The sequence below is a fragment of the Allobosea sp. GW823-FHT01F03 genome (genome assembly GCF_058798075.1).
Genome location: NZ_CM179505.1, coordinates 282,953 through 339,825 on the forward strand (window position 1 = coordinate 282,953; position 56,873 = coordinate 339,825).

Consider the following 56,873-nt stretch of genomic DNA (forward strand, 5'->3'; position numbering starts at 1 on the left):
GCTTCTGGAAGACCATGCCGATGCGCGAGCGCAGCTCGTTGACGTCGACATCGTTGGAGATGACGTTGCGGCCGTCGAGCAGGACCTCGCCGGTGGCGCGCTGCTCCGGATAGAGCGAGTAGATCCGGTTGAAGATGCGCAGCAGGGTCGACTTGCCGCAGCCGGAGGGGCCGATCAGCGCGGTGACGTGGCGGTCACGGAAGCTGAGATTGACGTTCTTCAGCGCCTTGTGCTCGCCATAGTAGAAATCGAGGTTCTTCACCGCGATCCGGATCGGCGCCTGGGCGTCGAGGACCTGCGGGCTGAGTTCCAGGGTCGAGAGCATCGACATGTTCCTTCCGATCGGACGTGGTGCTCACTTGCCGCCGCGCACGATGCGCCGGGCGATAAGCGAGAGCAAAAGGATCGAGACGGTGATGATCAGCGAACCGGCCCAGGCGAGCTGCTGCCAGTTCTCGTAAGGGGCCGAGGCGAACTGATAGATCGTCACCGGCAGGTTGGAGACGCCGCCGACCAGGGTCGGCGAGAACCAGAAATTATTGTTCAGCGCGGTGAAGAGCAGCGGCGCCGTCTCGCCGGCGATGCGCGCCAGCGCCAGCAGGATGCCGGTGACCATGCCGGACTTCGCGGCCCGCCAGGTGATCGCGGTGATGACCACCGAAGGCGGGGCGCCGAGGGCCGAGCCGGCCTCGCGCAGCGGCGCCGGCACGAGGCGCAGCATGTCCTCGGTGGTGCGCACGATGACCGGGATCGCGATGATGCCGAGCGCGACGCCGCCGGCCCAGCCGGAATAGCCGCGGAAGGGCTCGACCAGGATGACGTAGACGAACAGGCCGATCAGGATCGAGGGCGCCGAGAGCAGGATGTCGTTGATGAAGCGGATCAGGTTGGCGAGCTTCGAGCCCCGGCCGTACTCGGCGAGATAGGTCCCGGCGAGCACGCCGATCGGCGTCGCCAGCGCGATGCCGAGAAAGGTCAGCACGGCCGAGCCGACGATGGCGTTGGCAAGGCCGCCGCCCTCGGAACCGGGGCCGGGCGTCACCTGCGTGAAGGTGCCGGCCGAAAGCCCGCCGATGCCCTTCACCACCAGCATGCCGAGGATCCAGAACAGCACGGTGATGGCGACGAGGGTGAACGCCGTGGCGATGATCTTCATCAGCCGGTCGGCATTGCGGCGTGCCGGACGGACGCGGCCCCAGGGCACTTCCGGGGTCATCGCGGGGGCGGCAGGAGGCGTCTGGTTCATCGGTTGCGCTTCCCTCAGAAGGACTTGACGCGCGCGACGAGGATACGCGCGATGACCAGGACGACGAAGGTGACGAAGAACAGGATGCAGCCGAGCGCGATCAGCGCGTGCAGCTGCAGGCCGAGCGCCTCGTTGAACTCGTTGGCGATGCGCGAGGCGATGGTCGAGCCGGGGTCCATCACCGAGGCCGAGAGCCGGTTGGCGTTACCGACGACGAAGGTCACCGCCATGGTCTCGCCGAGGGCGCGGCCGAGGCCGAGCATGATCGCGCCGATGATCGAGACGCCGGCCTGCGGCACGAGCACGTGGCGCACGACCTCCCAGGTCGTCGCCCCGATGCCGTAGGCGCTTTCGCGCAGCACCGAGGGAATCTGCTCGAGCATGTCGCGGGTGATCGAGGCGATGAACGGGATGATCATGAACGCCAGGATGATGCCGGCGGTCAGGATGCCGAGGCCCGAGGGCGAGCGCGAGTACAGGATGGTGCCGACGATCGGCATGCCCTCGACGATGTTCGAGAGCGGGATCTGCACGTAGGCAGCAAAGAGCGGCACGAAGACGAAGAGCCCCCACATGCCGTAGATGATCGAGGGCACGGCGGCGAGCAGCTCGATCGCGGTCGAGACCGGCCGCTTGAACCAGGGCGGGGCGAGCTGGGTCAGGAAGACGGCGATGCCGAGCGAGAGCGGCACGCCGACGACGAGGGCGATCAGCGCGGTCGACAAGGTGCCGACGATCGCCGGAAAGGCGCCGTATTGCTCGTTCTGGGTGTCCCAGACGCTCGAGGTCAGGAAGCCGAACCCGAATTCGCGGAAGGCCGGCCAGCCGCCGGCGACCATTGCCGCGATGATGCCGGCAAGCAGCACCAGGACGAAGAGCGCCGCCAGGAAGCTGGCATTGCGGAAGACGAGGTCGAAGGTACCTTTCGGGGTCCGGCGAACGGCGGGCATTCCCGATGCCATCTGGTCAGTCACGGCGGCCATCCGAAGAACTCCGGTCGGTTTCAGGCGGGTCGAAGGGGCCGGAGCCGGCCCCTTCCTTTAGCGTGGTCGCAGGGCGATCAGAAGATCGGCTTGCCGGCCGGGTCGGTGACGCCCTTCCAGGCGTTGCGGACCTGGTCCTTGACGCCCGCCGGCAGCGGCACATAGTCGAGACCGAGCGCCAGCTGGTCGCCGTTCTTATAGGCCCAGTCGACGAATTTCAGCGCGGCCTGGGTCTCTTCCGGCTTCTCCGGCTTGGCATGGACCAGCAGGAAGGTGGCGGAGGTGATCGGCCAGGCCTGGGCGCCCTTCTGGTTGTTCAGCGAGATGCCGAAGCCGGGCGCCTCGTTCCAGTTGGCATTGGCCGCGGCGGCCTGGAAGGACTTGTCGTCCGGGGCCGGGAAGTTGCCGTCGGCGTTCTGGACGAGCGCATGGGCGAGCTTGTTCTGCTTGGCATAGGCGTATTCGACATAGCCGATCGAGTTGGCGACCTGCTTGACCGAGGCGGAGACGCCCTCATTGCCCTTGCCGCCGATGCCGACCGGCCACTGCACGGCGGTGTTGGTGCCGATCTTCGACTTCCACTCTGGCGAGACGCGCGAGAGATAATCGGTGAAGACGAAGGTCGTGCCCGAGCCGTCCGAGCGGTAGACCGGGCTGATATTGGCCTCGGGAAGGGTCAGGCCGGGGTTCAGAGCGGCGATCTTCGGATCGTTCCACTTCTTGATCGTGCCGAGATAGATCTCGGCGATCAGCGGGCCGGTCAGCTTCAGCTTGCCGGCCTCGATGCCGGGAACGTTGATCGCCGGGACGACGCCGCCCATCACGGTCGGGAACTGGACGAGACCGTCCTTGGCCAGGTCCTCGCCCTTGAGCGGGGCGTCGGTGGCGCCGAAGGCGACCGTCTTGGCCTTGATCTGGCGGATGCCGCCACCCGAGCCGATCGACTGGTAGTTGAGACCGATATTGGTCTCCTTCTTATAGGCCTCGGCCCATTTGGCGTAGATCGGGAAGGGGAAGGTCGCGCCGGCGCCGGTGATGTCGGCGGCCTGGACGGCGCCCGAGAACCCGACAGCCGCAGCCGCGAGAATGAGAAGTTTGCGCATGAGATGTCCTCTCTGGGTCGCAAGGTCTAGCGGCGCGCAAAAACACCCGCGATATGACAGCCAGATGACAGATCGTCATCTAGCCGCAGCGGCAGCCGTCACATTTCGTTAACGGCCTGCCTCGGCCAGCAGCGGCAGGATCGCCTTGAAGGTCGCGCCCTCGCCGACGACGCTCTCGATCGTCAGCCTGCCGCGATGGCGCAGCACGATGTGCTTGACGATGGCGAGGCCGAGCCCGGTGCCGCCCGCCTCGCGGCTGGCGGCATTGTCGACGCGGTAGAAGCGCTCGGTCAGGCGCGGCAGATGCTCGGCGGCGATGCCCGGCCCGTCATCGCGCACGCTGAAGCTGGCCTCGGCACCGCCTTCGATCCTGATCACGACCTCGCCGCCGGGCTTGCCGTATTTGATCGCGTTCTCGACGAGGTTCTCCATCAGCCGCAGCAATTCGTCGCGGTCTCCTGCCACCACGACCGGCCGCGGCGGCAGATCGAGCCGGAGGGAGACGTCTCGCTCGCGCGCCATCAGGACGAGCGCGTCGAGGATGGTGCGCGCGATCTCGCCGAGATCGACCGGGGTCTGCGGCGCCAGATGCGCCTTGAGCTCGATGCGCGAGAGCGAGAGCAGGTCGTCGACCAGGCGCGCCATGCGCAGGGCCTGCTGGCGCATGATCTGCAGGAAGCGCTCGCGGGCCGCCTCGTCATTGCGGGCGGGCCCCTGCAGGGTCTCGATGAAGCCGAGCACGGAGGCGAGCGGCGTGCGCAATTCATGGCTGGCATTGGCGACGAAGTCGACGCGCATGCGCTCGGTCAGGCGCTGCTCGCTCAGATCCTCGAAGGTCAGCAGCACGGCGCTTCGGGCACCGGGGCCGGCGAGCGCGACGATATGGATGCGGAAGGTGCGCTCGATCGGCACCCTTTCGATCAGCTCGATGGCCCGCCGGCCGCCCTGACGCGAGACCTGGTCGATCGCGTCGATCAGGTCGGGGTCGCGCATCACCAGCGCGAGCTGCTTGCCCTTTTCCAGCCCGGCGATCAGCGAGCGGGCGGCCGGGCTCAGGGCCTGGATGGCGCCCTGCTCGTCGAGCAGGATAACGGCGACGCCGGTCGCCTCGATCAGCGCCGCAGTGACGGGGGCTCGGGGGTCGACCAGCTCGTGCATGACTAGCGCGCGCAGCGAGCCGGGACGACAAGGTGCCGGGCCGGGGCGCCGGCTGCGAGGGTCGCTCGCGCGAGGCGCGATCCCGTCTGATCCTGCGGCATGCTGCGCCCTTCCCTAGATTTCGTGGCGCCTGATCCGCCGTCCCATCTCGTTCAGCGCCAGCAGCACCAGCGCCAGGATGAAGGGCAGGATGTAGTAGATGATCCGGAACAGCAGCAGCGCCCCGAGCACCTGCTCGAAGGGCATGCGGCTGAGCGCGATCAGCATCGTCGCCTCGAAGACGCCGAGCCCGCCCGGCGCATGGCTGGCGATGCCGATCAGGCAGGCGAAGATATAGGCGGCGAGGAAACTCTCATAGGAGAGGTTGTAGCCGCCCGGCAGCAGCACGAAGAGCACGGCCGCGGCGGCCGAGACCTCGCAGGCGCCGAGCAGCATCTGGCCCAGCGTCACGCCAAGGCCGGGCAGCGGCAGGTTCCAGCCGCGCACCCGCAAGGTCCGTTCGTCGGTCGCGACCCAGAAGAGATAGCCGAGGATGCCGAGGCCGGTGACGGCGCCGACCGCCTGGATCACCAGGGGCGAAGTTCGCGCCAGCTGCGCGACCGATTCCGTCGCATAGAACAGGCTGACGCAGAAGATCATGCCGAGACCGAGCCAGAAGGTCAGGCCGGCGATCACCGTGAGGCTCGCGACCTCCGAGGCGCGCACGCCCTTGGCGGCATAGACCCAGTAGCGCACCGTGCCGCCGGTGACGATCGGGAAGCCGAGGGTGAAGGAAACCGAATAGCTGGTGAAGGAGCCGAGCGCCGTCGTGCGATAGGGGATCGAGAGGCCGAGCCGACGCAAGGCGAGCGCGTCATAGCCGGTGAGCAGGAGATAGCTCAGCGCGGTGAAGGCGAGCGCCAGAGAGAGCTGCCGCAGGCTGGCATTGGCGAAGGCCTTGGCCAGCTCGCCGGGCTCGATCTCGCGAGCGATGAAATAGAGCACCACCAGCGAGGCCGCGAAGATGATCGTGCTGGCGAGCGGGCCGAGCCACCACCAGCGGCTGCGCTTGCGCAGCGGCATACCTGGCTCGTGCGGGCCGAAAGACATGCAGGCTCTTGTCGTGTTGATGCCCAGGTCTCGGCGGGCGATGCGGATTGCGGGGCGGAACCGCCCGGACCCGAGAGATAGCGCCTCGGCGGCGAACCACAAGCGCGCGCCGCGCGGCGAATGCGCACCATGTGGCCGGCGCAGGGTCACCGGACCGCCCTTTGCGACGGTCCGGTGACAACCGGAGCGCGCCGGCCTCAGCCAGCCGGGCTCGCTACCGATATGCCGGAGCGCTCGTCATCCTGGACAAGCGGCGCAGCGGCGCAGCTCCGGGATCCATCCTCGGGCGCTGCGCTCCACGATGGATCCCGGGCTGAGCTTCGCTCGCCCAGGATGACGTCCGTTTCCGAACGAGACAGCGAAGACCAAGACTAGCCCCGCCCGGCCGCTGCGCGCGCGAAGAAGGCCTCCGGTCCGTCGACCTCGTGCAGGCGCCGGTTCTCGATCTGCCAGAAGCGGTTGCCGACCGCCCGGACGAAGCTGCGATCATGCGAGACCAGGAGACAGCTGGCATCCTGCGCGGTGAGCTCGGCCTCGAGCGCCTCCTGGCCCTCGATGTCGAGATGATTGGTCGGCTCGTCGAGCAGATAGAAGTTCGGCCGGGCGAGGCGCAGCGCCAGCATGGCGAGGCGCGCCTTCTGGCCGCCCGACAGCGCCCGGATCGGGCTCTCCTGCAGGTCGATCGCGATGCCGGCGCCGGCGAGCAGACTGCGCGCCGGCTGGTCGCCGACATCGAAGCGGCGACTGATCAGCCGGTGCGGCGTCTCGCCATCGGGATACTCGCTCAGTTGCTGGCTGGCGAAGCCGGGGACCAGCGAGGGCGTCGCCCTCACACCGACAATCTCCCGCCCGGCGATCGCCGCCTGGATCAGGCCGATCAGGCAGGTCTTGCCGGCGCCGTTGCCGCCGAGCAGCACGATGCGGTCGCCCGGGTTGATCCAGCGCTTGCCGGTCCTGAACAGCAGGGTTCCGTCCGGCGTCGCGATCGGAAGGTCCTCGAGCGTCAGCAGGGCGCGCGCATGCGTGCCGGCATGGGCGAGCCTGATCGCGCCGGCCGAGCGCTCGCGATGCGCCGGCCGCGCCGCCTCCTCCAGCGTCTCGGCCCGCTGCCGGAGCTGCCTCGTCTTGCTGAGCAGGAGGTCGCTGCCGGAATTGATGCCGATATTGTTGAGCTTGGCCGCCTGGCGCCGCAATTGCTGGACGGTCTTGATGTCGCGCTCGTAGCGGCGCGCATCGGCGGCGTCGATCTCGTCGAGGGCGATGCGGGCCTGCGAATAGGGCAGCGGGAATACTTGCGACCGCTCATGGCGCAGGAACAGCGTCCGGTCGGTGACGGCGTCGAGGAAGGCGCGGTCATGGCTGGCGACGACCACGGCCATGTCGCGCGGCAGCGCGGCGAGCCAGTTCTCGAGCTGGCCGATCCGTCCGAGATCGAGATGGTTGGTCGGCTCGTCGAGCAGCAGGAGATCCGGCTCGGTGACGGAGACGCGGGCGAGCATGGCGAGCCGCTGCCAGCCGCCGCTCAGCTCTCCGAGCCGCCGCTGGCGCAGCGCTTCGGGCACGTCGAGTGAATCGAGCGCGACCTCGACGCGCCAGTGCTCGCTCTGCGCCTGCTCGGCCGGCAGCGCGCCGAGCACCAGCTGCCTGAACGTGAGGTGCCCGAACTGCGGCGGGACGTTCTGCTCGACATGGCCGATGCGCAGGCCGCGCGCACGGGTGATCTCGCCGCTGCCGGGCTCGGCCGTGCCGGCAAGGCAGCGCAGCAGGGTCGACTTGCCCCGGCCATTGGCGGCGACGAGGCCGAGCCGGTCGCCGGGCGCGATCGCAAGCGTGAGATCGGAGAACAGCGGCGCGCCCAGCGTGACGCCGAGCTTCCGCAGATTGATCATGGTCATGGTTCAGGTCTCTGGACTGCCCGAGCCGTCATTCGGCGGGGCGCCCCGGCGCCCCATGCCTCGAATGCGAAACGCCGGGTCGGCGTCGGCTCGATTGAGTGGAACAGGGCGCAGGACATCCGGACGATGAGGCCAGATGCTGCGCCACCACGAAGGGCAGACCGAAAAGAGAACCGAAAGGGATCGCCTCTGAGGTCAGCCCTGCAAGCTAGCCTTGCAGGGCCTGAACGGGGCCGCGCTGACGATGGTGACGAAAGAACGTGATCACGCAGCCCTCCTGTCTCGTGTGGGTCGATGCGACGGAATTAGCGCCATTCGACGCGAGCGACAAGGCTCAGGCGGTCTTGCGGAAGATCCGGAGCGTCTTGAACTCGCCGATTTCCTCGACCGGGCGCGATTTCGCCCATTCCTCGATGATCGGCTTGGCCGTCTCATAGGCGAAGGAGCCGGTGTAGAACAGGATATGCCCGCCGACATCGGTCTGGTCGGTGAAGAGCTGCATCACTTCGAGATCGGTCAGCGCGCCATAGGCGTCGTTCTTCTCGCTGCGGAACTCGCAGGAATGGAACAGGGTGACGATGTCGAAGCGCGGCAGCAGCTTGGCATTGCTGGTGTAGATGTCGCCGAAATAGGCGGAATAGCTCTTGGTGATGGTCGGATTGTCGATCGCCAGCTTGACGAAGGCGTCATATTCCTTCGGCGAGGCTGTGATCCCGAGCACGGTGCAGTCGAGCTCCGGCTCGGCGCAGCGGATGCCGATATAATGGTGGCCGCCGGTGCCGAAATGATAGATGCGCTTGCCGGTGATACCCGCTTCCTCGAGCCATTCGACGAAATGCACGTCGCAGGGGCATTGCTCGACCCGCAGGCCCCAATAAACGTCCCAGATGTGCATCTGCATGGCAAAACTCCGTGGAAGCGAGGGGAAAGAAGCGCCGGGCGCGGCTGAACGCCGGCTGAATGCAAGGTTGGTTGGTGATCCTCAGCCGCCGCCGGCCTCGGCGAGAACGACCGGGCGGGGCGGCTCGGCGACGATGCGGGCGACACCGCCGGCGCGGCGCATGGTGAGATGGCGGCAGGCAACCTCGGCGAAGCCCGGGCTCTGGCCGATCAGCAGCATGATCGCCTGCGGACGCGTCGCCCGGATATGCGCCAGCAGCTCCAGCGCCGCCTCGGTCTCCAGCCCGCTCGTCGCCTCGTCGAGCACGAGGATGTCGGGATTGGCGAGTTCGGCCCGCGCCAGGGCCAGTCGCTGCCGGTCGCCGGTGGTCAGCGCCTTGTCCCAGTCGCGCGGCTGGTCGATCTGCGGCACGAGCCCGGCGAGCCCATAGCTGCGCAGCGCTTCCTTCGCCGCCTCGACGCTGTGGTCGCCGGCCGGATCGAGCGCGGCGCGCAGGCTACCTTCCGAGAGATGCAATTTTTGCGGCAGCACCGCCAGCCGCGCCTCGGCCGGCAGCGCGACGCTGCCCCGGCCCCAGGGCCAGAGCCCGGCGACAGCCTGGATCAGCGCCGCCTTGCCATGGCCGAGCTCACCCGCGACATGCAGCGTCGCGCCCGGCGGCAGTTCGACGGCGAAATCGGCCAGCAGGGTCCGCCCGTCGCGATCGGTCAGGGTAAGGTCCCCCAGCCGCAGGCAACCGTCGGCGCTGGTCTCGACCGCGATCTCGCCGCCGGAATGGCCATGATCGAGCGTGCCGAGCGCGACCGCGAGCTCGTTGACCCGCCGCGCCGAGGCCAGCCATTCGGCGATGCGCATGAAATTGTCGAGCACCCAGTTGAAGGCGTTCTGGACGGCGACGAAGGCGGCGGCGACCTGGACGACATCGCCGAGCGACATCTCGCCGGAGAGATATTTTGGCGCGGCAAGGAGGAGCGGCACCACCGGGACCAGTGCGCCGCTGCCATTGGTGATCCAGGTCAGCCGGCCGCGCTGGCGGATCATGGCGAGCCAGCGCCCGACGAGATTGTCATAGGTCGCGGCGACGGCGCGGCGCTCGCCGGTCTCGGAGCGCGACAGCGCGATGGTCTCGCCATGGTCGCGGATGCGCATCAGCGAGAAGCGCAAGCGCGCCTCGCCCTCGTTGCGGGCGGCGATCAGGCGCGGCAGTGGCCGGCCGACCCAGGTGATCAGGCCGGAGACCAGCACGGCATAGACGATCGCCGCGAGCACCATATAGGCGGGAATCCGAAAGCTCGTGCCGCCGGCTGCGACGGTCAGCGAACCGCCGATGCTCCAGAGGATGCCGATGAAGGTGATGGCGGTGATGACAGCCGAGAGCAGTCCGATGGCGAAATCGACCACCGGTTCGGTCGCCCAGCGGACATCGTCGGCGATGCGGTATTCGGGATTGGCCGGCTCGTAGCCGGAAAGGCCGAGCCGGTAGAAGCGGCGCTCGCCGATCCAGCCATCGGCGAGCCGCGCCGTGACCCAGGCACGCCAATGGACCTGGAATGTTTCCCGTGAAACCAGGATGACGACGCCGAGTCCGGCGGCGATCAGCACCAGCACCGGAAAGACCGCCATGGCGATCAGGGCGCTTTCGCCGTCCTTCTTTTCGAGCGCGTCGAAGAACCAGCCATTCCAGCGGTTGACGGTGACATTGGCGAAGACGGCGAGGATGATCGCGCTTGCCAGGGTGACCGACCAAAACCAGGCCTTGCCGGCACCGGCACCGCGCCAGAAGCCGCCGGTCAGCCGGGCAAAGCTCTTCGCGACCTGCCAGTCCGATGGCTGGCCGGCATCCCTGGCATGCTGGTCGAGCGCCTTCAGCACAACCCTTTGATCCCCCCGGATCGCGACATCGCGGGCGGTAGCCAGCCAGGTTTTCCCGGTTCAGACCGCGCCCATGATGCCGCTTAGTCAGCCCGGGATGAACTGCGGCTGAATGAAAGCGTCAGCGACGCCGGGCGGGAGCCCTCAGGCCGCCTTCGCCTCCTCGCCCAAAATCCGGGCCAGGCTCTCGAGCAATTCGCGCGAGCCCTCCTCGCGATGGACCGGGTCGTCCTTGCCGCCGAGATAGGCGCCCTGCTCGGTGAAGACGAGCTTCGTGCCGCTGCCCTCCGGAAGGTATTCCATGGTCAGCAACGAGCCCGAGAGCGGCACGCCGTCGATCGCCATCGCATAGGCGAGGATGATGCGCTCGTTCGGCTGGATCACCTGATAGACCGATTCATTGGTGATCGGCGGGCCGCCCTGATAGCGGAAACGGCTGCGCTCGAAGCCGCCGACGCGGAAATCGACGTCGAACTGCTCGACCGTCCAGCCCTCGCCCTCGGCGAACCAGCGGCGCTTGATCGCGGGGTCGGCAAAGGCGGCGAAGACCTTGGTGGGCGGCGCGGCATAGCTGCGCTCGATGGTGAAGCTCGCATGGGTGACGGGAGTCCGGCTCATGAGCGTTTTCCTTTCACTGAGCGGTTGGTCGTCAGGGGTCAGCGGCTGAGCCCGGCATCACCCTCGCGACGCGGGAAGAACTGGAAGAAGGGCTCAGCCTCGGCGAGGGCGCGGGCATAGGAGGGGCGCGTTCGCAGGCGCTCGAAATAGGCCCCGAGAAGCGGATGGCTGTCGCGGAAGGACAGAGCGCGCTCGCCATAGAACAGCGCCGGCGCGGCCGCGCAGTCGGCCATGCTGAACTCGTCGCCGGCGGCCCATTGCCGCCCGCCGATCTCGGCCTCGAGCACGTCATAGGCAGAGGCGAGCGTCGCCTTCGCCTCGGCGACGCCGAGCGCGTCGCGGTTCTCCTCCGGACGGAGCCGATCAAGCACCACCTTCTGCATGGGGACGGCGACATAGAGATCGAAGAGCCGGTCGAGCCGCCTTACTTCCAGTGCCGCGACCGGGTCCTGCGGCAGCAACGCCAGCTTGCCGGGATAATGCAGGACGAGATGCTCGATGATCAGGCTGGTCTCCGGCACGAGCTTGCCGAGCCGGTCGTCGCGCAGCAGCGGGAATTTTCCGAGCGGCCAAAGCTTCAGAAAAGCGGCGCGCTCTGTGGGATCGCCGAGATTGACGAGATGCGGCGTGAACGGCGTCTCGTTTTCGTAGAGTGCGACCAGCACCTTCTGGCAGAAGCCGGAGAGCGGGTGGAAATAGAGCGTCAGGGACATGGCTTCGCGTTCCTGCTTCTTGGAAGGAGCGGGTTGAAGGACTTCGGTCGACAAGACGGCTGTTCAGGCGGGCGCCTGCTCCAGTGCGAGATAGTCGGCCAGCCGGTCGAAGCCGATGCGCGAGCCCTGCTCGCGCCAGTCGGGCTTGTCGTGTCCGTCGAGAAAGGCCGCCTGCTCGGTGAAGATGAGGCGGGTACCGGCCCCCTCGCGCCGGAACTCGATCGTCGCCAGCGAGACCGACAGGCGCAGATCGTCGCGCAGCAGTTCGTAGCTGTAGACGATGCGCTCGTCCGTCAGGATCTCCTGGAAGGTCGCGTTCATCGCGTAGACGCCGCCCGGCCCCGGCGCGCCGCGCATGGTCTCGCTGCCGCCCTCGCGGAAATCGAGGCTGTGCTGGCCGAGGCCGCCTTCGTCATGGCAGGCCGACCAGCGCCTTTTCGCAACGGGATCGGCGAAGGCGGCGAAGACGCGGGCAGGGCTCGCATCATAGCGACGCTCGATCGCGAAGCTGGCATGGACGACCGATCGTTCCGTCATGCGCCGTTCTCCTCTTCGGTTTCCGCAGCCTGTTCGGCAAGGAAGGCGCCGAGCCGGTCGAAGCGCCGCTCCCACAAGGTCCGGCGCTCGCTGATCCAGCGCTCTGCCGCGCGTAGCGCCTGCGTCTCGAGCTGGCAGTTGCGGACGCGCCCGATCTTCTGCGAGCGCACCAGCCCGGCGCCTTCGAGCACGGCGAGATGCTGGACCACGGCCGACAGCGTCATCTGCAAGGGAGCGGCGAGCTCGCTGACGCTGGCCGCTCCCTCGCTGAGCCGCTGCACCATCTGCCGGCGGTTCGGGTCCGCCAAGGCCTGGAACATCAGATCGAGCTGGTCTGATTGGTGAAGCATGCGCTTAAGTATCGCGCCCCGAACACTCTGTCCAGAGAAACTTTAGCACTCACTAAAGTTTATGACCGAACCCCGGCGCGACATCCGGCGCATTGCCTCCAGCGGCTCCGAGCGGCTATGAATCCCGGCACGCTCCCTTATCCCGCGTGCGCCATTCAACCGTCTGCGCCAGCCGCCGGAGCTTTTGCCATGCGTATCGAGAACGACCCGAAGCTGGATTTCCGCGACGTGCTGATCCGGCCGAAGCGCTCGACGCTCGCCAGCCGTTCGGAGGTCGACGTCAACCGCAGCTTCCATTTCGCCCATACCGGCCGCGAATGGAGCGGCTTCCCGCTGATCGCCGCCAATATGGACGTGGTCGGGACGATGGCGATGGCGCGCGCGCTGCTGAAGCACGGCGCCATGGTCGCCCTGCACAAGCATTACGACGCGGAAGAGCTGATCGCCTTCTTCAAGGAGCCGGGTTCGGTCAACGCCTTCTATTCGCTGGGCACGACCGATTCCGACCATGACAAGCTCAAGGCCGTCCATGCCAAGGCGCCGATCGACAAGATCTGCCTCGACGTCGCCAATGGCTACACCGAGAAATTCGTCGACACCGTCAAGGCGACGCGCGAGGCCTTCCCGAACGCGGCGATCATGGCCGGCAACGTCGTCACCGGCGACATGACCGAGGCGCTGATCCTGGCCGGTGCCGACATCGTCAAGGTCGGCATCGGTCCGGGCTCGGTCTGCACCACCCGCAAGATGACCGGCGTCGGCTATCCGCAGCTCTCGGCGATCATCGAATGCGCCGATGCGGCACACGGCCTCAAAGGGCTGGTCTGCGGCGATGGCGGGCTGACCGTTCCGGGCGACGTCGCCAAGGCCTATGGCGGCGGCGCCGATTTCGTGATGATGGGCGGCATGCTCGCCGGCCATGACGAATGCGAGGGCGAGATCCGTTATGAGGAGCGCGACGGCGAGAAGGTGCCGGTCGCGATGGTGTTTTACGGCATGTCCTCGGACACGGCGATGAACAAATACGCCGGCGGCGTCGCCAAATACCGCGCCTCCGAGGGCAAGACCGTCGAGGTGTCCTATCGCGGCCCGGTCGAGGGCACGATGCAGGAGATCATGGGCGGGGTCCGCTCGGCGATGACCTATATCGGCGCGGTCCGCCTCAAGGAGATGTCGAAGCGTACCAGCTTCATCCTGGTCGGCGCCCAGCTCAACACCGTGTTCGGCAATTGAGCGAAGCCGATATCGCCATCATCGGCGCCGGCCCGGCTGGGCTGATCGCTGCCGAGCGGCTGGCACAGGCCGGGCACCGGGTGGCGCTCTACGAACGCATGCCTTCGCCGGCGCGCAAATTCCTGCTCGCCGGGCGCGGCGGACTCAACCTGACCCATTCCGAGCCGCTCGACGGATTTCTCGACCGCTATGGCGAAGCGCGCGACTGGCTGGAGCCGGCGATCCGGGCCTTCCCGCCGGTGGCATTGCGCGACTGGGCCGACGGGCTCGGCGCCGAGAGCTTCGTGGGCTCGAGCGGCAGGGTCTTCCCGAAGGCGATGAAGGCCTCGCCGCTGCTGCGCGCCTGGCTGGCGCGGCTCGCCGGGCTCGGCGTCAGACTGCATTCCGGCCAGCTCTGGACAGGCTGGGACGAGAGCGGCGCGCTGCACTTCGAGAATCGCGACGGAACGGTCGAAACGCTTCGTCCGGCAGCGACGCTGCTGGCGCTCGGCGGCGCGAGCTGGCCAAGGCTCGGCTCGGATGGCGGCTGGCAGGCGGCGCTGGCCGAGAAGGGCGTCGCGATCGCTCCGCTACGCCCGGCCAATGCCGGTTTCTCGGTCGACTGGTCGGCGCTGATGCGCGAGCGCTTCGCCGGGGTGCCACTGAAGCGGATCGCGCTGTCCTTCGCCGGGCGGCGCGTTACAGGCGAGGCGATGATCGACGCCAACGGCATCGAAGGCGGCGCGATCTATGCGCTGTCGGGGCCTTTGCGCGAGGCGATCGCACGCGATGGCCATGCCGAGCTCGCCATCGACCTGCGGCCCGATCTCGACGAAGCTGCGCTGGCCGCCCGTCTCGAACGGCGCCGCACCGGCGAGACGCTGAGCAACCATCTGCGCAAGGCCGCAGGGTTATCGCCGGTCGCGATCGCGGTGCTGCGCGAAGCAGCAGGCGGCCCGCTGCCGGCCGAACCTGCAGCCCTCGCCCGGCTGATCAAGACCGCATCACTGCGGCTGACCGGGACGGCGCCGATCACCCGCGCCATCTCGACGGCTGGCGGCATCCGGGCAGAGGAGATCGACGCAGGCTTCATGCTGAAGCGCCTGCCCGGTGTGTTCGTCGCCGGCGAGATGCTCGACTGGGAGGCCCCGACCGGCGGCTATCTGCTGCAGGCCTGCTTTGCCACCGGCGTCGCCGCGGCCGCCGGGATCGGGCGGTTTCTAAACAAGCCCTCATCCTGAGGAGCGGGCTTCAGCCCGCGTCTCGAAGGATGTTTCAGGAGGCTCGGGAAGTATCTGGAGTATCCTTCGGGACGGCCCTGCGGGCCTCCTCAGGATGAGGTCGCTCTCAGTTCAATCCCTTCAGCCGGTAGAGCGCTTCCAGCGCCTCGCGTGGCGTCATCTCGTCCAGATCGAGCCCGGCGAGCGCCTCCCTGAGCAGATCGGGACCGGCAGCGACCGCAGGCGCGGGCGGCGGGCTGCGCAATTGCGCGGCGAAAAGCGGGAGGTCGTCGACCAGCGCCGCGACCGGCTTCTCGCGCTCGCTCTTCTCGAGCTCGCCGAGGATGGCACGGGCGCGCTCGACCACGGCCGGCGGCAGGCCGGCGAGCTTGGCGACCTGAATGCCGTAGGAACGATCGGCCGCGCCGGGCACGACCTCGTGCAGGAAGACGACCTCGCCATTCCATTCGGTGACGCGCACGGTTGCGTTGACAACCCGGTCGAGCCGTTCCGCCAGCGCGGTCAGCTCGTGATAATGCGTCGCGAACAGGGCCCGGCAGCGATTGGCCTCGTGCAGATGCTCGATCGCCGCCCAGGCGATCGAGAGTCCGTCGAAGGTCGCGGTGCCGCGCCCGATCTCGTCGAGGATGACCAGCGCCCGCGGTCCGGCCTGGTTCAGGATCGCCGCGGTCTCGACCATCTCGACCATGAAAGTCGAACGCCCCCGGGCAAGGTCGTCGGCGGCGCCGACGCGCGAGAACAGCCGGTCGACCACGCCGATATGGGCGCTACCGGCCGGCACGTAGGAACCCATCTGCGCCAGCACGGCGATCAGTGCGTTCTGACGCAGGAAGGTCGACTTACCGGCCATGTTCGGGCCGGTGATCAGGCAGATGCGGCCGTCCCGGCTTTTGCCGGCTGCCGAAAGCTCGCTGTCATTGGCGACGAAGGGCTGGCCCTCGCGCTTCAGCGCCGCCTCGACCACGGGATGGCGGCCCGCCTTGATCGCGAAGGCCGCCCCCTCGTCGACGAGCGGCCGGGTCCAACCGCCATCGACCGCGAGCTCCGCCAGCGCGGCGGCGACGTCGATCGCGGCCAGCGCCAGCGCCGCCGCCTTGATCGGCTCGGCCTGACCCAGCACCGCCGCGGTCAGATCGGCGAAGATCGACAATTCCAGCTTCAGCGCCCGGTCGGCGGCCGAGGCGATCTTGGCCTCGAGCTCGCCGAGCTCGACCGAGGAGAAGCGCATCGCGTCCGACATGGTCTGGCGGTGCACGAAGACGGCGCGCCAGGGCTCCCTCAGGAAGTCCTCGCCGACGGCCTGCGGCACCTCGACGAAGTAGCCGAGCATGGAATTATGCTTGATGCGCAGCGTCCGGCAGCCGGTCTCGGCGGCGTAGCGGGCCTGGAGCTGGGCGATCACCTTGCGCGAATCGACCTGCAGCAGCCGCAATTCGTCGAGCGCCCCGTCGAAGCCCTCGCGCACGAAACGGCCATCGCGCTTCAGCAGCGGCAGCTCCTCGGCGAGCGTCGCCGAAAGACGGGCGCCGAGATCGGGATCGGTGCGGCCGAGCGCCAATGCCGCCTCGCGCAGTTCCGGCGGGATCTCGCCATGGCGCAACAAGGCGGCAGCGATGGCGCGGGCCGCTTCCAGCCCGGCGCCGAGCGCGGCGAGATCACGCGGTCCGCCGCGGTCGAGCGCCAGGCGCGACAGGGCGCGGGCGATGTCGGGGACCCGCGCGAGATCGCGGCGCAGATCCTCGCGCAGCCCGGGGGCCTCGACGAGGGCGGCGACGGCATCGTGCCGGCCCGCGATTTCCAGGGGATCGGTGAGCGGCCCGGCGAGGCGCTCGGCCAGGAGCCGGCTACCACCCGGTGTCTGCGTCCGGTCGATGGTGGCGAGCAGGCTGCCGGCGCGCTCGCCGGACAAGGTACGCATCAGTTCGAGATTGGCCCGGGTCGCGGCGTCGATCAGCATGGTCGCGCTCTCGCCCTCGCGCCGCGGCGGCGAGAGCGGCGGGCGGGCGCCGAACTGGGTGCGCTCGACATAGGCGAGCGCAGCGGCGGCGGCGGCAATCTCGGCGCGGCTGAAGGCGCCGAAGGCATCGAGCGTGGCGACGCCGAAGAACTCCTTCAGCCGCCTTTCTCCGGAGGCCGGATCGAGGCCCTCGCGCGCCAGCGGCGTCACGGCGGCCGGCACGTCACGCCAGATCTCCTTCAGCTCGGGATCCTCATGGATCGCATCCGGGCAGACGATCTCGCGCGGATCGAGACGCGCCAGCTCGACGGGCAGGCCACGCGCATCGGTCTCCAGCACGCTGAAACGGCCGGTCGAGATATCGACGGCGGCGATGCCATAGGCGTAGCCGACATCGCTGAGCCGGCGCCGCGCCACGGCGACGAGCAGGCTGGCGCGACCGGGTTCGAGCAGCCGCTCCTCGGTGATGGTGCCGGGCGTGACGAGCCGGACGACATCGCGCTTCACCACCGATTTGGCGCCGCGTTTCTTGGCCTCGGCCGGATCCTCGGTCTGCTCGCAGACCGCGACGCGGTGACCGGCCGCGATCAGGCGCTGGAGATAGTCGTCGGCCCGGTCGACCGGGACGCCGCACATGGCGATGTCCTCGCCAAGATGCTTGCCGCGCTTGGTCAGCACGATGCCGAGCGTGCGCGAGGCGATCTCGGCGTCCGCGAAGAACAATTCGTAGAAATCGCCCATCCGGTAGAACAGCAGGCTGTCCGGATTGGCGGTCTTGATCTCGATGTACTGCGCCATCATCGGCGTGACGCGGCCGGGATCGGCGCTCGCGGCAGCGGCAGGGGGTGTCTTGGTGTCGCGGGGAGAGGTGCTGTGCATCGCGCCGGCACGCTAGCAAATCGTGGCGGCAAGGCCATCCGTTAGGGAGACTTTCAACAATTGAAAGCAGGCTGACCACGCCATTTTCCGGCCGAAGGCCCCCATGTCGCTGCTGATCAACCTCGTCGAGAGCCTTTCCTTCCTGCTGCTCGCCGCGCTGGTGGTGACCGTCGTCGCGCCTTGGCTCGACCAGCGGCCGATCCTGCGCCAGGTCGCCATCGGCGCCCTGCTCGCCGCGGCCGCGCTGTGCAGCATGACCTTTCCCTTCGTCATGGAAGCCGGCCTGGTCGTCGACTCCCGCAACACGCTCGCCATCCTCGCCGGACCGATCGGCGGGCCGATAGCGGCCGTGCTGACGGCGCTGCCGCTCGCGGCGCTGCGCTACAGCCAGGGCGGGGTCGGCATGGCGACCGGCCTCGCCGGCATCGTCCTCAATGCCCTGGCGGGCGTCGCCTATGCCGCCTGGCTGGCGCGCCAGCGCCGCCCCTTCCGGCTGGGGGACTTCGTCGTGCTCAGCCTGATCGGCGCGGTCTGCCTCTTGCTCTCCGTGCTGTTCATGCCGAGCTGGACTGTGGCCGAACGCTTCCTGCGCGATGCCGTGCCGACGATCATCCTGGTCAACGCGGTCGGCACGGTGCTGGTCGGGCTCGTCGTCCATAACGACCGCGAACGCCGCGATACCGCCTATCGGCTGCGCTCGCTGATGCAGCGGGCGCCGGGCACGCTCTACCAGCGCATCGCTCATCCCGACGGCTCGCTGAGCTATCATTTCGCCTCCTTCGCGATCGACCGGCTGCTGGGGATCACCAAGGAGGAGGTCGAGCGCGATCCGGAAACCTGGCTCGGCAAGATGTTGCCCGAGGACCGGGCGCGCTTCGAAGCGGCGCGCGCGGCCCCGCAGAGCTACGGCGATTTCTGGCGCTTCGAGGCGCGCTATGCCGGCGTCGACGGCGTCGTCTGGCTGCGCAGCGAAGCGACATGCCGCCGTCTCGCCGACGGCACGGTGATCTGGGACGGCATCCTGCTCGACATCACCCCCGAGAAGACGCTGGAGACCCGGCGCGACGAGATCGAGACCTTGCGCCGCTCGGCGCTCGAGGAGCTCGCGGGCAATCTCGAGGTCACGGTCGGCAAGGCCTTGCGTCAGGTCGGTGAATCGGCCCGCGACATGCACGAGGCGGCACAGCAGATGGCGGCGAATGCCGACCAGACGACCCAGCGGGCGGTCGACGTCACCCAGCAGGCGCAGCTCGCCTCGCACCGCGTCGGCAGCGTGGCGCTGGCGGCCGAGGAGATCGACGCCTCGATCCGCGAGCTGACCCGGCAGACCGGGCTGGCGGCGGAAAAGGCGCAGTTGGCGGCGAGCCATGTCCGCTCGACCCGGCGGGACGTCAACGGCCTCGCCTTGGCCACCGATCAGGTCGGCGCGGTGCTCGCCTTCATCGAGGACATCGCGGCGCGCACCAATCTCCTGGCACTGAACGCGACCATCGAGGCGGCGCGGGCCGGCGCCGCCGGGCGCGGGTTCGCGGTGGTCGCCGGCGAGGTCAAGAACCTCGCCGAGCAGACCCAGAAGGCGACCCGCGACATCGCGGCGACGCTGGAGGAGATCCGCGCCGCCGCCGCGACCGCGGCCGAGGCGGTCGGGCAGATCGAGGAGACGATGGGCACGATCGAGACGACCTCGGGCGCGATCGCCCGCGTCGTCAACATGCAAGGGACGATCGCCTCCGGCATCGCCGCCGACGCTCTGGCCGTCGCCGGCTCGACGACGACGGTGACCGGCAACGTCGCGGCGCTCGGCGACGAGGCGCGCTCGACTGGCGAAACCGCCTCGCGGGTGGTCGAGGCGGCCGGGCGCGTCAGCGAACAGGCGGTCGAGCTCGACCGCTATGTCGTCGACTTCGTCGCGCGCGTCCGCGGCCGGCTCTGAAGGCGACGCGCCGACATCGCACCTGCGAAGCGCGTGCCGCAGTGCGATCTTCTCCACGCCGGCAAGAGTAACGCGCCGCAATCGCGCCTTGTGGAGCGCAGGCGCACTGCCCTATGGTCGTTTCCCCTCGAGGAAACGCTCATAAAGAACGACGGCATGAACGATCGCCCGCCAATCAAACGCACCCGCCCGACCTTCACCGACCAGGAAGCATTGCTGTTCCACTCGCAAGGCAGGCCGGGCAAGCTCGAAATCGTTCCGACCAAGCCGATGGCGACCCAGCGCGATCTGTCGCTGGCCTATTCGCCGGGCGTCGCCGTGCCGGTCCTGGCGATCGCGGAAGATCCGTCCAGGGCCTATGACTACACGACACGCTCCAACCTGGTGGCAGTGATCACCAACGGCACCGCGATCCTCGGCCTCGGCAATCTCGGCGCCCTCGCCTCCAAGCCGGTGATGGAGGGCAAATCGGTCCTGTTCAAGCGCTTCGCCGACGTCGATTCGATCGATCTCGAGGTCGATACCGAGGACGCCGACAAGTTCATCGACGCGGTGCGCTATCTCGGCCCCTCCTTCGGCGGCATCAATCTCGAGGACATCAAGGCGCCGGAATGCTTCATCATCGAGCAGCGCCTGCGCGAGCTGATGGACATTCCGGTCTTCCATGACGACCAGCACGGCACCGCGATCATCGCCGCCGCCGGCCTGATCAATGCGCTCGACCTGACCGGGCGCGACATCCAGACGACCAGGCTCGTCATCAACGGCGCCGGCGCCGCCGCCATCGCCTGCATCGAACTGCTCAAGGCGATGGGCTTCAAGCCCGAGAACGTCATCCTCTGCGATACCAAGGGCGTGATCTATCAGGGTCGCACCGAGGGCATGAACCAGTGGAAATCGGCTCATGCCGCCGTCACCGACCGGCGCACCCTCACGGAAGCGATGAAGGGTGCGGACGCCTTCTTCGGCCTGTCGCAGAAGGGTTCGGTGACGCCCGAGATGGTCGCATCGATGGCGGACAACCCGATCATCTTCGCCATGGCCAACCCGGATCCCGAGATCACGCCGGAGGAGGTCGCGGCGGTGCGCGACGACGCGATCATGGCGACCGGCCGCTCGGACTATCCGAACCAGGTCAACAATGTGCTGGGCTTCCCCTTCATCTTCCGCGGCGCGCTCGATGTGCGCGCCACGACGATCAACATGGAGATGAAGATCGCCGCCGCCGAGGCGCTGGCGATGCTGGCCCGCGAGGACGTGCCCGACGAGGTCGCCGCCGCCTATCAGGGCGCCCGCCCGCGCTATGGCAAGGAATACATCATCCCGGTCCCGTTCGACCCGCGCCTGATCCATGTCGTGCCGATGGCCGTCGCCAAGGCGGCGATGGAATCCGGCGTCGCCGGCAAGCCGATCATCGACACCGCCGACTACAAGGCGCAGCTCTCGGCGAGGCGCGACCCGGTCGCCGGCACGCTCAACCGCATCACCGAGCGCGTCCGCCGCTATCCGAAGCGGGTCGTCTTCGCCGAAGGCGAGGAGGAGCAGGTGATCCGCGCCGCCGCCTCCTTCGTCAACCAGGGTCTCGGCCACGCCATCCTGATCGGCCGCGAGGATCGGATCACCGCGACCGCGACCTTCCTCGGCGTCGACCTCGCCGCCAAGGGCATCGAGGTCCAGAACGCCCGGCTTTCGCATCGCAACAGCGCCTATGCGCAATATCTCTATGAGCGCCTGCAACGGCAGGGCTATCTGTTCCGCGACTGCCAGCGCCTGATCAACCAGGACCGCAATCATTTCGCGGCCGCCATGGTGGCGCTGGGCGATGCCGATGCGATGGTGACCGGCGTCACCCGCAATTATTCGATCGCGCTCGAGGAGGTTCGCCGCGTCATCGACGAGAAGCCGGGCCATCGCGTCATCGGCGTCTCCGTGGTGGTCGCGCGCGGGCGCACCGTGCTCGTCGCCGATACGGCGATCCACGAAATGCCGACGGCTCGCGAGCTCTCCGAGATCGCCATCGAAGCGGCCGGCGTGGCGCGGCGCCTCGGCTACGAGCCGAAGGTCGCGATGCTCGCCTTCTCCTCCTTCGGCCACCCGCCGGGCGAGCGCTCGGCGAAGGTGCGCGAGGCGGTCGCGATCCTCGACAATCAGCGCGTCGACTTCGAGTATGACGGCGAGATGGCCGCCGATGTCGCGCTGAACCGCGATCTGATGGCGCAGTATCCGTTCTGCCGCCTGACCGGCCCGGCCAACGTCCTGGTCATGCCGGCATTCCACTCGGCCTCGATCTCGACCAAGATGCTGCAGGAGCTCGGCGGCTCGACCGTGATCGGCCCGCTGATCGTCGGCCTCGACAAGCCGGTGCAGATCGTGCCGCTCGGCGCCAAGGATTCCGACATCGTCAACATGGCGGCATTGGCGGCGTTCAACATCGGCGGGTGAGAAACCACGCCTGTCATTCCGGGGCGGGCCGAAGGCCCGAGCCCGGAATCCATGAACACGACCATGTAAAAAGGGCGGCCAAGGTGCCGCCCTTTTTCTGTATTTTCAGCGGATACAGGTTCCAGGCTCGTGGCTTCGCCGCGCCCCGGAAAGACGGCGAGCGTCAGTTCGTCCTGGGACCGAGATCGCGCGGGGCGGCGTTGACCGTGACGATCTGGCCGTTGCGCAGCTCGAGCACGGCGAGACCGCGCTCGTTCTGGCCATCGGCCCGGAAGCGGAAGACGCCGTCGGCACCGGCGAAGCCGGACGGATTGGTCAGCACGGATTCGGAAAAGCGCTGGCTTCCTTGCGTGCGGGCGAGCGCCGCCGCGAGCGAGACCGCGTCATAGGCGAGCGTCGCGGTGCGGGTCGGCGAGCTGTTAAAGCGCTTCTGGTAGCGGCCGGCGAAGGCGTTGAAGCCAGCCATATCGGGCGAGGCGAACCAGCCGCCCTGAATGGCGGGGATGCGGGCGACGGCGGCATCGTTCCAGACGCCGGTGCCGAGCGGCTTGATCTTGGCCGGATCGTAGCCGGCCTGCTGCAGGATCAGGCCGAGCTGCGGCATGGCGTTGGCATCGCCCGGCACGAACAGCGCATCGGCCTGCTGCAGGGCCGGCGCCAGCCGGCCGGCGGAGGCGCGCATGCTGTTGGCATCGGCGCCGAAGCGCTCGATCACGACGGCGCGCGCGCCGCGATCGGCCACCGCCTGCTGGAAGGCGGCCTCGACGACCTTGCCATAAGCGGTGTCCGGCACCATCGCGGCGAAGGATTTGCGGCCCTGCGAGGCCGCATAGGCGATCACCCGGTTGACGTCGTTCTCGGGCGGGAAGGACAGCAGATAGACGCCGCGCGTGGCGACATTGCTGTCGCTGGAGAAGGCGATCACCGGCTTGCCGGCGCCGCGGGCCACCTGCGCCACGGCCTGGACCGAGGGGGCGAAGAGCGGGCCGATGATCAGTTCGGCGCCTTCGCGCAGCGCCGCCTGGGCGGCGGCCTGGGCTCCGTCGGGCGTGCCGCGATCATCCTTGAGCAGCAAGGTCAGGTCGGCGCCGGGGAATTCGGCCAGCGCCATCTCGGCGGCGTTCTTCAAGGAGTTGCCGACGGTCGCGCCTGCGCCTTCCGCGGTCAGCGGCAGGATCAGCCCGACCTTGACCGAGCCGGTCCCGAGTGTCGGGCCGGTGGGAGCCGCGGGAGCCCCGCCGGCTGCACCGTCGAAGCCGGGCAAACCGGAGGTGCCGCCGCTGCAGGCGGTGAGCAGGAGCGAGGCGCCGCTGGCCAGAATCAGCCGCCGCGAGACGCCGACGAGGGGCGCCTGATCTGGAGTTCCAACTGGGCGCGACACGGGTTTTGTCTCCACTGCTGGGCGGGGCGCATCGTCACGACGGCGCCCGGCGGTGCGTATCCCCCCGGATAATGGGAGAATACCTGCCAGCCAGGGATGGTATTTTCAAGCTGTTAACTATGAGTTGCCATCGGCGCGATGGTATACGGACGGCGCCTGTGGCAGTTTCGCCGCCATGTCAGCACCTTCTCCCGCCGCGCCGCCCCCGGGCCGCGCCAAAGATGCCTCGCCGAGCTACACCGCCTTCGGACTGCGGGCCGAGGCCGAGCCGCTGGCGCCCGGCCTGCACATCGTCGCGACACCGATCGGCAACCTCAAGGACATCTCCTTTCGCGCGCTGGCCACGCTCGCCGCCGCCGATGCGGTGCTGGCCGAGGACACACGCACCTCGAAGACGCTGCTGGCGCATTACGGCATCGCGACGCCGCTCCTGCCCTATCATGAGCACAATGCCGCGCAGATGCGCCCGAAAATTCTCGAGAAGCTGCGCCAGGGCGGCAAGCTCGCGCTGATCTCGGATGCCGGCACGCCCTTGGTCTCCGACCCCGGCTACAAGCTCGTCGCCGAGCTGGTGGCGGAGGGCCTGCCGGTCACCGGCATCCCCGGCCCCTCCGCCGTATTGGCGGCGCTGGTGCTCGCCGGCCTGCCGACCGACCGGTTCTTCTTCGAGGGCTTCCTGCCGCCGAAGAGCGCGGCACGCAAAGCCCGGCTGACCGAGCTTTCCACCATTCCCGGCACGCTGGTCTTCTTCGAATCGCCGCGCCGGCTCGCCGAGATGCTGGGCGACGCGGCGATGGTGCTCGGCGAACGGCCGGGCGCGGTCGCGCGCGAGCTGACCAAATATTACGAGAATGTCCGCCGCGGCGCGCTGTCCGAGCTCGCCGCCCATTATGGCGAGTCCGAGGAGGCACGCGGCGAGATCGTGGTGATCATCGGCCCGCCGGACGCCGCGGCGCTCGCCCCGAGCGGCGCCACGCTCGACGAGGCGCTGCGGGCGGCGCTCGAAACGCTCTCGCTGAAGGAAGCCGTGGCGCAGGTCACCGCCGCCAGCGGCCAGCCGCGGCGCCTGGTCTATGCCCGTGCCCTCGAGCTGACGCGGACGCCGTGAGCGAGGCGGCCCGCAGCCGTCGTGCCCGCCGCTCCGGTCTTTCCGGGCGCCGCGGCGAATGGCTCGCCGTGCTCTATCTCGGCGCCAAGGGCTATCGCCTGCTGGAACGGCGCTTCGGCGGCAAGGGCGGCGAGATAGACCTAATCATGGCGCGCGGCAGGAGCATCGCCTTCGTCGAGGTCAAGCGCCGCGCGACGCTCGACGAAGCCGCGGGCACGATCACCGCCGACAAAAGGCGCCTGATCGAGGCGCGCATCCGGCAATGGATGGCCCGCAATCCCTGGGCGATGCAACGCCATTTGCGGGCCGATGCGGTCTTCCTGGCGCCCTGGCGCCTGCCGCGCCATGTCCCCGCCGTCTTCGAGCTCACGCTCTGACGCAGAGCTCCCCTCTTGCGCAGCCGCGCCGGCAGGACCGATAAAGCGCTCCCCAACCGGAGCGCCGCCATGCCGTTGAATGTCGCCATCCAGATGGACCCGATCGAAAAGGTCCGCATCGCCGGCGACACCGGCTTCTCGCTGATGCTGGAGGCGCAGGCGCGCGGCCACAAGCTCTTCACCTACACCCCGGACAAACTCACCCTGCGCGACGGCAAGGTCACCGCCGTGATCAACCCGGTCGAGGTCCGCGATGTCGAGGGCGACCACTACACGCTGGGCGAGCCCGAGCGCACCGACCTTTCGACGCTCGACGTGGTGCTGCTGCGCCAGGACCCGCCCTTCGACATGGCCTATGTCTCCTCGACGCATATGCTCGAGCGCATCCATCCGAAGACGCTGGTGGTCAACGACCCCGCCGAGGTCCGCAACGCGCCCGAAAAACTGTTCGTCACGCATTTCCCGGAGCTGATGCCGCCGACCCTGATCACCCGCGACAAGGCCGAGATCGAGGCCTTCCGCGAGGAGTTCGGCGAGATCGTGATGAAGCCGCTCTACGGCCATGGCGGCGCGACCGTGTTCAAGACCGGCAAGGGCGACCCGAATTTCGGCTCGCTCTGCGACCTCTTCGCCAATCTCTTCCGCGAGCCCTGGGTGGTCCAGGCCTTCCTGAAGGAAGTCACCGCGGGCGACAAGCGCATCATCCTGATCGACGGCAAGGCCGCCGGCGCGGTCAACCGCGTGCCGGCCGAGGGCGATCTGCGCGCCAATATGGTACGTGGCGGCGCCGCCCGGCCGACCGACCTGTCCAAGCGCGAGCTCGAGATCTGCGAACGCATCGGCCCGGCGCTCAGGGAACGCGGCCTGCTGCTGGTCGGCATCGACGTGATCGGCGGCAAGCTGACGGAGATCAACGTCACCGCCCCGACCGGTGTGCGCGCCATCAAGAAGCTCGGCGGGCCGGATCTGGCGGCGCAGCTCTTCGACGTGATCGAGGCCAAGCGGGCGGCGCTCTGAGCGCCCCGGCTCATCCCGTGGCGGCGACAGCCGTCCCGCTCAGCGGGTTCTCCGGATCCCAGCGATAGCGCATCGTCTCGAAGCGCATCGCCATCGCATCGACGAGCAGCAGCTTGCCGACCAGCGGCTCGCCGAAGCCGGCGACCGCCCGGAGCACCTCGAGCGCCATCAGCGAACCCATGACGCCGGGCAGCGCACCGAGAATGCCGGCCTCGGCGCAAGGCGCGACGGTGCCTGCCGGCGGCTCCTGCGGGAAGAGGCAGCGATAGGTCGGGTTGGGCGTGCCGTCCGGCGCCTTCTCATGCGCCCGGATCGTGGTCAGCGAGCCGTCGAAGCGCCCGAGCGCCGCCATGACCAGCGGCTTGCCCTCGTGGAAGCAGGCATCGGAGACCGCATAGCGCGTGGCGAAACTATCCGAGCCTTCGGCAACGACATCATAGAAAGCGACGAGCGCACGGGCATTGTGCGGATCGATCCGCGTGACATATTCCTCGATCTGGACATGCGGGTTCAGCCGCTTGACGAAGCCGGCCGCCGCCACCGCCTTGCGGGCGCCGATATCCTCGGTCCCGAAGATGATCTGTCGCTGCAGGTTCGACAGCGAGACATGGTCGTCGTCGACGATGCCGATGGTTCCGACGCCGGCCGCGGCGAGATAGGCGAGCAGCGGCGCACCGAGCCCGCCGGCGCCGATCACCAGCACCCGCGCCCGCTTCAGCCGGGCCTGGCCGGGGCCGCCGATCTCCGGCAGCACCAGATGGCGGGCATAGCGCTCGATCTCGACGTCGCTCAGCATCATGCCCTCAGGATTAGGCCGATCGCGCCCGCGCAGCAATCGGGTGCCTGGACGGCGGAGCCGGGAATCGGGTGCCATACCGTGACAGGAAGCGGGTGTCTGCGCCGGCCCGCCGCCTGCGATCACCGCGCCGCAGTTTCCTGCGGCACGAAAGGCAATGACATGACGGTTCTCAGCAACAAGGTCGCGCTCGTCACCGGGGCGAGCTCCGGGATCGGGCGCGCCGCCGCCCGCCTGTTCGCCAGCGAGGGCGCAAGGGTGGTGGCGACGGCACGGCGCCAGGACGAACTCGACACGCTCACGGCCGAGATCGCCGCGTCAGGCGGCGAGGCGCTCGCCATTGCCGGCGACATCCGCGACGAAGCGCTGGCGCAGCGCCTGGTCGAGGCGGCGACCGAGCGCTTCGGCGGGCTCGACATCGCCTTCAACAATGCCGGGGTGGTCGGCGAGCTGGCGCCGGTGGCGGAGATCTCGTCCGCGGCCTGGCGCGAGCTGATCGAGACCAACCTGACCAGCGCCTTCCTCGGCGCGAAATACCAGGTGCCGGCGTTGCAGGCGCGCGGCGGCGGCTCGCTGATCTTCACCTCGAGCTTCGTCGGCTACACGGCCGGGCTCTCCGGCGCATCCGCCTATGCCGCGAGCAAGGCCGGACAGATCGGGCTGGTCAAGGCGCTCGCCGCCGAACTCGGGAGCCAGCGCATCAGGGTCAACGCGCTGCTGCCGGGCGGCACCGACACGCCGGCGAGCTTCACCAACGCGCCCGATGCCGGGCCGCAGGTGCTGGACTTCGTCGAGGGACTGCACGCCCTGAAGCGCATGGCGCGGCCGGAGGAGATCGCGCGGGCCGCGCTTTTCCTGGCCTCGGACGCATCGAGTTTCGTCACCGGCACGGCCTTCCTCGCCGATGGCGGGGTCTCGATCCAGCGCGGCTGACGGAACCCGGACGCGCTTGCGAAACGCCGGGCGGCTTACCTCTCGCGCAGCCGCTTGGCCCTTTTAAAAAGCCGTGCCATCGTGACGCATAGAGGGGCAGCGGAACTGCTCCATGCGTGACAGGGGAACGGTTGCATGCGCCAGACATCCCTCGCTTTGGCGCTGGTCGGCGCCGCCCTTTCGGCGCTCGCCGCCACCGCCCAGACCGCGATCAAACCGGCCGTCGTCTATGACAAGGGCGGGAAATTCGACAAATCCTTCAATGAGGGCGTCTTCATCGGCGCCGAGAAGTTCAAGACCGACACCGGCGTCGAGTTCCGCGATTTCGAGCCGACCAACGATGCCCAGATCGAGCAGGCGCTGCGCCGCTTCGCGCGCGACGGCCATTCGCCGATCATCGCGGTCGGTTTCTCGCAGGCGACCGCGCTGCAGAAGGTCGCGTCCGAGTTCCCGGACCTGAAGTTCACCATCATCGACATGGTGGTCGAATTGCCGAACGTGCAGTCGGTCGTGTTCAAGGAGCATGAGGGCTCCTATCTCGTCGGCCTGCTCGCCGGCCTCGCCTCGAAGACCGGCAAGGTCGGCTTCGTCGGCGGCATGGACATCCCGCTGATCCGCAAATTCGCCTGCGGCTATGTCCAGGGCGTCAAGGCGGCGAAGAAGGAGGCCGAGATCTTCCAGAACATGACCGGCTCGACCCCGGCCGCCTGGAACGACCCGGTCAAGGGCGGCGAACTCGCCAAATCGCAGATCGACCGCGGCGCCGACGTGGTCTACCACGCCGCCGGCGGCACCGGCATCGGCGTGCTGCGCGCCGCGGCGGACGCCGGCAAGCTCGGCATCGGCGTCGATTCGAACCAGAACATGCTGCATCCCGGCAAGGTGCTGACCTCGATGCTGAAGCGCGTCGACGTCGCCGCCTACAACTCCTTCAAGGCGGCGCGCGAGGGCAGCTGGAAGCCGGGCGTCTCGGTGCTCGGGCTGAAGGAGGACGGTGTGGGCTGGGCGCTCGACGACAACAACAAGGCGCTGATCACCCCGGAGATGAAGGCTGCCGCCGACAAGGCGAGGGCCGACATCATCGCCGGCGCGGTCAAGGTCCACGACTACATGTCCGACTCCAAGTGCACGATGTGACCGCTCACACCGTCGCAGCGGCGCGATGAAGATCACCATCCACGGCTCGGGCGACGCGTTCGGCTCCGGCGGCCGCTTCAACACCTGCCTCCAGATCGAGGCCGGCGACGAGAAGCTGCTGCTCGATTGCGGCTCGTCCAGCATGGTCGCACTGAACAAGGCCAGGGTCGCGCGCAGCGGCCTCTCGACCCTGCTGTTCACGCATTTCCACGGCGACCATTTCGGCGGCCTGCCCGCCTTCCTGCTCGATGCGCAGTTCATCTCGCGCCGCCGCGAACCCCTGACCATCGCCGGCCCGATCGGCATCGAACACCGTACCCGGCATGCGCTCGAAGCCGATTTTCCCGGCGCCTCGAGCAATCGCTGGCGTTTTCCGATCAGCTTCGTCGAGATCGCCCCGGAGGCGCCGGCGGAGCTTGCCGGCATCGCGGTCGAGGCCTTCCCGATGGTGCATGACGAGCGCGCCGGCCCCTGCCAGGGCTACCGGCTGAGGCAAGGCGGCAAGAGCTTCGCCTATTCCGGCGACACCGCCTGGACGGACGCACTGATCCCGCTCGCCGCCGGCGCCGACGCGCTTCTGGTCGAGTGCTACACTTACGACCGGGTGCTGGCCAACCATCTCGATTACCGGTCGCTCGCGGCACACCGTGACGATCTCGACACGCCGCGCATCATCCTGACCCATATGGGGCCGGACATGCTGGCCCATGGCGAGGCCCTGCCCGAGACGCGCGCGCATGACGGCATGGTGCTCTGCCTATGACCGGCACCGCGCCTGCCGCGATCGAACTGTTCAGCATCTCGAAATCCTTCGGCCCGGTCGCCGCCAACCGGAACGTCTCGCTCACGGTCGCCGCCGGCTCGGTCCACGGTATCGTCGGCGAGAACGGCGCCGGAAAATCCACGCTGATGTCGATCCTCTACGGCTTCTACGAGGCCGATTCCGGCGAGATCCGGGTGGGCGGCGAGAAGCGCACGATCAGCTCCCCGGCCGAGGCGATCGCCGCCGGCATCGGCATGGTCCACCAGCATTTCATGCTGGTCGAGCCGCTTTCGGTGGTCGAGAACGTGGTGCTCGGCGCCGAGGGCGGGACCTGGCTGAAGCGCGGCATCGCCAAAGCGCGGGCCGAGCTGGCCAGGCTTTCGGCGCAATACGGTCTCGCCATCGACCCGGACGCGACGGTCGGCTCGCTCTCGGTCGGACTGCAGCAGCGCGTCGAGATCCTGAAGGCGCTCTATCGCGGCGCCGAAGTGCTGATCCTCGACGAGCCGACCGCGGTGCTGACCCCGGCCGAGGCCGACCAGCTCTTCGAACTGCTGAGGGCGCTCAAGGCGCAGGGCAAGACGGTGATCCTGATCACCCACAAGCTGCGCGAGATCATGGCGGTGACCGACCGGGTCTCGGTGATGCGGCGCGGCGAGATGGTCGCCCATGTCGAGACGATCAGCACCTCGCCGGCCGCGCTCGCCGAGGCGATGGTCGGCCGGCGCGTGCTGCTGCGGGTCGAGAAGACGCCGCGCCAGCGCGGTGCGCCGGTGCTGGAGGCGGCCGGGCTCAGCGTGGTCGATGCGCGCGGGCATGAGACGCTGCGCGAGGCCAGCCTCACCCTGCACGAAGGCGAGATCGTCGGCATCGCCGGCGTCGCCGGCAACGGCCAGAGCGAATTGCTCGAAGTGCTCGCCGGGCTCGTCCAGCCGACGCGCGGGGTGATCCGCCTCGACGGCCGGATCCTCACAACCGCCGACCGCAATCCCGCCAATCTGCGCCGGCTCGGGCTGATGCATATCCCGGAGGATCGGCAGAAGACCGGCCTCGTCACCGCCTTCGCCGCGGCCGAGAACATGATACTCGGCTATCACGACGATCCGGCCTTCGGCCCGGGCCCGCTGCTCGCACCTTCGGCAATCCGCTGCCATGCGCTCGCCGGCATGCAGGCCTATGACGTCCGCCCCGCCGACCCCACCCTGAAGACGGCGAAATTCTCCGGCGGCAACCAGCAGAAGCTCGTGCTCGCCCGCGAGATCGAACGGGCGCCGAAAGTGCTGCTGGTCGGGCAGCCGACGCGCGGCGTCGATATCGGCGCAATCGAGTTCATTCATCGCCGGCTGATCGCGCTCCGCGATGCCGGAGTCGCGATCCTGCTGGTCTCGGTCGAGCTCGAGGAGGTGATGGCGCTGTCCGATCGGATCCTCGCTCTCTGCGGCGGGAGGATCACCGGCGAGCGCGCCGCCGAGGAGGCCGACGAGCGCGATCTCGGCCTGCTGATGGCCGGCGTCAGCGAGCGCGCGGCATGAGCGCCACACCGATCGAGCTGCCGCGCTGGGCCGATACCGCGCTGGTGCCGCTGGTCTCGGTCGTCGCCGCGCTGCTGGTCGCCGGGCTCGTCGTGCTCGGCATCGGCGAAAGCCCGCTAGAGGCGACCGCACTCCTGCTGAAAGGCTCGCTCGGCAGCCTCGAAGGGCTGGGCTTCACGCTCTATTACGCCACCAATTTCGTCTTCACCGGGCTTGCCGTCGCCGTCGCCTTCCATGCCGGGCTGTTCAATATCGGCGGCGAGGGCCAGGCGACGGTCGCCGGCATCTTCGCGGCCTTGACTTGCCTCTGGCTCGCGCCTTTGCCCGGCATCCTGCTGGTGCCGCTCGCCATCCTCGCCGCGGCCGCGGGCGGCGCGATCTGGGCCTTTATCCCTGGCTATCTTCAGGCGGTGCGCGGCAGCCATGTCGTGATCACCACGATCATGTTCAACTTCATCGCCGCGACGCTGATCGTCTACCTGCTGGTCGAGGTGATCGGGAAGCCGGGCTCGATGCAGCCCGAGACCGCCGATTTCGCCAAGCATGCGACGCTGACGCCGATGCACCAGCTCCTGGCGCCGCTCGGCCTGAAGCTGCCGAAGACGCCCTTGAACAGCGCCTTCCTGCTGGCGCTCGCCGCCCTCGTCGCGGTCTGGCTGCTGATCTACCGCTCCCGCCTCGGCTATGCGATCCGCACCGTCGGCGCCAATCCGCGCGCCGCCGCCTATGCCGGCATCTCGCCGGCCAGGATCACCATGGTGGCGATGGCGCTTTCGGGCGCGCTCGCCGGCGGGCTCGCGGTCAACGAGGTGATGGGCGTGCAGCACCGGCTGGTGCTCGATTTCACCGCCGGCTACGGCTTCGTCGGCATCGCGGTGGCGCTGATGGGGCGCGGCCACCCGGTCGGCGTCGGGCTCGCGGCATTGCTCTTCGGGGCGCTCTACCAGGGCGGCGCCGAACTCTCCTTCGACAAGCCGACCATCACCCGCGACATGGTGGTGGTGATCGGCGGCGTCGTGATCCTGTTCGCGGGGGCGCTGGAGGGGCTGTTCCGGCGACTGGTCGCGGGCACGCTACGGCTCGGGCGCGGGGGCTAGGCGATGGAGCTCGTCCAGACCCTCGCCGTCATCCTCGATTCGACGATCAGGCTCTCGGTGCCGCTGCTCTGCGCCGCCATGGCCGGGCTCTGGTCGGAGCGGGCGGGCGTCGTCGATATCGGGCTCGAAGGCAAGATGCTGATCGCCGCCTTCGCCTCGGCGGTGATCGCCTACAAGACCGGCTCGGCCTGGGCGGGGCTTTGCGCCGGCATCGCCGCCTCGGTCGCGCTCTCGCTGGTCCACGGCTTCGCCGCGATCACCTGGCGCGGCAACCAGATCGTCTCCGGCGTCGCCATCAACATGCTGGCAGCGGGACTGACCGTGATCCTCGGCAATGCCTGGTTCGGCCAGGGCGGACGAACGCCGCCGCTCGAAGGCGCGGCCCGCTTCGGCGAGATCGAATTGCCGCTGGTCGAGACGCTGAAATCGATCCCCATCCTCGGACCGCTCTATGACATCGCCGTCTCCGGCCATGCCGCCCCGGTCTATCTCGCCTTGCTCTGCGTCGTGCTGACGGCGCTGGTGCTGAAGCACACCCGCTTCGGCCTGCGCCTGCGCGCCGTCGGCGAGAACCCGGCAGCGGTCGACACGGCCGGCGTCTCGGTCGCCGGGCTGCGCTATGCCGCCGTGATCATCTGCGGCGCGCTCTGCGGGCTCGGCGGCACCTATCTCGCGGTCTCGCAATCGGCCGGCTTCCTGCCGCAGATGACCGCCGGCAAGGGCTTCATCGCGCTCGCCGCGGTGATCTTCGCCAATTGGCGGCCCTGGCCGGCGCTCTTCGCCTGCCTGCTCTTCGGCCTGCTCGACGCGATCGCGATCCGCCTCCAGGGCGTTGCATTACCCGGCATCGGCCAGGTACCGGTGCAGGCGATCCAGGCCCTGCCCTATGTGATGACGGTGGTGCTCCTCGCCGGCTTCATCGGCAAGGCGGTGCCGCCCAAGGCCTCCGGCCTGCCCTATGTCAAGGAACGCTGAAGCCGCCATGGGCCCTGCCACGACCGAAATCGACGCCCTCTTCGCCGCCGCGACCGCCGCGCAGGCCCGCGCCTATGCGCCCTATTCGCGCTTCCGGGTCGGCGCGGCGATCCTCGCCGATGACGGGGCGGTCTATCCCGGCTGCAATGTCGAGAACGCCGCCTATCCGGTCGGCGCCTGCGCCGAGGCCGGGGCGATCTCGGCGATGGTCGCAGGCGGCTCCCGCGCGATCCGGGCCATCCTGGTCGTCGGCCCGGGCGAGGAACTGGTGACGCCCTGCGGCGCCTGCCGCCAGCGCATCCGCGAATTCGCGGCGCCGGAGACGCCGGTGCTGATCGCCGGGACAGACGGGGTGCGCGCGCGCTTTTCGCTCGCCGAGCTGTTGCCAGCCTCGTTCGGACCGGCCAATTTGCCGACGTGATTTGCGGCGCCCGAGAGCCGCCTGAGACGGCGCGCGCGACGCGCCGATGGAGCGTACAACATGGCGGCGGATCCGCTTTTCGACCAAGCGGCATCGGTCCTGATCGACCGTGGCATCGATGGCGGCATCGACTGCGCGATCGTCCTCGGCACCGGGCTCGGGCGCATCGTCGACGACATGACCGATACGGTCTCGATTCCGTTCGCGGAGGTTCCCGGCTTTCCTCAGGGCGCGGTCTCCGGCCATGCCAGGCAAGTCAGCTATGGCCTGCTCCACGGCAAGAAGGTGCTGGTTTTCGAGGGTCGGGCGCATTTCTACGAGACCGGCGACCCGGCGATCATGCGCGTACCGCTCGGCATGCTCGCCGCCTTCGGCTCGCCGCCCTTGGTGCTGACCAATGCCGCCGGCTCGCTGCGGCCGGATCTGCGGCCGGGCAGCCTGGCGCTGATCACCGACCACATCAATCTCAACGGTCCGAACCCGCTGGTCGGCGATACCGGCGACGGCCGTTTCGTGCCGATGGTCGACGCCTATGACCCGCATCTGCGCGCCCGGCTGAAGAAGGCCGCCGCGACCAGCGGCGCCAATATGGGCGAGGGCGTCTATATGTGGTTCAGCGGGCCGAGCTTCGAGACGCCGGCCGAGATCAGGATGGCGAAGCTGCTCGGCGCCGACCTCGTCGGCATGTCGACCGTGCCGGAGGTGATCCTGGCCCGGCGCCACGGACTGCGCGTCGCCGGCATCTCCATCGTCACCAACATGGCCGCCGGCATGCTCGGCGGCGCACCGAGCCATGGCGAGACCCGCGACGTCGCCGCCGCCGCGACCACCGGCCTGCGCCGCGTGCTGCGGTCCTTCCTGACGGATCTCTGACGTGACTAGTGACGCCGAACTCGCGCTGCGCGCCCTCAGGCTGCTCGACCTGACCGATCTCTCGGAGCGGGCGACGGAGACCGGCGCGCTGCAGCTCTGCGCCCGCGCGGTGGCGGCGCCCGGCCCGGTGGCGGCGGTCTGCCTGTGGCCGCAATTCGTCGAGACGGCGCGCCGGGCGCTGCGCGATCAGCCCGTCAGGATCGCGACCGTGATCAATTTTCCGGCCGGCGGCAGCAATTGCAGCCTGATCGAGAACGATCTCTCCGAAGCACTCGCCGACGGCGCCGACGAGATCGACCTCGTCCTGCCCTGGCGCGCCTTCCTCGCCGGCGATCTCGCCAGCGCCCGCGACATGGTCATCGAGGCCAGGGCGCGCTGCGGCGACAAGACCCTGAAGGTGATCCTCGAAACCGGCGAGTACCCCGACCAGGGCGCCGTGCGCGCCGCTTCCGAGCTCGCCATCGCCGCCGGCGCCGACTTCATCAAGACCTCGACCGGCAAAACCGCGATCTCGGCGACGCCAGATGCGGCGCGGACCATGCTGGAGGCGATCAAGGCATCGGGCCGGCCGGTCGGGCTGAAGCCCTCGGGCGGACTGCGGACGCTCGCCGATGCGCGGAGCTATCTCGATCTCGCCGACGAGGTGATGGGGCCGGGCTGGGCGACGCCGAGAACCTTCCGCTTCGGCGCCAGCGGACTCTATGGCGTGATCGCCGACATCATCGCCGGCACCGTCGCGGGCGAACGCAGCGACGGAGCCTATTGATGCGCCTGCCCCAGGAAATCATCACCGCCAAGCGCGACGGCCAAAAGCTCGCCGCCGCCGACATCCGCCAGATGGTCGCCGGTCTCACCAATGGCGGCATCAGCGAGGGCCAGGCGGCGGCCTTCGCCATGGCGATCTTCTTCAGCGGCATGGATGCCGAGGAACGCGTCGCGATGACGCTGGCGATGCGCGATTCCGGCACGGTGCTCGACTGGAGCGACCTGCCGGGCCCGGCGCTCGACAAACATTCGACCGGCGGCGTCGGCGACACGGTCAGCCTGCCGCTGGCGGCGGCGGTCGCGGCCTGCGGCGGCCATGTGCCGATGATCTCCGGGCGCGGCCTCGGCCATACCGGCGGCACGCTCGACAAGCTCGACGCCGTGCCGGGCTATGTCACCCAGCCCGGGCTCGCACTCTTCCGCAAGGTGGTGCGCGAGGTCGGCTGCGCCATCATCGGCCAGACCGCCGATCTCGCCCCGGCCGACCGGCGCCTCTACGCCATCCGCGACGTCACCGGCACGGTCGAGACCATCCCGTTGCTCACCTCCTCGATCCTGTCGAAGAAGCTCGCCGCCGGGCTGCACGGGCTCGCAATGGACGTGAAGTTCGGCTCCGGCGCCTTCCTGCCGCCGCTGGAGAAGGCGCGCGAGCTCGCCGCGGCACTGGTCAGCGTCGCCAATGGCGCAGGCCTGCCGACCACGGCGCTTTTGACCGACATGGACGAGCCGCTCGCCTCCGCCGCCGGCAACGGGGTCGAGGTCGCCTATGCGCTCGATCATCTCACCGGGCGCCGGCGCGAGCCGCGCTTCCATGAAGTGACGGTGGCGCTCGGCGCGCAGATGCTGCTGCTCGGCAAGCTCGCAAGCTCGCTCGATGACGCGACGGCGAAGATCGAGGCCGCCTTCGCCAGCGGCGCGGCGGCCGAGCGTTTCGCGCGCATGGTCGTGGCGCTGGGCGGCCCGGCCGATCTGCTGGAGCGGCCACAGGCGCATCTCGCCGCGGCGCCGCTGGTCCGGCCGGTTCTGCCGGAACGCGGCGGCATCGTCACGAAGATCGACACGCGCGCCGTCGGGCTCGCCGTGGTCGCGCTCGGCGGCGGCCGGACTCGGCCGCAGGATGCGATCGACCATGCCGTCGGCATCATCGAACTCGCCGGCATCGGCGATACGGTCGGCCCCGACCATCCACTCGGCATCGTCCATGCGCGCGACGAGGCCGGCTTCTCGGCGGCGCAGGCACGACTGCGCGCCGCCTACCGGCTCGGCAACGGCCCGGTCGCGCGCGGCCCCTTGATCATTCCCGTTATGGAGGCATCCCAGCCATGAGCCTGTTGGTGGCAATGACCGTCTGGCATGTCGAGGATTGGCGCGCGCGTTTCGCCGCCCTGCTGCCGGAGCTGCCGGTGGTGACGCTCGGCGAGCCCTTCGACCGGCGCGCCGTGCACTATGTCGCGAGCTGGAAGCACCCTGAGGGCAGCCTCGCCGGCCTGCCCAATCTCGCGGCGATCTTCTCGCTCGGCGCCGGCGTCGACCATCTCTTCGCCGATTCCCGGCTGCCGCAGGTGCCGATCGCACGGGTCGTCGACCCCGATCTGACGACGCGGATGAGCGAATATGTCGTGCTGCACTGCCTGTCGCAATTGCGCCAGCTGCCGCGCTACATGGCCCAGCAGCGCGCCGGCATCTGGGAGGATGACCGCAACCAGCCGGCGGCACGCGACGTCCGCGTCGGCGTAATGGGGCTGGGCGAGCTCGGGCTCGATGCGGTCGCCAAGCTGCGCGTCATCGGCTTCGACGTCGCCGGCTGGAGCCGCTCGCCCAAGGCGATCGAAGGCGTGCCAACCTATTCCGGCGAAGCCGGCATGGCCGAATTCCTGGCGCGCACCGATATCCTGGTCTGCCTCGTGCCGCTGACGCCCGATACGCGCGGCATGCTGAACCGCGCTCTGTTCGCCGGACTGGCGCGCAATGGGCGCCTCGGCGGGCCGGTGCTGATCAATGCCGGGCGCGGCGGGCTCCAGGTCGAGGCCGACATCCTCGCCGCGCTCGCCGCGGGCGAACTCAAGGCGGCGGTGCTCGACGTGTTCGAGACCGAGCCGCTGCCGCAGGATTCGCCGCTCTGGACCCATCCTGCGGTGACGGTGACCCCGCATAATGCGGCGATGTCGGCGCCGGAGACGGTCGCGACCCAGATCGCGGCGCAGATCAGGCGGCTCGAGGCGGGCGAAGCGCTCGAGCACATCGTCGACCCCGCGCGGGGGTACTGAAGGGTCGTCTTCCGGGGTTTCGCAAAGCGAAGCGCCCGGAACCCATGGCCACGCCCCAGCCAGGGACGGGCTGGGTCGGCGCCGATCAGGGATAGCTCGTGTTCATGGGTTCCGGGCCCAGGCCTTCGGCCTGCCCCGGAATGACAAGCGGATTAGCCTCAGCCCAGCCGCTTGATCGCGGTGATCGGTCCGCCATTGCGAGCGAGGATGCGATCGCGCGCCGGGCGCAGCGGCTCGCGGATCACGCTCATCGAAAAGGCGGTGGCGTGCAGCAGGGTTTCAGGATCCGTCATGATCCCGACATGGCCCTTCCAGAAGACGAGATCGCCGCGCTGCAGATCGGCGAGGCCCTCGTCGAAGGCGACGGGCTCGCCGAGCCCCTTCTCCTGCATGTCGGAATCGCGCGGCACGGCGCGGCCGGCGGCCGCCAGCGCGAGCTGGACCAGCGCCGAGCAATCGAGGCCGAGGCTGGTCTTGCCGCCCCAGAGATAGGGCACTTCGAGGAAGCGTTCGGCGACGCCGACGAAATCCGGCTCGTGCACGTCGCGGGTGCAGAGATGCGGCTTGAAGACATGGCCGCCGCGTTCGGTGACGAAGAAGTCGCCGCTTTCGCCGGTGACGGCGAGCATGGCGCCGAGCGAGAGATCCGCCAGAGGCGGCATTTTGATCGACGGGCCGGGATAGACGAAGGTCCGCAGCGCCCGGACGCGATGCGTCGGCACCGCCGCATCGCCGGCGAGCGCCTCGTCCGGGAGGTAGCCGACATAGGAATCGCCAACGAGCTGGACCCAGGCCCAGCCCTCATGGCTCTCATAGACCCGCACCGCCTCGCCCGCCAGAGCCTCGGTATCGAGCGCGGCATCCGGACGCGGCTCACGCCGCAGCGGCGCGGAAGGCGCCACCACGCGCATCGGCACGGGGTCGGCGAAGGCCAGCGCCTCGACCCGGCCATCGAGATGGCGAGCGGCGAGATCGGGCCTTGCAGGGGTGAGACGGCGGTCGAGAATCTCTGTCATGGCACCAGTCTAGCGCCGAGCGGTCGACGCGCGAAGATGCCTCTTACGCCGGGCCGAGCTCGCGCGCCCGCGCCGTCACCAGATCGGCGAGATGCTCGACGGCGAGCGCACCGGCGACCGTACGCTGGATCACGACATTGCGCTTGTCCGTCTCGTCGCGGCGGCGCGACACTAGGCCGAGCTTGCCCATCGAATCGAGCGCACGGGTGATCACCGGCTTGGTGACGCCGAGCCGGCTGGCGAGGCCACGCACCGTATGCGGCGGCAGCTCAAGATAGATCGTCAAAAGGATCGCGGTCTGGCGCACCGACAGATCGGAATGCGCGTCCTGGACCAGGTCGAGATGGACCTGGCGCCAGAGCTTGAGCGCCTGAGACGGCTTGATCTCCAGCGCCATGAGCGCCCGTCCCCCCGATCGTTACGGGGCCGTATCATTATCGCAGCACCGATCCAGTGCAACAGCCGAGGCCAGACAGGCTTAACGCGCCGGGTAGAGCTGCCTGGCGAGCGCATAGGTCAGGCGGGCGCCCTGGCATTCGCCGCCCTCCGGCCGACCGGGCTTGGCCGAGGGATTCCAGCCATAGATGTCGAAATGGGCGTAGGAGGTCGCCTTCTCGACGAAGCGGTTGAGGAAGAGCGCGGCGGTGACCGAGCCGGCGAAGGGGCCGCCGGAGATATGGTTGAGCTCGGCCACCTTGGAATCCAGCAGGGCGTCATAGGCCGGCCAGAGCGGCAAGCGCCAGACCGGGTCGTTCATCGCCATGCCGAGGCGGGCGATCTCGGCCGCGAGACCCTCGTCATGGGTGTAGAAGGGTGGCAGGTCCGGACCGAGCGCGACACGGGCGGCGCCGGTCAGCGTGGCGTAGTCGATCAGCAGCTCGGGCGCCTCCTCATCGGCCAGCGCCAGCGCGTCAGCGAGGATCAGGCGTCCCTCGGCGTCGGTGTTGCCGATCTCGACCCTCAGCCCCTTGCGGCTCGCCAGCACGTCGCCGGGCCGGAAGGCCGAGCCGGAGACCGCATTCTCGACCGCCGGGACGAGCAGGCGCAGCCTGACCCGCAGCTTCGCCTGCATGATCATCCGCGCCGCGGCGATCGCGGCTGCGGCGCCGCCCATATCCTTCTTCATCAGGAGCATGCTGGCGTCGGGCTTGAGATTGAGCCCGCCCGTGTCGAAGGCGACACCCTTGCCGACCAGGGTCAGAAGGGGATCGCCTTCCTGCCCCCAGCGCAGATCGATCAGGCGCGGCGCCCGCGGCGAAGCGCGCCCGACCGCATGGATCATCGGGAAATTACCGGCGAGCAGATCGTCGCCGACGATGCTGGTCACCTCGGCACCGAAGGCCTCGCCGAGCGCCCGCACCGCCGCTTCGATCTCGGCCGGACCGAGATCATTCGCCGGCGTGTTGACGAGGTCGCGGGCGAGCGCAGTCGACTCCGCAAGATTGGTCAATTCCTCGCCATCGACACCGACCGGCAGAACGAGGCGGCCCGGCACGGGCTTCGGCTTGCGATAGCGCTCGAAACGGTAGGCCGAGAGCAGCCAGCCGAGCGCAGCAAGACCGGGCTCGCCGACATCCCCGGTGAGCGCATAGTCGCCGGCCGGCAGGCTGGCGGCGAGGCGTCCGGGCGCGAAGGGATCGCGCCGGCGCATCGTCGCCGGCTCGACGCCGAGCAGGACGGCGGCGAGCGAACCATCGGCCGCCGGCAGGAGCACATGCTGGCCGGGGCGTGCCTCGAAACCCTGCGCCCGGGCGAAAGCACGCGCCAGCGGCGCCAGGCCTTGCCCGAGCTCCGGCCAGTCGCCGGCGGCGACGCAATGGACGGGAATGGCCGGTGAGCCGGCGGGCAGGAGCAGAGCGTGCACGGGCGCAGAACCTCTTGCTAGGGACCCGGGCGGCCCTTGCAGGCGGCGCGAATCCAGCAGGTTAACAGTCCGTTAGGGTTAACGTTTTATCACCGCTGGCAACAGCTTTCCGTAACCGGCGAGGCGATCCGGCCGATGTCCAAGCCCATGTTCCGTTCCCGTCTTCGCCGTTTCGCCGCGGTTTCCCTGGCCTGCCTCGCTCTCTCCGCCTGCCAGATGCGCGGCGGACCGGGCGACGTCACCGGCTCGATCGGCAGCGCCGCCAGCCAGCCGCGCGGGCCGGAGCAGTGGCGCGCCGAGGAGGCGCAATGGGCCGCGCGTTACGAGGCCAATGCCAAGGACCGCAACGCCGCCTTCTATTACGCCAGGGCGCTGCGCGCGCTCGACAAGAACGCCCAGGCGCTCGCCATCCTGCAGGGTGCGGTGCTGGTCCACACCAAGGATCTCGAGCTGCTCGGCGCCTATGGCCGCTCGCTCGCCGATAATGGCCGGCTGAAGGAGGCTGACGACGTGCTCAGCCGCGCCCACACGCCGGAGAAGCCGGATTGGCGCGTGCTCTCGGCCCAGGGCACGGTCGCCGACCAGCTCGGCGAGCACGAACGCGCCCAGCAGATCTACCAGACCGCGCTCAGGCTGGCGCCGAACGAGCCGACGATCATGTCCAATCTCGGCCTGTCGCTCGCCCTCACGAAGCGCCTGCCGGAGGCCGAGCGCGTGCTGCGCGAGGCCGTAGCGGCGCCCGGCAGCGACGCCCGCGTGCGCCAGAACCTCGTTCTGGTGCTGGGCCTGCAGGGGCGCTTTGCCGAGGCCGAACAGCTCGCCCGCCAGGATATGAGCCCGGCTGAGGCGACGGCGACCGTCGCCTATCTGCGTCGCTCGGTCAGCCAGCCCAATAGCTGGGAGATGCTGCGCGGCGGCAAGGCGAAGCCCCAGCGCGCGGGCTAGCCGACGAGGCGCCACCGGGGCCCGGCCGGGCCGGGCTGGATGTCGCATGATCGGAACATTCCGGCCGCCAATGTTCAGGAAACTGAACGCGCAGGCGCTTCGCATTCCCATGCCTGAGGTGCCAACCCGCTGTCGTGGTTGACTTTTCTTCCCGGCGCGAGCCTTGGCACGGTTCTTTCTATTCCCCGGCCCGAACTGGACCGGGTCGCAATGGATCTCGCATTTCTCATCCTCATCGCCTTTGGGCTGGCCCCGCTCGCCGCCTGGCTCGGCGGCCGCTCATCGGCCCTGGTCGCGCTCGTACCCCTGGTGCTGGCGCTATGCTTCCTCGCAATCGTGCCGCCGGTGGCGTCCGGCGCCGCGGTCGGCACGGCCTATAGCTGGATTCCGTCGCTGGGCGTCGCCGCGGCGTTCCGGGCGGACGGGCTCTCGCTCCTCTTCGCGCTGCTGATCACCGGCATCGGTACGGCGGTGTTTCTCTACGCCTCGCTCTATCTGAAGAAATATCCGCGCCTGCCGCGCTTCTATGCCGTGCTGACGCTGTTCATGGCGGCGATGCTCGGCGCCGTGCTCGCCGATGACCTGTTGCTGCTCGTCGTCTTCTGGGAGCTGACCAGCCTGACCTCCTTCCTGCTGATCGGCTTCTCGCCGGAGCAGGCGATGTCGCGCCGCGCCGCCCAGCAGGGCCTGCTGGTCACGGTCGGCGGCGGCCTCGCCATGCTGGCCGGCGTGATCCTGCTCGGCCAGATCACCGGCAGCTATTCGCTCTCGGGACTGATCGCCCGCAAGGATGAGGTCGCGGCCCACGCCCTGGCGCCGACGATCATCTGCCTGCTCGCGGCCGGGGCCTTCGCGAAATCCGCCCAGTCCCCGCTGCATCCCTGGCTCGCCAATGCCATGGTCGCGCCGACACCCGTCTCGGCCTTTCTGCATTCCGCCACCATGGTGAAGCTCGGCGTGTACCTGCTGGCACGGTTGAGCCCGGTCTTCGAAGGGCACGCCACCTGGGTGCTGCTGCTGACCGGCTTCGGCGGCCTGACCATGCTGGTCGGCGCCGTGCTCGCCTTGCGCGAAAGCGACCTCAAGCGCGTCCTCGCCTATTCGACGATCATCTCGCTCGGCACGCTCGTGCTGATGATCGGCATTCCGGGCGAGCTCTCGGCCATGGCGATCGTGACCTTCCTCGTGGTCCATGCGCTCTACAAGGCCTGCCTCTTCCTCGTCGCCGGCATCATCGACCAGCAGACCGGCACGCGCGATTCCTCGGCGCTGGGCGGCTTGCGCCAAGCGATGCCGCTGACGGCGCTCGCTGCACTCGCCGGCAGCCTGTCCATGGCCGGATTGCCGCCCTTCATCGGCTTCGCCGCGAAGGAGCTGGTCTATGAGACCGGCCTGGCGGCGTCGGCGTCCGGGCTGGTCGTCGGCATCGCGCTCCTCGCCAATATCGCCATGGTCGTGGTCGCCTGCATCCTGTCGCTGCGCTGCTTCGCGGGGCCGCGCGTCGCGACCCCCAAGACGCCGCAGGACCCCGGCCTTACCATGCTCGCCGGGCCTCTCGTTCTCGCCGCACTCGGCCTCGTCTTCGGGCTGGCGCCGTGGCTGGTCAGCGACGCGCTGATCCTGCCGGCCGCCGCAGCCATCGCAGGGCGCCCGATCGACTACACCTTGTCGCTCTGGCACGGCTTCACGCCGATGCTGCTGCTCAGCGTCGTCACCCTGGCACTCGGGATCGCCGTCTTCCGGAACGGGACCGGGATCCGGCTCAGGCTCGCCATGGTCGAGGCGATCCCCCGCTGGGGGCCCGATCGCGGCTATGACCGCCTGATGCAGGGCCTGCAGCAGCTGGCCGCGTGGCAGACGCGCATGATCCAGTCCGGCAGCCTGCGGACCTATACCGGCTACACCGTCGCCGTCGCAGCGCTGGCCGGACTTTCGGCGCTGATCTCACAGGGCGGCATGGCATGGCCGGACTTCGCGGCGAGCCGGCAGCCGGAACTCGTCATCGCCGCCCTGCTCGCGGCCTCCACCTTTGCCGTGCTGCGCGCCCGCAACTTCGTCGCCGGCATCGCGGCGGCCGGTCTGGTCGGCTTTGCGGTCGCGCTGCTGTTCCTGTTCCAGGGCGCTCCCGACCTCGCCTTCACGCAATTCTCGGTCGAGGCGCTCTCGATCGTGATCCTGCTCGCCATCATCGGACGGCTGCCGTTCCGCGACAGCGACTACCGCCGGCGCGGCGAGCGGCTGCGCGACGGGGCGATCGCGCTCGCGGCCGGCACCATGGCGACCCTGGTGATGCTCAGCGTGCTGGCCCAGCCCTTCGACGCCCGGCTTTCGGATTTCTTCCGCGCCGAAAGCCTGCCGCAGGCTCATGGGCGCAACCTCGTCAACGTCATCATCGTCGACTTCCGCGCGCTCGACACGCTCGGCGAGATCACAGTGCTCGGCCTGGCCGCGATCGCGGCGGCAGCGGTGATCGCCGGCCTCAGGCGCGCGACCGCTGGAGATGCCCGATGAACTCCCTCATCCTGTTGACCAGCAGCCGGATCGTCCTGCCTGTCGCGATGCTGTTCTCGGTCTATGTCCTGCTGCGCGGGCACAATGAGCCGGGCGGGGGCTTCGTCGGCGGGCTGATCGCCGCAGCCGGCATCGCGGTGCACGGCCTGCCGCGGGGGCGCAACGCGCTGCTGCGCCTGCTCAAGGTCTCGCCCAAGACGTTGATCGGCGCCGGGCTGGCGCTGGCCTTGCTGTCGGGCCTCCCCGGCCTGCTGCTGGCCGAACCCTATCTGAAGCACCAATGGGCCTTTCCCGGCGGCCTGCCGCTGAGCACCACTCTGATCTTCGACATCGGCGTCTATCTGTCCGTCGTCGGCGCGGTGCTGACCTTCCTCGCCTATTATCTGGAGGAGTGACGATGGAACCCGTCTTCGCTCTGGCGTTCGGCGTCCTCGTCGCGGCGTCGACCTATCTGATCATGTCGCGCAATGTCCTGCGGATCGTGCTCGGGCTGCTGGTGCTCGGCAACGCGGCCAATCTTTCGATCTTCCTGGCGGGGCGGATGGGGACGCGAACGCCGCCGCTGGTTCCCGAAGGGGCGACGACGCTCGTCGGGGGCGCCAATCCCTTGCCCCAGGCGCTGATCCTGACCGCGATCGTGATCTCCTTCGCCCTGATCGCCTTCACCGTGATCCTGTTCGAGAGCGCGCATCGCCGCTTCGGCACCCTCGACACCGAGGCGCTGCGGGACGCGGAGCCGAAGCCTGACGGCAAGCCGGCCCCGGCCGCCGCCGCCGCGCCGGTCGCCGGCGACGTTCCCGCCGCGGAGACGGTTCGATGAATGCCCATCTGCTTTTGTCGCTGCCGATCATCTGGCCGCTGCTGGGCGTCGCGCTCTGCTGCATGCTGTGGAGCAGGCCACGCGCCCAGAGGATCACGAGCCTCGTCGTCAGCGCCGGCCTCCTGCTTTCATCCCTCGCACTCCTCGCCGCGACCTGGGACGGCACCGTGCTCGCTACGCAGTTCGGCGGCTGGGCTGCGCCCTTCGGCATCAGCTTCGTCGGCGACATGCTCTCGGCGGCGATGGTGGTCATCACCGGGCTGATGGCGGTCGCCGTCGGAATCTACGGGCTCGCGGGCGATGCCGAAGCGCGCGAAGCGGCCTTCTACCATCCGCTCTATCAGGGCCTGCTGCTCGGCGTGACCGGCGCCTTCCTGACCGGCGATATCTTCAACCTCTATGTCTGGTTCGAGGTCATGCTGATCTCGTCCTTCGGACTGCTGGCCCTCGGCGGCACCCGCGAGCAGCTCGACGCCGGCGTGAAATACGTGACGCTGAACCTCGTCGCGACGACGCTCTTCCTGATCTGCGTGGCCTTCCTCTACGGGTTGACCGGCAGCCTCAACATGGCCGATCTCGCGCGGATCCTGCCGACAGTCGAAAATCAGGGGCTGGTGACGACCATCGCCGTGCTCTTCCTGGTCGCCTTCGGCTCGAAGGCCGCGGTATTCCCGCTCTTCTTCTGGCTGCCGGCCTCCTACCACACCGCCTCGGCGCCGATCGTCGCCATCTTTGCCGCGCTGCTGACCAAGGTCGGGGTCTACGCGATCCTGCGCAGCTTCACCCTGATCTTCGATCTCTCGCTCGGCTTCACGGCACCGGTCATCGGCATCGTCGCGGCGCTGACCATGGTCACCGGCGTGCTCGGCGCCGCCGCGCATTTCGACATCCGCAAGATCCTGTCGTTCCACATCATCAGCCAGATCGGCTACATGCTGCTCGGGATCGCCGTCGCGACGCCGCTCGCGATCGGTGGGGCGATCCTCTATGTGATCCACCACATCATCGTGAAGGCGAACCTGTTCCTGCTGGCCGGCGTGATCAACCGGGCCGGCGGCTCGTTCGAGCTCAAGGAGGTCGGCGGCCTCTACAAGACGCTGCCCTGGCTCGGAGTGCTCTTTCTGGTGCCGGCCCTGTCGCTTGCCGGCCTGCCGCCGCTCTCGGGCTTCTGGTCGAAATTCGTCGTCGTGAAGGCGAGCCTCGACGCCGGCCATGCCCTGCTCGCCGCAACCGCGCTCGCCGTCGGCGTGCTGACGCTCTACTCGATGCTGAAGATCTGGAACGAGGCGTTCTGGAAGGCCGCCCCCGCCGCCAGCACGACCGCGACCGAGCGCTGGCTTGCCGACACCGGCACGCGGCGCGTCATGCTCACCCCCATCGTCATCCTCGCGGCGATCACGCTGACGATCGGCGTGATGGCGGAGCCATTCATCGCCTTCTCGCTGCGCGCCGGCGAGCAGCTGCTCGACAAGAGCGCCTATGTCGAGGCCGTGCTCGGCCCCGGCCCGCAGCGCAGCGCGGAGTGGCAGCCATGAAGCTTCTCGTGAACGCACCTCTCGCCTGGAGCCGACTCAGCGGCCTGTTCCTCAAGGAGCTCGCCTTGTCGGTGAGAGAGGTGACGCTGACCGTGCTCGACCCGAAGCGCGCGAACCGCTCGGCCATCGTCGCCGTTCCGCTCGGCCTGAAGGGCGATGCCGGCATCACCCTGCTCGCCAACATGATCACGCTGACCCCCGGAACGACCAGCCTGCATGTCAGCGAGGATCGCTCGACCCTCTATGTCCACGTCATGAACGTCTCCGACGACAGCGTCCGCCAGATCAAGGACGGCTTCGAGCGGAGCGTGAAGGAGGTGCTGCCATGACTGCCGAATCCGTCCATCAGGCTTCCGTCGTCCTCGCGGCCACGCTGGTGCTGGCCGCGCTGATCTGCGCCGGCATGCGCATCGTGCGCGGCCCGGGCGGGCCGGATCGTGTGGTGGCGCTCGACATGCTGAGCCTGCTCGGCGTCTCCGCCACGGGGATCGCCGTCGTGGCGGCCGGCTCCACGGCGTTCATCGACATCGCGCTCGGCGTCGCGCTGGTCGGCTTCCTGACCACCGTCGCCTTTGCAAGCTTCATCGAGCGCGGCTCGATCAACGAGGAGGAACGCTGACCATGCTCTGGCTATCCTCGCTCTTCCTCGTCACCGGCGCCGCGATCTGCCTGATCGCCGCGGCCGGCGTGCTGCGCCTGCCGGATTTCTTCATGCGCATGCATGCGGCGACCGAAGCCGGCGTTGCCGGCTGCGGTCTCGTCCTGATCGGTGTCGGCTTCGCCTACCCCTCGCCCGACGTCTGGGTAAAGGTCGCGATCGGGGTCGGCTTCCTGCTCGTGACGACGCCGATCGCGGGCCATCTGCTGGCGCGCGCAGGCTATGTCGCGGGGGTGCCGCTATGGAGCGGCACGAGCAACGACGAGCTGGCGGGAACCCTGAAGCGCGGCTCCTTCGATGGTCCCTTCGCGCAGCGCATGCCGCGCCCGGCCGGTGCTGATGCCGCCTCGGTGCGTTTTCGCGTGGTCGTCGCGCTGTCCGCCGGTCCGGGCGGCGAGGCTGTCGCGGCCCAGGCGATCGCACTGGCGAAAGCGAGCGACGCGGAACTTCTGGCGCTCGCCATCATCGACGCCAAGCAGATCGCCAAGATCGGCCCGGTGCCCATTGGCGGCAACCATTATGCCGCGCGTCTGCGCGCATCACGCCTCGAGGAGGCGAGGCGCCAGCTTGCGGCGAGCGTCGAGCGCTTCGAGGCGGCGGCCAGCCATGCCGGTCTCTCTTATGCATTGCAGCTCGAAGAAGGCGATCCAGCAGCGCTGCTCGGAGCGCATCTGCCGCAACGAGGGCTCCTGCTGATCGACGGCCAGGGCTGGTTCGATCACGGTGCCGGCGACGGTGTCGGGGACCCGCTCGGCCATCTGGTCGCGCGGGGCGTCTTTCCGCTTGCGGCCGTCGCATCCTCGCCGGAGGCGATCGAACGGATCGTGTTCCTGCATGACGGCTCGCCGCATAGCGAGCGCCGGCTCGCCTGGTTCCTGGCCAATGATCCGTGGCCGGAGGCGGAACTCGTTCTGCACTGCGAGGAGGGCGCCCATGAGGCGGAGATCGCGCGCGCATCGGCCTTGACCGGGCGACGAGGCAGGGGCTCGGTGCCGGCGGCCGACAAGACGCAGGAACTTCTGGCTGCGCATGTCATCGTGCACGGCAACCAGGGCCATCCGGGCTGGATCAACCAGGCACGGCGCGCAGGCGGCATCGCGCGTTCCGCGCCGATTGTCATCTTCGGCTGAGACGACCAGATTTCCACTCTCTGACAATGGTTCGGGAGCTGGCCCTGAGATTCTCCATCGCCGCGTTGCCGGTCGCGATCCGGCTGCCGCTCGCCGCCGCCGGCATGATCTTCTTTGCGGCCGTGGCCTCGACCCAGGTCGCGCTCTCGGTCATGGCGCGGCAAACCGCGCAGCAGACCGAACTGCTCGGGCAAATCTATCTCGACGGTCTGTCGGCCGTGTTGCTGCCACATGTCCGGGCGGGCGATTCGGAAGCCGCCCGAGCAGCGCTGCATAACGCGCTCTCGTTCCATGAGGGCATCGTCGAGCGTCAGGTCGCCTTCGTCGATGCCCGGTCGGCCATCGTCGTGGCCGCGCGCGGCGAGAGCGTCGCACCCCAGGCCATTCCGAGCGAGGTCGCAACCCGTGCCGCAGGCACGATCAGCGGGCGCGACGGAAGTGCCTGGTTCTGGCGGCCATTGCAGACGGGCAGCGAAGCCTATGGCACGGTGGTGGCGCGGCTCGACGTATCCGGTTTCCAGCGCGACCGGGAGCGATTGCGCTGGCTGCTGCTGGCGGCCGATCTCGCCTTTTCCGGTCTCTGCGCGGTAGCGGGCTTCTTCATGGTGCGCCGCATCCAGCAGCCGGTTGCCCTGATCGCGCAACGACTATACGAGGCGGCTCTCGGGCTCCCGAAGCCGATCGAGGCCGCCGCCATGCCGGTCGACAAGCCCTCCAGGCTGATGTTCCACGCCTTCAACGCCATGGTCCATGCCAGTCGGGAGCGCGAGGACATGCTCGCGCATATGGCCGAGCAGCAGCGCAAGGCCGATCTCGGCCAGCTTGCCGCGGTGATCGCGCATGAGGTCCGCAATCCGCTCGCCGGCATGCGGACGGCGGTATCGACGCTGCGGCATTTCGGCGATCAGGCCTCGGTGCGCGAGGAGACACTCGGCTTTCTGGCGCGCGGCGTCGATGCGCTCGGGCAGGTCGTCGACGCGACCCTGGCGAGCTATCGCCCGCAGGCCGACTGGCGCCAGCTCACGCGGCAGGATCTCGACGATCTGCGCCTGCTCGTGGAAGCCGACAGCCGAGCGCGGGGCGTCAGGCTGATGGTTGAGATCGACCTGCCGGAGAATGTGCCGGTGCCGGCCCTCGAGGTCCGACAGGTGCTGTTGAATCTTCTGCTGAACGCCATTCGTGCGACGCCGCGGGATGGACAAGTCGGGCTTTCGGCACGATTGGAGCAGGCCTCTCTGGTGCTCAAGGTCTCGGATACCGGCGAGGGCATGACGCGCTCCGTGATACGCGCCTACGAGGCCGGATTGGACGAGCCCGGGGGGCCCGGCCTTGGAATCGGCATCGTGATCCGGCTCGTCGAGCGCCTGAACGGCCGCATCGGCATCGAGGCATCGCCGCGCGCCGGGACGACCGTCACGCTGACCCTTCCGCTTCAACCCGAGGAGCAGAAGCCATGACGGAACGCCCCGTCATCCTCGTCGTCGAGGACGATCAGGTCCTGGGTGGCGCCATCGAGCAGCGCCTGAAGCTGGAAGGCTTCGAGCCGGTCTGGGCCCGGGACGTGCGCTCGGCGCTGGTGGCGATGCGGCGTCGCAGCCCGGCCTTCATACTCTGCGATATTCGCCTGCCGGACGGCTCCGGCGAGGACTGCTATCGGCAGGCCCAGAGCTTCCTCGGGACGACGCCGATCATGTTCGTCACCGCCTTCGGCGAGGTCGAACAGGCCGTCCGCCTCGTGAAGGCCGGAGCCGACGACTATCTGACGAAGCCCTACGATGTCGACGAGCTGGTCGTACGCATCCGGGACAGGCTGCGGGGGCGCGGCGCAGTGGCCGGGCCCGTCGAGGTCGAGCCGCCCTCGGACGCAATGGCCGTGCTCGCGCGGCAATTGCAGCGTGCCGCCGGATCGCGCCTTCCCGTGCTGATCGTCGGCGAGACCGGGGTCGGCAAGGAGGTCGCCGCCCGGCGCCTGCATGAGGAATCGCCCTGGTCCGAGGAGCCGTTCGTCGCCGTCAATTGCGGGGCAATCCCGAAGGAGCTGCTCGAAAGCCAGTTCTTCGGCCATCAGCGCGGCGCCTTCACCGGCGCGGCGCAGACCCATGTCGGGCATTTCGAGGAGGCGCGTGGCGGCACGCTCTTCCTCGACGAGATCGGCGAGCTGGACGCCCGCCTGCAGACGGCGCTGCTGCGCGTGCTCCAGGACGGACGTTTCCGAGCGGTCGGGGCCGCACAGGACAGCGCGTTCCGGGGTCGGATCGTCGCAGCCACCAATGCCGATCTCGACGCGATGCGCCGCGACGGGCGTTTCCGTGACGATCTGTACTTTCGCCTCTCCGTCTTGAGTTTCGCCATCCCGCCGCTGCGCGAGCGGGTCGACGAGATCCTGCCGCTCGCCTTGCGCCTTCTGGAACAGGCCGGCGGAAGCACGCCGGGAGGGTTCACCGACGAGGCGCGTCTGGCGATGCTGGGCCATGACTGGCCTGGCAATATCCGCGAGCTGCGCAATCGCATCGAGCGAGCCCGGCTGATGGCCGAACAGGATCTGCTGGGGCCCGCCGATCTGTTTCCGGAAATGCGCCTGTCCGAGCTGCCGAGGCCCAACCTCGCCCGCGCCCGGCTCGATGCCGACGCCGATCAGATCGCGAAGGCGTTGGCGCAGACGAACGGCAATCTCGGCGAGGCCGCGAAGCTGCTCGGCATCTCCCGCACGACGCTGTGGAAGCGCCGCTCCGCGAGCTGAGCGGCGGATCGGAAGCTCCTGCGAAGCGTCGTTGAGGACGGCCCTCCTGCCCGAACAGCGCGCGAGATCCGCTGTTGCTCGAAAGTAACAGCCCAGCACCGTTCGCGATCAGGCACGGGCCGTTTCATCAAGCGGCCGCATTTCGCAAGCCATTGTCGGAACCGAACAAGCACTTCGCGGTCCTGCTTGCCGCTCTCGCCAGACGAGACGGCAAGGCTGCTTCGCCAGGCGGATCTGATCTGCGCGAAGCTCACCTCGAAGCCAGTCGACAACAATATCGTCCAAGCCTCGGTATAGAATTGCCCTGTCCCTCGACCTTTGCCCGCAGTGCCGTCATCGGCCTTCTGATTGCGCTCGCCTCTTCCGCCCAAGCGACACCGTCCCTCCTCGTCGATGCCGACAGTCTCCAGGTCCTCCGGTCCGAGGAGGCCGGCCGCGCCTGGTATCCAGCCTCGACGACCAAGCTGATGACGGCCTTCGTCACATTCGAGCACTTGCGCGCGGGGCGCGTCGCGCTCGGCCAGGACGTCGTCTTTTCACGCAAGGCCCTCGCCCGGGAATCCGTGCAGTCAGGCCTGGCGCCGGGCAGCACGATGTCGCTCGAGGACGCGCTCTACGCGATGCTGGCGGTGTCGGCCAACGAGGCTGCGGCTGCCATCGCCGAAACCATCGCGGGCAGCGAGGCCGAGTTCGTTACGATGATGAACGATGCCGCCCGGCGCCTGGGAATGACGGGCACGCGCTTCGTCAATCCGGACGGCCTCTTCGACCGCAGGCAGGTCACCACCGCCAGGGACCTGGCCCTGCTCGGGGTCGCCATCGATCGCAGCTTCCCGGATTATCTGCGCTTCTTCGATCGTTCCGAAGTCAGCATCGACGGCCGCGTCCTGAAGTCGAGCGACGAGGTCCTCACCCGCTTTCCGGGCGCGATCGGGCTCAAGACCGGCTTCGTCTGCGCATCGGGGCGAAATCTCGTCTCGCTCGCCGTCCGCGGCGAAAAGCGTCTGGTCGCGGTCGTGCTCGGCGCGACGACCGAGAGGGAACGCAGCGAGCGTATCGCCCAGCTCCTGCAACACGGCTTCACGAAAACTGAGGGCGGCAGGCGGACCGCGCTGCGGGCGCTGCCGAACCAGACAGCCTCCAGGCCCGAAGATCTGCGCGCCAGGCTCTGCGGCCCGCAGGCTGCGGCCTATGAACGGCGGCAAAGAAAGCTCTATCCGATGGGACAGCGCGGACACGCCAGCCTCCTGGGCGCGCCGATCGCGCCCAGAACCTGGACGATCCGCACGCGGCGCTCAGCCTTGGCGACCTCTTCGCCCTCCCCTGCGCCGCGCCCCTCCGGCCTGGGCCAGCAATGAGAAGGCCGGGCTGCAGATGGCCGATTTCGACGGCATTGCGACCGCAAATCGTTGCGAGGCCAGCCGCCCACGAAGGCTTCGTCATCCAATCGACACATAATATAAGATAGCAATTTTTTTCTTTGCTTCAAATTTATGCCGCATTTTATTTACATCAACCCCGCATCATGCGTATTATTCTTCGATTCATCGCCGGTATAGCATCTTCTATATCGATTATTGCAGTCTCATGCCTTGCGGCGACCGGGCTTATAATCTGGCATTACTCTAGAGATTTACCCGGCTTCGAAAAATTGCAGGATTACGAGCCTCCGGTTACCTCGCGGGTTCACGCCGCCGACGGACGTCTCATCGGTGAGTTCGCCCGTGAATGGCGGCTCTATCTGCCGATCTCCGCTGTCCCCCGAAGCGTGATCGAGGCCTATATCTCGGCCGAGGACAAGAATTTCTACCGGCATTCCGGCATCGACTTCACCGGTCTCGCCCGGGCCGCGCTCTCGAATCTGCGCAATTTCGGCTCCGGGCGAAGGCCGCAGGGCGCCTCGACGATCACGCAGCAGGTCGCGAAGAACTTCCTCGTCGGAACGCAGGCCAGCCTGGAGCGCAAGATCCGCGAGGCGCTCGTCGCCCGGCGGATCGAAGGAGCCTACTCGAAGGAGAAGATCCTCGAGCTCTATCTGAACTCGATCTATCTCGGCGCGCCGACCCCGGGCCGCGGCAGCTATGGCATCGCGGCTGCGGCATTGAACTACTTCAACAAGTCCGTGCACGAGCTCGAGCTTCGCGAGGCCGCCTATCTCGCCGCCCTGCCGAAGGCGCCGACGGACCTGCACCCTTTCCGCAATCCCGAGCGCGCGATCGAGCGGCGCAACTATGTCATCGATCGGATGGTGGAGAACGGATACGTCCAGCATGCGGCTGGCGAGGAGGCCAAACGACAGCCCCTGGGCGTCACCCCCTATACGGTTTCGCCGAACAACATCGCCGCCGGCTACTTCGTCGAGGAGATTCGGCGCGAGGTCCAGGATCGCTATGGCGAGAAGAAGCTCATCGAAGGCGGCCTGTCGATCCGGGCCACCGTCGACCCCGAATTGCAGCTCATGGCGCGAAAGGCGCTGGTCGACGGGCTGGTGCGCTATGACGAGACGAAGGGCTGGCGTGGACCGGTTCAGAAGCTCGATCTCGGCGATGGCGATTGGGGGCAGGCGCTGGGCGCGCTCAAGGTCCTGGGCGACGTGGCGCCCTGGCGGCTGGGCGTGGTGTTGAAGGTCGCCGGCGATGCGGCCCGCATCGGACTTCATCCCCTGCTCGACGCCGCCGGAAACCTGCGCGCCGAGCGCCGTATCGTCACCCTCGCAAGGGATGGGATCCGCTGGACCAGGCGCGCGCGCGTCTCGCAGCTCCTGTCGGTGGGTGATGTCGTCTATGTCGAGCCCGGCGCGAAAGATCCGGCCCGCGTCCGGCTACGGCAGATTCCGCAGATCAATGGTGCAATCGTGGCGATGGAGCCCTTCTCCGGCCGGGTTCTCGCAATGGTCGGCGGGTTCTCTCACGACCAGTCCGAGTTCAACCGGGCGACCCAGGCGCTTCGTCAGCCGGGATCGGTGTTCAAGCCCTTCGTCTACGCGGCAGCGCTCGACAATGGCTACACGCCCACGAGCCTGATCCCGGACGAGCCCGTCGCAATCGAACAGGGCGCTGGTCTCGGCACCTGGCGGCCGAGAAATGCCGGACGGGCCGGCGGCACCGGTCCGCAGACCCTGCGAAACGGAATCCAGCGTTCCAAGAATTTCATGACGGTGCGGCTCGCCAGGGATATCGGCATGCCGCTAGTCGGCGAATATGCCCGGCGCTTCGGCGTCTATGACGACATGCCTTTCGTGCTTTCGGGCGCCCTGGGCGCGGTCGAGACGACGGTGATGCGCATGACCGCCGCCTACGCCATGCTGGTGAACGGCGGCAAGCGTATTCGCCCGACACTGGTCGACCGGATCCAGGACAGACACGGCAGGACGATTTTCCGGCATGATCGCCGGAGCTGCCCGGGCTGCGCGGCGACGCGCTGGGCAGGCCAGGCCGAGCCGAAGCTGACGGACCGCTCCGACCGGGTCATCGATCCCCTGACGGCCTATCAGATGGTCTCGATCCTCGAAGGCACGGTGCGGGCCGGTACGGCAAGGATCGTGCAATCGGTCGGCAAGCCGCTGGGCGGCAAGACCGGCACGACGAACGGCGCCAAGGATCTCTGGTTCATCGGCTTCTCGCCGGACCTGGCCGTCGGGGTCTATATCGGCCATGACAACCCGACCCCGCTCGGCGCCTCCGCCTGGGGCAGCCGGTATGCCGCGCCGATCTTCCGCGATTTCATGAGCGCTGCCCTGCACGGCAAGCCCGGCGTCCCGTTCCGGGTCCCGACCGGGATCAAGTTGATCCGCGTCGATCCGGGCTCCGGCCTGCGCACCAGCGATGGCGGCATTCTCGAAGCCTTCAAGCCGGGCACAGCGCCTGCCGAAACCGCCCTTCCGCGCTTCTCGGACAGCCTGCCGGCCGGGCAGCAGGACCGCGCGGCGCTGACCTCCGGCTCCGGGGGGCTCTATTGAAGCCGCGGGCGGACCGGGGCAAGCCGCGCGCCGTGCGGTTGCCGGCCTCAGGAATGCATGATCGCTCCCTTTGCGATCACGATGTTCGGTAGCTGGCGCTCGACGATGATCTGCGGCGGATGCGCCGCGTCGAAGGCGATCAGGTCGGCGCGTGCGCCAACCTCGACCCCGCCCTCTCCCAGCCCGGCGACCTGCGCCGGGATCGTCGTGACATGGTCGAGCAGCGCGGCGATGTCCTCGTCGCGCCGCAGCCCGAAGCGGTAGCTCGCGAGCATGGCCCGATCGACCATGCCGATGACGGAGGAGGGGTTCCAGCAGTCGCGGATATTGTCGGAGCCGAAGAAGACGTCGACGCCCAGTTCGCGCAGCTTCGGGATCGGCGGGCAGCGATCCCCACCCGGAACGCTGGACAGGATCGAGACCTTTGCCTCGCGCAGGCCCTTCGCGGTCGCGTCCAGCCGGGCGGGGTCGGCATCGGCGAGGGCAAAGGCGTGGCTGATCGTCGTGCGCCCCTCCAGGCCGGCGGCGCGGGTGCGGGCCACGATATCGTCGATCTCGGCAAGGCCGATCTCGCCACCATCGTGCAGATGGATGTCGAGCCCGCGCCCATAGCGTTCCGCCAGGCCGAAGATGACGTCCAGCTGACCCTTCTGGTCGCCATCGATGCCGACGGGATCGAGCCCGCCGATGAAATCGGCGCCCATGCGCAGGGCTTCCTCCAGGTATCCGGCGGCGACCGGGCAGGTCACGACACCGCTCTGGGGAAAGGCGACGATCTGGATCTGAACCCGATCCGCCCAGCGCTCGCGCAGCTCAAGCACCTCCTTCAGCGTATCGAGCTTTGAGACCTCGTCGATGTCGACATGGGTCCGAAGGCTGGTCGTGCCGAGGCGCAGCGCGGTCTCGAGCAGCTTCTCGGCGCCACGCTCCACAAGCGAGGCCGGATTGGCGCGGCGATGCGCCTTCTCGTCTTCGATACGCGCTCGGATCGAAGGGGCGGAGCGATGCGGTCGCCAGGGCATGGCCAGCAGGGTCTTGTCGAGATGGACATGGCCGTCGGTCAGGCCCGGCAGCACCAACTGGCCACCGAGGTCCAACTCCCGGCCACGCCGCACGGGATCGCCGGCGGGACGCAGGGCAGCGATCCTGCCGCCGGAGATATCGATGGAAACCAGACGGCCGTCTGCAAGCCGGGCTCGATTGAGGGTCAGGTCGGAGGTCGCGCTCATCAATATCTCGCATTGAAGCTGCGGAAGCCCGTTTCGGGCGCGGGCATCGGCCAGTCCCGATAGAAGGCCTGCAGATAAGGGTGCAGAGCAGTCGCCAGAGCGCGGCGAGCCTGTTCCGCTTCGGTCGGCGGGCGCTGCAGCGCGGTCTCGAGTTCGGCGAGCACCGCCTCCTTGTCGATCGAGGCGAGCTTGCCGTCGCGCAGCACCGCCCTTCCATCGATCAGGACATCGCGGATCATGCCGCATTTGGCTCTCTGGACCAGAGCCGAGACGATGTCGGTATCGCCATCGAGATAGGGCCGCGACAGCAAGGCGCCGTCGACGATGACGATGTCAGCGGCCCGGCCGACTTCCAGCCGGCCGATCAACGCGCCGAACCCGGTGGTCGCGGCGCCGTTCTCGGTCGCCATCCGGAAGATCTGGCGCTCCGACAGCGGCTCGAAATCATGGCCCGGCGAACGCTGGAGATTCCAGGCGACGCGCATCTCCTGCAGCATGTCGCGGTCGTCGTTGATGCCGGCCTGGTCGATGCCCAGCGCCACCGTGATGCCGGCCTGCTGGAACTCCTTCACCGGCGCGACACCGCTGCGCAGGCGCAGGCCCGAGCTGGCATTATGGCAGACGCAGGTTCCGGTGCTCGCCAGCAGATCGATATCGGCTTCGGTGCACCAGATGCCGTGGCCGATCGTCATCTTCGGGCCGAGCAGGCCGAGATCGGACAGGTGCCGGACCGCGCTGCCGCCGGTGTCCATCGCCGCGAAATGCCGCTGATAGGGTGTCTCCAGCAGATGCATGTGCAGGCCGACATCATAGCGCTCCGCCAGCTTGCGCTGGGCGACGAGGCTTTCGAGCGTGCACCATTGCAGGTTCGCCGGCGCGAGCTGCACGCAACTCAG

Annotated in this window: 51 protein-coding genes (2 of these 51 running past the window's edge); 30 read left to right on the plus strand and 21 right to left on the minus strand. The window is 68.6% G+C overall.

The window, feature by feature from the left end:
* From pstB to AC3RCC_RS01400, 13 genes are all read right to left on the minus strand, one after another.
* Positions 1-331 carry the beginning of a phosphate ABC transporter ATP-binding protein PstB gene (pstB, locus tag AC3RCC_RS01340; RefSeq protein ID WP_291639442.1) on the minus strand. Its footprint begins 476 nt before the window's first position, so only the first 331 of its 807 coding nucleotides appear in the window; its start codon is at positions 329-331; its stop codon lies beyond the left edge, outside the window.
* Between the two features lie 24 nt (positions 332-355).
* The gene (pstA, locus tag AC3RCC_RS01345; protein WP_291639440.1) at positions 356-1,246 is read right to left on the minus strand and encodes a phosphate ABC transporter permease PstA; all 891 of its coding nucleotides are present in this window, start codon (positions 1,244-1,246) and stop codon (positions 356-358) included.
* 14 nt (positions 1,247-1,260) lie between these two features.
* Positions 1,261-2,229, minus strand: coding sequence for a phosphate ABC transporter permease subunit PstC (gene pstC / locus AC3RCC_RS01350; RefSeq protein WP_291639438.1), 969 nt, complete (start codon positions 2,227-2,229; stop codon positions 1,261-1,263).
* Positions 2,230-2,306: 77 nt separating this feature from the next.
* The gene (gene pstS / locus AC3RCC_RS01355; RefSeq protein WP_291639436.1) at positions 2,307-3,332 is read right to left on the minus strand and encodes a phosphate ABC transporter substrate-binding protein PstS; all 1,026 of its coding nucleotides are present in this window, start codon (positions 3,330-3,332) and stop codon (positions 2,307-2,309) included.
* Positions 3,333-3,440: 108 nt separating this feature from the next.
* Entirely contained in the window at positions 3,441-4,490 is a 1,050-nt protein-coding gene (locus tag AC3RCC_RS01360; RefSeq protein ID WP_291648100.1) for an ATP-binding protein, read from the minus strand.
* Between the two features lie 114 nt (positions 4,491-4,604).
* Complete coding sequence (locus AC3RCC_RS01365) at positions 4,605-5,552, minus strand: lysylphosphatidylglycerol synthase domain-containing protein (protein ID WP_291648098.1); 948 nt, start codon at positions 5,550-5,552, stop codon at positions 4,605-4,607.
* Between the two features lie 398 nt (positions 5,553-5,950).
* Positions 5,951-7,474 carry an ABC-F family ATP-binding cassette domain-containing protein gene (locus tag AC3RCC_RS01370; RefSeq protein ID WP_492257361.1) on the minus strand — a complete coding sequence of 508 codons (1,524 nt, stop codon included), beginning with the start codon at positions 7,472-7,474 and terminating at the stop codon, positions 5,951-5,953.
* 334 nt (positions 7,475-7,808) lie between these two features.
* The gene (locus AC3RCC_RS01375) at positions 7,809-8,375 is read right to left on the minus strand and encodes a hypothetical protein (RefSeq protein WP_291639428.1); all 567 of its coding nucleotides are present in this window, start codon (positions 8,373-8,375) and stop codon (positions 7,809-7,811) included.
* Positions 8,376-8,456: 81 nt separating this feature from the next.
* Positions 8,457-10,247 (minus strand): ABC transporter ATP-binding protein/permease, encoded by a 1,791-nt coding sequence (locus AC3RCC_RS01380; protein ID WP_492257362.1) that lies wholly within the window; start codon positions 10,245-10,247, stop codon positions 8,457-8,459.
* A gap of 144 nt (positions 10,248-10,391) precedes the next feature.
* A complete protein-coding gene (locus tag AC3RCC_RS01385; protein WP_492257363.1) occupies positions 10,392-10,865 on the minus strand; it encodes an SRPBCC family protein in 474 nt (157 codons plus the stop codon).
* A 38-nt stretch (positions 10,866-10,903) separates the two neighbouring features.
* Positions 10,904-11,578 (minus strand): glutathione S-transferase family protein, encoded by a 675-nt coding sequence (locus AC3RCC_RS01390; protein ID WP_492257364.1) that lies wholly within the window; start codon positions 11,576-11,578, stop codon positions 10,904-10,906.
* Between the two features lie 63 nt (positions 11,579-11,641).
* The gene (locus AC3RCC_RS01395; protein ID WP_291648086.1) at positions 11,642-12,115 is read right to left on the minus strand and encodes an SRPBCC family protein; all 474 of its coding nucleotides are present in this window, start codon (positions 12,113-12,115) and stop codon (positions 11,642-11,644) included.
* Positions 12,112-12,465 carry an ArsR/SmtB family transcription factor gene (locus AC3RCC_RS01400; RefSeq protein ID WP_492257365.1) on the minus strand — a complete coding sequence of 118 codons (354 nt, stop codon included), beginning with the start codon at positions 12,463-12,465 and terminating at the stop codon, positions 12,112-12,114. The genes AC3RCC_RS01395 and AC3RCC_RS01400 overlap by 4 nt, the downstream gene beginning before the upstream one ends.
* 189 nt (positions 12,466-12,654) lie before the next feature.
* Here AC3RCC_RS01400 and AC3RCC_RS01405 point away from each other — a divergent pair, with 189 nt between their 5' ends.
* Complete coding sequence (locus AC3RCC_RS01405) at positions 12,655-13,698, plus strand: GMP reductase (protein WP_291639395.1); 1,044 nt, start codon at positions 12,655-12,657, stop codon at positions 13,696-13,698.
* Positions 13,695-14,918 (plus strand): TIGR03862 family flavoprotein, encoded by a 1,224-nt coding sequence (locus AC3RCC_RS01410; RefSeq protein ID WP_492257366.1) that lies wholly within the window; start codon positions 13,695-13,697, stop codon positions 14,916-14,918. Before AC3RCC_RS01405 ends, AC3RCC_RS01410 begins: the two co-directional genes overlap by 4 nt.
* A 106-nt stretch (positions 14,919-15,024) precedes the next feature.
* Here AC3RCC_RS01410 and mutS read toward each other — a convergent pair whose 3' ends face one another.
* A complete protein-coding gene (gene mutS / locus AC3RCC_RS01415) occupies positions 15,025-17,754 on the minus strand; it encodes a DNA mismatch repair protein MutS (protein WP_492257367.1) in 2,730 nt (909 codons plus the stop codon).
* A gap of 103 nt (positions 17,755-17,857) precedes the next feature.
* Here mutS and AC3RCC_RS01420 point away from each other — a divergent pair, with 103 nt between their 5' ends.
* The gene (locus AC3RCC_RS01420) at positions 17,858-19,687 is read left to right on the plus strand and encodes a methyl-accepting chemotaxis protein (RefSeq protein ID WP_492257368.1); all 1,830 of its coding nucleotides are present in this window, start codon (positions 17,858-17,860) and stop codon (positions 19,685-19,687) included.
* Between the two features lie 156 nt (positions 19,688-19,843).
* Entirely contained in the window at positions 19,844-22,129 is a 2,286-nt protein-coding gene (locus AC3RCC_RS01425) for an NADP-dependent malic enzyme (RefSeq protein WP_291639388.1), read from the plus strand.
* Between the two features lie 163 nt (positions 22,130-22,292).
* On the opposite strand, the gene AC3RCC_RS01430 is transcribed toward AC3RCC_RS01425, so the two are convergent.
* The gene (locus tag AC3RCC_RS01430; RefSeq protein ID WP_492257369.1) at positions 22,293-23,510 is read right to left on the minus strand and encodes a penicillin-binding protein activator; all 1,218 of its coding nucleotides are present in this window, start codon (positions 23,508-23,510) and stop codon (positions 22,293-22,295) included.
* A 175-nt stretch (positions 23,511-23,685) separates the two neighbouring features.
* Here AC3RCC_RS01430 and rsmI point away from each other — a divergent pair, with 175 nt between their 5' ends.
* From rsmI to gshB, 3 genes are all read left to right on the plus strand, one after another.
* Positions 23,686-24,618: a 16S rRNA (cytidine(1402)-2'-O)-methyltransferase gene (rsmI, locus tag AC3RCC_RS01435; protein WP_492257370.1), complete on the plus strand. Its 933-nt coding sequence runs from the start codon at positions 23,686-23,688 to the stop codon at positions 24,616-24,618.
* Positions 24,615-24,995 (plus strand): YraN family protein, encoded by a 381-nt coding sequence (locus AC3RCC_RS01440; RefSeq protein ID WP_492257371.1) that lies wholly within the window; start codon positions 24,615-24,617, stop codon positions 24,993-24,995. Before rsmI ends, AC3RCC_RS01440 begins: the two co-directional genes overlap by 4 nt.
* Positions 24,996-25,064: 69 nt before the next feature.
* Entirely contained in the window at positions 25,065-26,012 is a 948-nt protein-coding gene (gshB, locus tag AC3RCC_RS01445; protein WP_291648067.1) for a glutathione synthase, read from the plus strand.
* A 10-nt stretch (positions 26,013-26,022) separates the two neighbouring features.
* On the opposite strand, the gene AC3RCC_RS01450 is transcribed toward gshB, so the two are convergent.
* Positions 26,023-26,811, minus strand: coding sequence for a HesA/MoeB/ThiF family protein (locus AC3RCC_RS01450; RefSeq protein WP_492257372.1), 789 nt, complete (start codon positions 26,809-26,811; stop codon positions 26,023-26,025).
* 159 nt (positions 26,812-26,970) lie between these two features.
* On the opposite strand from AC3RCC_RS01450, the gene AC3RCC_RS01455 reads away from it, so the two are divergent.
* The 11 genes from AC3RCC_RS01455 (at position 26,971) to AC3RCC_RS01505 (ending at position 37,571) form a co-directional block, all read left to right on the plus strand.
* Positions 26,971-27,741 carry an SDR family oxidoreductase gene (locus AC3RCC_RS01455; RefSeq protein WP_291639375.1) on the plus strand — a complete coding sequence of 257 codons (771 nt, stop codon included), beginning with the start codon at positions 26,971-26,973 and terminating at the stop codon, positions 27,739-27,741.
* A 135-nt stretch (positions 27,742-27,876) separates the two neighbouring features.
* Positions 27,877-28,878: a BMP family lipoprotein gene (locus AC3RCC_RS01460; protein WP_492257373.1), complete on the plus strand. Its 1,002-nt coding sequence runs from the start codon at positions 27,877-27,879 to the stop codon at positions 28,876-28,878.
* 25 nt (positions 28,879-28,903) lie between these two features.
* Positions 28,904-29,641, plus strand: a complete 738-nt coding sequence (locus tag AC3RCC_RS01465) for an MBL fold metallo-hydrolase (RefSeq protein ID WP_492257374.1) — start codon at positions 28,904-28,906, stop codon at positions 29,639-29,641.
* Positions 29,638-31,173, plus strand: coding sequence for an ABC transporter ATP-binding protein (locus tag AC3RCC_RS01470; protein ID WP_492257375.1), 1,536 nt, complete (start codon positions 29,638-29,640; stop codon positions 31,171-31,173). Before AC3RCC_RS01465 ends, AC3RCC_RS01470 begins: the two co-directional genes overlap by 4 nt.
* Positions 31,170-32,270 carry an ABC transporter permease gene (locus AC3RCC_RS01475; protein WP_492257376.1) on the plus strand — a complete coding sequence of 367 codons (1,101 nt, stop codon included), beginning with the start codon at positions 31,170-31,172 and terminating at the stop codon, positions 32,268-32,270. Before AC3RCC_RS01470 ends, AC3RCC_RS01475 begins: the two co-directional genes overlap by 4 nt.
* A 3-nt stretch (positions 32,271-32,273) precedes the next feature.
* A complete protein-coding gene (locus AC3RCC_RS01480; RefSeq protein ID WP_492257377.1) occupies positions 32,274-33,245 on the plus strand; it encodes an ABC transporter permease in 972 nt (323 codons plus the stop codon).
* A gap of 7 nt (positions 33,246-33,252) precedes the next feature.
* Complete coding sequence (locus AC3RCC_RS01485) at positions 33,253-33,666, plus strand: cytidine deaminase (RefSeq protein WP_492257378.1); 414 nt, start codon at positions 33,253-33,255, stop codon at positions 33,664-33,666.
* 60 nt (positions 33,667-33,726) lie between these two features.
* A complete protein-coding gene (locus tag AC3RCC_RS01490; RefSeq protein WP_291648048.1) occupies positions 33,727-34,539 on the plus strand; it encodes a purine-nucleoside phosphorylase in 813 nt (270 codons plus the stop codon).
* A gap of 1 nt (position 34,540) precedes the next feature.
* The gene (deoC, locus tag AC3RCC_RS01495; RefSeq protein WP_492257379.1) at positions 34,541-35,305 is read left to right on the plus strand and encodes a deoxyribose-phosphate aldolase; all 765 of its coding nucleotides are present in this window, start codon (positions 34,541-34,543) and stop codon (positions 35,303-35,305) included.
* On the plus strand, positions 35,305-36,630 hold the full coding sequence (gene deoA / locus AC3RCC_RS01500) for a thymidine phosphorylase (protein ID WP_291640291.1): 1,326 nt from the start codon (positions 35,305-35,307) through the stop codon (positions 36,628-36,630). The genes deoC and deoA overlap by 1 nt, the downstream gene beginning before the upstream one ends.
* Entirely contained in the window at positions 36,627-37,571 is a 945-nt protein-coding gene (locus tag AC3RCC_RS01505) for a 2-hydroxyacid dehydrogenase (protein ID WP_492257380.1), read from the plus strand. Before deoA ends, AC3RCC_RS01505 begins: the two co-directional genes overlap by 4 nt.
* A gap of 158 nt (positions 37,572-37,729) precedes the next feature.
* On the opposite strand, the gene AC3RCC_RS01510 is transcribed toward AC3RCC_RS01505, so the two are convergent.
* The 3 genes from AC3RCC_RS01510 to AC3RCC_RS01520 all read right to left on the minus strand — a co-directional run bounded on the left by AC3RCC_RS01510 (position 37,730) and on the right by AC3RCC_RS01520 (position 40,451).
* On the minus strand, positions 37,730-38,587 hold the full coding sequence (locus tag AC3RCC_RS01510) for a C40 family peptidase (protein ID WP_492257381.1): 858 nt from the start codon (positions 38,585-38,587) through the stop codon (positions 37,730-37,732).
* 43 nt (positions 38,588-38,630) lie between these two features.
* Positions 38,631-38,984, minus strand: coding sequence for a MarR family transcriptional regulator (locus AC3RCC_RS01515; protein WP_291640285.1), 354 nt, complete (start codon positions 38,982-38,984; stop codon positions 38,631-38,633).
* A gap of 81 nt (positions 38,985-39,065) precedes the next feature.
* On the minus strand, positions 39,066-40,451 hold the full coding sequence (locus AC3RCC_RS01520; RefSeq protein ID WP_291640283.1) for a leucyl aminopeptidase family protein: 1,386 nt from the start codon (positions 40,449-40,451) through the stop codon (positions 39,066-39,068).
* Positions 40,452-40,586: 135 nt separating this feature from the next.
* Between AC3RCC_RS01520 and AC3RCC_RS01525 the strand changes: the two genes are divergently transcribed.
* From AC3RCC_RS01525 to AC3RCC_RS01580, 12 genes are all read left to right on the plus strand, one after another.
* A complete protein-coding gene (locus AC3RCC_RS01525) occupies positions 40,587-41,396 on the plus strand; it encodes a tetratricopeptide repeat protein (RefSeq protein ID WP_291640281.1) in 810 nt (269 codons plus the stop codon).
* Between the two features lie 210 nt (positions 41,397-41,606).
* Complete coding sequence (gene mbhE, locus AC3RCC_RS01530) at positions 41,607-43,907, plus strand: hydrogen gas-evolving membrane-bound hydrogenase subunit E (RefSeq protein ID WP_492257382.1); 2,301 nt, start codon at positions 41,607-41,609, stop codon at positions 43,905-43,907.
* Positions 43,904-44,302, plus strand: coding sequence for an MnhB domain-containing protein (locus AC3RCC_RS01535; protein ID WP_492257383.1), 399 nt, complete (start codon positions 43,904-43,906; stop codon positions 44,300-44,302). Before mbhE ends, AC3RCC_RS01535 begins: the two co-directional genes overlap by 4 nt.
* A 2-nt stretch (positions 44,303-44,304) precedes the next feature.
* Positions 44,305-44,727 (plus strand): NADH-quinone oxidoreductase subunit K, encoded by a 423-nt coding sequence (locus AC3RCC_RS01540; RefSeq protein ID WP_492257384.1) that lies wholly within the window; start codon positions 44,305-44,307, stop codon positions 44,725-44,727.
* The gene (locus AC3RCC_RS01545; RefSeq protein WP_492257385.1) at positions 44,724-46,262 is read left to right on the plus strand and encodes a Na+/H+ antiporter subunit D; all 1,539 of its coding nucleotides are present in this window, start codon (positions 44,724-44,726) and stop codon (positions 46,260-46,262) included. The genes AC3RCC_RS01540 and AC3RCC_RS01545 overlap by 4 nt, the downstream gene beginning before the upstream one ends.
* Positions 46,259-46,591, plus strand: a complete 333-nt coding sequence (locus AC3RCC_RS01550; RefSeq protein WP_291640271.1) for a Na+/H+ antiporter subunit E — start codon at positions 46,259-46,261, stop codon at positions 46,589-46,591. Before AC3RCC_RS01545 ends, AC3RCC_RS01550 begins: the two co-directional genes overlap by 4 nt.
* Positions 46,588-46,881, plus strand: a complete 294-nt coding sequence (locus AC3RCC_RS01555; protein ID WP_291640268.1) for an MrpF/PhaF family protein — start codon at positions 46,588-46,590, stop codon at positions 46,879-46,881. The genes AC3RCC_RS01550 and AC3RCC_RS01555 overlap by 4 nt, the downstream gene beginning before the upstream one ends.
* 2 nt (positions 46,882-46,883) lie before the next feature.
* Positions 46,884-48,050: a monovalent cation/H(+) antiporter subunit G gene (gene mnhG / locus AC3RCC_RS01560; RefSeq protein ID WP_492257386.1), complete on the plus strand. Its 1,167-nt coding sequence runs from the start codon at positions 46,884-46,886 to the stop codon at positions 48,048-48,050.
* A 26-nt stretch (positions 48,051-48,076) separates the two neighbouring features.
* Positions 48,077-49,507 carry an ATP-binding protein gene (locus AC3RCC_RS01565; protein ID WP_492257387.1) on the plus strand — a complete coding sequence of 477 codons (1,431 nt, stop codon included), beginning with the start codon at positions 48,077-48,079 and terminating at the stop codon, positions 49,505-49,507.
* Positions 49,504-50,790, plus strand: coding sequence for a sigma-54-dependent transcriptional regulator (locus AC3RCC_RS01570; protein ID WP_492257388.1), 1,287 nt, complete (start codon positions 49,504-49,506; stop codon positions 50,788-50,790). Before AC3RCC_RS01565 ends, AC3RCC_RS01570 begins: the two co-directional genes overlap by 4 nt.
* A gap of 299 nt (positions 50,791-51,089) precedes the next feature.
* Complete coding sequence (locus tag AC3RCC_RS01575; protein WP_492257389.1) at positions 51,090-52,148, plus strand: D-alanyl-D-alanine carboxypeptidase family protein; 1,059 nt, start codon at positions 51,090-51,092, stop codon at positions 52,146-52,148.
* A gap of 167 nt (positions 52,149-52,315) precedes the next feature.
* On the plus strand, positions 52,316-54,748 hold the full coding sequence (locus tag AC3RCC_RS01580) for a penicillin-binding protein 1A (RefSeq protein WP_492257390.1): 2,433 nt from the start codon (positions 52,316-52,318) through the stop codon (positions 54,746-54,748).
* 47 nt (positions 54,749-54,795) lie between these two features.
* Here the strand turns inward: AC3RCC_RS01580 and AC3RCC_RS01585 are convergent, their stop codons facing one another.
* Positions 54,796-55,977 (minus strand): amidohydrolase, encoded by a 1,182-nt coding sequence (locus AC3RCC_RS01585; protein ID WP_492257391.1) that lies wholly within the window; start codon positions 55,975-55,977, stop codon positions 54,796-54,798.
* On the minus strand, positions 55,977-56,873 hold the 3' portion of the coding sequence (locus AC3RCC_RS01590; RefSeq protein WP_492257392.1) for an amidohydrolase family protein. 675 nt of this gene lie beyond the right edge of the window; the window shows 897 of its 1,572 coding nt (coding positions 676-1,572); the start codon falls outside the window, past its right edge; its stop codon occupies positions 55,977-55,979. The genes AC3RCC_RS01585 and AC3RCC_RS01590 overlap by 1 nt, the downstream gene beginning before the upstream one ends.

Coding starts and splice junctions, on each gene's coding strand:
- AC3RCC_RS01360 (WP_291648100.1), bottom strand. CDS start 4,490: ATGCACGAGCTGGTCGACCCCCGAGCCCCCGTCACTGCGGCGCTGATC.
- AC3RCC_RS01525 (WP_291640281.1), top strand. CDS start 40,587: ATGTCCAAGCCCATGTTCCGTTCCCGTCTTCGCCGTTTCGCCGCGGTT.
- pstS (WP_291639436.1), bottom strand. CDS start 3,332: ATGCGCAAACTTCTCATTCTCGCGGCTGCGGCTGTCGGGTTCTCGGGC.
- AC3RCC_RS01485 (WP_492257378.1), top strand. CDS start 33,253: ATGGGCCCTGCCACGACCGAAATCGACGCCCTCTTCGCCGCCGCGACC.
- AC3RCC_RS01480 (WP_492257377.1), top strand. CDS start 32,274: ATGGAGCTCGTCCAGACCCTCGCCGTCATCCTCGATTCGACGATCAGG.
- AC3RCC_RS01510 (WP_492257381.1), bottom strand. CDS start 38,587: ATGACAGAGATTCTCGACCGCCGTCTCACCCCTGCAAGGCCCGATCTC.
- AC3RCC_RS01555 (WP_291640268.1), top strand. CDS start 46,588: ATGACTGCCGAATCCGTCCATCAGGCTTCCGTCGTCCTCGCGGCCACG.
- AC3RCC_RS01465 (WP_492257374.1), top strand. CDS start 28,904: ATGAAGATCACCATCCACGGCTCGGGCGACGCGTTCGGCTCCGGCGGC.
- AC3RCC_RS01420 (WP_492257368.1), top strand. CDS start 17,858: ATGTCGCTGCTGATCAACCTCGTCGAGAGCCTTTCCTTCCTGCTGCTC.
- AC3RCC_RS01585 (WP_492257391.1), bottom strand. CDS start 55,977: ATGAGCGCGACCTCCGACCTGACCCTCAATCGAGCCCGGCTTGCAGAC.
- pstA (WP_291639440.1), bottom strand. CDS start 1,246: ATGAACCAGACGCCTCCTGCCGCCCCCGCGATGACCCCGGAAGTGCCC.
- deoA (WP_291640291.1), top strand. CDS start 35,305: ATGCGCCTGCCCCAGGAAATCATCACCGCCAAGCGCGACGGCCAAAAG.
- AC3RCC_RS01395 (WP_291648086.1), bottom strand. CDS start 12,115: ATGACGGAACGATCGGTCGTCCATGCCAGCTTCGCGATCGAGCGTCGC.
- AC3RCC_RS01570 (WP_492257388.1), top strand. CDS start 49,504: ATGACGGAACGCCCCGTCATCCTCGTCGTCGAGGACGATCAGGTCCTG.
- AC3RCC_RS01565 (WP_492257387.1), top strand. CDS start 48,077: ATGGTTCGGGAGCTGGCCCTGAGATTCTCCATCGCCGCGTTGCCGGTC.
- pstC (WP_291639438.1), bottom strand. CDS start 2,229: ATGGCCGCCGTGACTGACCAGATGGCATCGGGAATGCCCGCCGTTCGC.
- gshB (WP_291648067.1), top strand. CDS start 25,065: ATGCCGTTGAATGTCGCCATCCAGATGGACCCGATCGAAAAGGTCCGC.
- AC3RCC_RS01450 (WP_492257372.1), bottom strand. CDS start 26,811: ATGATGCTGAGCGACGTCGAGATCGAGCGCTATGCCCGCCATCTGGTG.
- AC3RCC_RS01535 (WP_492257383.1), top strand. CDS start 43,904: ATGAACTCCCTCATCCTGTTGACCAGCAGCCGGATCGTCCTGCCTGTC.
- AC3RCC_RS01460 (WP_492257373.1), top strand. CDS start 27,877: ATGCGCCAGACATCCCTCGCTTTGGCGCTGGTCGGCGCCGCCCTTTCG.
- AC3RCC_RS01515 (WP_291640285.1), bottom strand. CDS start 38,984: ATGGCGCTGGAGATCAAGCCGTCTCAGGCGCTCAAGCTCTGGCGCCAG.
- AC3RCC_RS01425 (WP_291639388.1), top strand. CDS start 19,844: ATGAACGATCGCCCGCCAATCAAACGCACCCGCCCGACCTTCACCGAC.
- AC3RCC_RS01370 (WP_492257361.1), bottom strand. CDS start 7,474: ATGACCATGATCAATCTGCGGAAGCTCGGCGTCACGCTGGGCGCGCCG.
- AC3RCC_RS01540 (WP_492257384.1), top strand. CDS start 44,305: ATGGAACCCGTCTTCGCTCTGGCGTTCGGCGTCCTCGTCGCGGCGTCG.
- AC3RCC_RS01580 (WP_492257390.1), top strand. CDS start 52,316: ATGCGTATTATTCTTCGATTCATCGCCGGTATAGCATCTTCTATATCG.
- AC3RCC_RS01365 (WP_291648098.1), bottom strand. CDS start 5,552: ATGCCGCTGCGCAAGCGCAGCCGCTGGTGGTGGCTCGGCCCGCTCGCC.
- rsmI (WP_492257370.1), top strand. CDS start 23,686: ATGTCAGCACCTTCTCCCGCCGCGCCGCCCCCGGGCCGCGCCAAAGAT.
- AC3RCC_RS01400 (WP_492257365.1), bottom strand. CDS start 12,465: ATGCTTCACCAATCAGACCAGCTCGATCTGATGTTCCAGGCCTTGGCG.
- mnhG (WP_492257386.1), top strand. CDS start 46,884: ATGCTCTGGCTATCCTCGCTCTTCCTCGTCACCGGCGCCGCGATCTGC.
- mutS (WP_492257367.1), bottom strand. CDS start 17,754: ATGCACAGCACCTCTCCCCGCGACACCAAGACACCCCCTGCCGCTGCC.
- AC3RCC_RS01505 (WP_492257380.1), top strand. CDS start 36,627: ATGAGCCTGTTGGTGGCAATGACCGTCTGGCATGTCGAGGATTGGCGC.
- AC3RCC_RS01475 (WP_492257376.1), top strand. CDS start 31,170: ATGAGCGCCACACCGATCGAGCTGCCGCGCTGGGCCGATACCGCGCTG.
- AC3RCC_RS01375 (WP_291639428.1), bottom strand. CDS start 8,375: ATGCAGATGCACATCTGGGACGTTTATTGGGGCCTGCGGGTCGAGCAA.
- AC3RCC_RS01470 (WP_492257375.1), top strand. CDS start 29,638: ATGACCGGCACCGCGCCTGCCGCGATCGAACTGTTCAGCATCTCGAAA.
- mbhE (WP_492257382.1), top strand. CDS start 41,607: ATGGATCTCGCATTTCTCATCCTCATCGCCTTTGGGCTGGCCCCGCTC.
- AC3RCC_RS01385 (WP_492257363.1), bottom strand. CDS start 10,865: ATGAGCCGGACTCCCGTCACCCATGCGAGCTTCACCATCGAGCGCAGC.
- AC3RCC_RS01390 (WP_492257364.1), bottom strand. CDS start 11,578: ATGTCCCTGACGCTCTATTTCCACCCGCTCTCCGGCTTCTGCCAGAAG.
- AC3RCC_RS01455 (WP_291639375.1), top strand. CDS start 26,971: ATGACGGTTCTCAGCAACAAGGTCGCGCTCGTCACCGGGGCGAGCTCC.
- AC3RCC_RS01550 (WP_291640271.1), top strand. CDS start 46,259: ATGAAGCTTCTCGTGAACGCACCTCTCGCCTGGAGCCGACTCAGCGGC.
- AC3RCC_RS01405 (WP_291639395.1), top strand. CDS start 12,655: ATGCGTATCGAGAACGACCCGAAGCTGGATTTCCGCGACGTGCTGATC.
- AC3RCC_RS01490 (WP_291648048.1), top strand. CDS start 33,727: ATGGCGGCGGATCCGCTTTTCGACCAAGCGGCATCGGTCCTGATCGAC.
- AC3RCC_RS01545 (WP_492257385.1), top strand. CDS start 44,724: ATGAATGCCCATCTGCTTTTGTCGCTGCCGATCATCTGGCCGCTGCTG.